This is a genomic window from Hydrogenophaga sedimenti (assembly GCF_051857515.1).
Classification (GTDB): domain Bacteria; phylum Pseudomonadota; class Gammaproteobacteria; order Burkholderiales; family Burkholderiaceae_C; genus Hydrogenophaga.
The window spans coordinates 1-56094 of the sequence record NZ_JBPZHA010000006.1 but is presented as its reverse complement, the minus strand read 5'-3'; the positions used below and the strand labels follow the sequence as shown (position 1 = coordinate 56094).

The window sequence follows — 56094 nt, the reverse complement described above, 5'->3', positions numbered from 1 at the left end:
ACGCCAAGGACGGCAAGGTTGCCACGGACGGCTGGAGCAAGCTCACCGGCCACGAAGTCATCGACCTGGGCAAGAAGTTCGAGGACTACGGCGTCGAATCCATCATCTACACCGACATCGGCCGCGACGGCATGCTCAGCGGCATCAACATCGAGGCCACAGTCAAGCTGGCGCAGTCGCTGTCGATCCCGGTGATCGCCTCGGGCGGCCTGTCCAACCTGGAAGACATCCGCAAGCTGTGCGGGGTGGAAGACGAAGGGGTCGAGGGCGTGATCTGCGGCCGCTCGATCTACAGCGGCGATCTGGACTTCCAGGCGGCCCAGGCGCTGGCGGATGAACTCAATGGTTGAAGTCTGATGCTCGCCAAACGCATCATTCCCTGCCTGGACGTGACCGGTGGCCGCGTGGTCAAGGGCGTCAACTTCGTCGAACTGCGCGACGCCGGCGATCCGGTCGAGATCGCCGCCCGCTACAACGAGCAGGGCGCCGACGAGTTGACCTTCCTGGACATCACCGCCACCAGTGACGGCCGCGACCTGATCCTGCACATCATCGAGGCCGTGGCCTCGCAGGTGTTCATTCCGCTGACCGTGGGCGGTGGCGTGCGCACGGTCGAAGACGTGCGCCGCCTGCTCAACGCCGGCGCCGACAAGACCAGTTTCAACTCGGCGGCCATCGCCAACCCGCAGGTGATCCGCGACGCGTCCGACAAGTACGGCTCGCAGTGCATCGTGGTCGCCATCGACGCCAAGCGGCGCCAGGGCGACGACCAGGCTGCACGCGGCGAGGGCTGGGACGTCTACAGCCACGGCGGCCGCAAGAACACCGGTCTGGATGCCGTGGCCTGGGCGCGGCAGATGGCCGACTTCGGCGCGGGCGAGATGCTGCTCACCAGCATGGACCGCGATGGCACCAAGAGCGGTTTCGATCTGGCCCTCACCCGGGCCATCGCCGACGCGGTGAGCGTGCCCGTGATCGCCTCCGGCGGCGTGGGCAACCTCGACCACCTGGCCGACGGTGTGCAGCAGGGTGGGGCGGACGCGGTGCTGGCCGCCAGCATCTTCCACTACGGTGAGTACACCGTGGCGCAGGCCAAGCAGCGCATGGCCGAGCGCGGCATTCCCGTCAGGCTCTGAACATGACCAACGATTGGCTCGACCAGATCAAGTGGGACGCGCAGGGCCTGGTGCCCGTGATCGCGCAGGAAGCGGCCACGGGCGACGTGCTGATGTTCGCCTGGATGAACCGCGAAGCGCTGCAGAAGACGGCCGAGCTGGGCCGGGCGGTGTATTTCAGCCGTTCGCGCAACAGGCTCTGGTTCAAGGGCGAGGAGTCCGGTCATGTGCAGACGGTGCACGACATCCGGCTGGACTGCGACAACGACGTGGTGCTGCTGAAGGTGACACAGCTCGGGCACGAGCCCGGCATCGCCTGCCACACCGGGCGCCACAGTTGCTTCTTCCAGAGCCACCAGAATGGGCAGTGGGTGTCGGTCGATCCGGTGCTCAAGGATCCCGAATCCATCTACAAGTGAGTTTCATGTCCGACACAGACGCATTGGCCCGCCTGGCCGCCGTGATCGAAAGCCGCAAGCTGGCCAATGGTGGCGACCCAGAGAAGAGCTACGTCGCCCGCCTGCTGCACAAAGGGCCGGACGCTTTCCTCAAGAAGATCGGTGAAGAGGCGACCGAGGCCGTGATGGCCGCGAAGGACTGCGACCATGGTGGCGACGTGCAGAAGCTGGTCAACGAGGTGGCCGATCTGTGGTTCCACAGCATGATTGCGCTGGCCCACTACGGCAAGGCGCCCGCCGATGTGGTGGCCGAGCTGTCGCGCCGCGAAGGATTGAGCGGCCTGGAAGAAAAGGCGCTGCGCAAGGCCGTGGCGCGCGAGGCCGAACCGAAGTCCTGAACAGGAGAGCCGACATGAGCGACATCATCGACGTCCAGGCGGTCGACCGCGAAAAGGCCGAATCCCTCAAGACAGTGGGATGGATCAGCTATCTGCTGCACCTGATCGTGGCAGTGGCGGCGGTGATCCCGGGCGCCCAGGTGGGTGCGGGGTTGCTGATCGTGGCGCTCATCGTCGACCTGGTGAAAAAGGACGATGCCGCGGGCACCTGGCAGGCCAGCCACTTCTCCTGGCGCATCCGCAGCGTGATCTGGGCCGCGATCCTGTATGTGGTGACGATTCCGCTGTGGCTGCTGCTGGTGCTGCCCGGATGGATCGCCTGGGGCCTCATTTCCATCTGGTTCCTCTACCGCATCGTCCGGGGCATGGTGCGCATGAATGCCAGCGAGGCGATGCCCGCCTGATCCGAATCCACATACCGACCATGAGCGATCACGACCCGAACTGCATTTTCTGCAAGATCATTGCCGGCCAGATTCCGTCCCGCAAGGTGTACGAGGACAGCGAGCTCTTCGCGTTTCACGACATCCATCCCTGGGCGCCGGTGCACTTTCTGATCATCCCCAAGCGCCACATCGCGTCGATGTCGCACCTGACCGCGGCCGACGAAGCCTGGATGGGGCGCCTGATGGTGCTGGCGCCGAAGCTGGCGCTGGAGCAGGGCTGCAACCCCTACCCCGAAGGGGGCTTTCGCATGGTGTGCAACACCGGTGCCGAGGGTGGGCAGGAAGTCCAGCATCTGCACTGGCATGTGATGGGCGGTCCGCGTCCCTGGGCACGGGGTTGAACCAATCCCGGGGCTTAGAATCCGAGCATTGGCGCCAGGCGCTCTTTCACCAATCTGTTTCTGGAGAATTTCATGGGCTCTTTGTCGATTTGGCACTGGCTGATCGTGCTGCTGATCGTTGTGATGGTGTTCGGTACCAAGAAGCTCAAGAACATCGGCTCCGATCTGGGTGGTGCGGTCAAGGGCTTCAAGGATGGCATGAAGGACGGCGGCTCGAGTGCCGACGCGCCGCCGGCTGGTCAAGTGGGACAGGACACCCGCAGCGAGAAGACCACCATCGACGTCGAAGCCAAGCAGAAAAGCTGAGGTCCGGATTGCGCTGCCTCTTCTGGCATGTCGCCGCGCCTGACTTCAAGCGGGTCGCGCCATGATTGATCTCGGAATTTCCAAGCTTGCGCTGATCGGCGCGGTGGCGTTGATCGTCATCGGACCCGAGAAGCTGCCGCGCGTCGCACGCACCGTGGGCACCTTGCTGGGCAAGGCGCAGCGTTATGTGGCCGACGTCAAGGCCGAGGTCAACCGGTCGATGGAGCTCGACGAGCTCAAGAAGATGAAAGAGTCGATGGAGACCGCGGCCCGGGACGTCGAGTCTTCGGTCAGCACCGGCGCCAGCGATTTCGAGAAGTCGTGGTCCGAGGCCACGACCGGGCTGAACGGATCGGCCATGTCGTCGGGGAGCGATCTCTCCGCACTGGGCGACGGAAGTTTCCCGACCTACAAGCACCCCAAGAAGAACTGGCGCACCAAGCAGACCGCCATGCCCCATTGGTACAAGGCCCGTACCGGTGTGCGCACGCGCGCGCAGTCCGGCGCGGCCCGTGTGGCGCGGTTCCGTCCGCGCTCCACTTCCGTTTCCCCCCGCTGATGTCCGATTCTGACAAGTCCACCGACGAGCTCGCCGGTTCCGAGCAGCCGTTTGTTCAGCACCTGATGGAGCTGCGCGACCGCCTGCTCTACGGCGTCATTGGCCTGGCGGTGTGCATGGCCATTCTGGCGATCTGGCCCGGCCCGGGGGGGTTGATCGACCTGATCGCGGTGCCGATCCGGGCGCACATGCCGCCCGACGCCAAGCTGATCGCCATCGGCGTGTTCTCACCGTTCTTTGTGCCGCTGAAGGTGCTGGCGATGGCCGCGTTGCTGATGTCGCTGCCCTGGTGGATGTACCAGATCTGGGCCTTCGTGGCGCCCGGGCTGTACAGCCATGAGAAGCGTTTTGCGGTGCCGCTGATCATCGTCGGCAGCTTGCTGGCCTATGTCGGCATTGCGTTCGTGCAGTTCTTCGTGCTGGACAAGATGTTCGGCTTCATCCAGCAGTTCACGCCCAAGAGCGTGGCCGCCACGCCCGACATCGCTTCGTATGTCGAGGCCATTCTGTCGCTCTACCTGGCTTTCGGCTTGGCTTTTCAGGTGCCGATCGTGGTGGTGCTGCTGGTGAAGATGAACATGGTCACCGTCAAGCAGCTCAAGGAGTTCCGCGGCTACTTCATCGTGGTCGCCTTCGTGGTGGCTGCGGTGGTGACGCCGCCCGATGTGGTGTCCCAGCTGGCGCTGGCGCTGCCGATGTGCCTGCTCTACGAGTTCGGCATCTGGGGCGCCATGTGGTTTGCCAAGAGTACCAAGGCACCCGAAGAAGAAGCGTCCAGCGACGCTGCCTGAGCCCGGTCCGGCAGCCTCAGCGGTTGCCGGCGGCTGGCGGTTTCGGCAGGTTGCGCTTGCCGGGGGTGATCTGGACGCGCTGCTTGCCGTCTTTGCGCACGACCTCCAGCGTCGACGGTGTGCCCGGGGTCAGCGCGGCCACGGCCGACAGCAGCTGGGCCACATTGCTCACCGGTTTTTCTCCCACGTGTGTGACCACATCTCCAGGGCGGATGCCGGCCTGCGCGGCCGGGCCGTTCTGCAGCACGCCGGTGATGATGACGCCGGTGCCGGGCGGGACGGAAAAACTCTCGGCCAGTTCCGGTGTCAGGTCCTGGGGCTCCACGCCGATCCAGCCGCGCGTGACCTTGCCTTCGCGCACGATGGCTTCCATGACGGTGCGGGCCGTCGACGTGGGAATGGCAAAGCCGATGCCCATGGAGCCGCCAGAGCGCGAATAGATCGCGGTGTTGATGCCCATCAGGTGACCCCGGATGTCCACCAGTGCGCCGCCCGAGTTGCCGGGGTTGATGGCGGCATCGGTCTGGATGAAGTTCTCGAAGGTGTTGATGCCCAGCTGGGTGCGGCCCAGGGCGCTGACGATGCCGCTGGTCACGGTCTGCCCGACACCGAAGGGATTGCCGATCGCCAGCACCTGATCGCCGATCGAGAGGGCGTCCGAATCGCCCAGCGTGATCACCGGCAGGTCCGTGAGCGCGACCTTCAGGATGGCCAGGTCCGACTCGGGGTCGGTGCCGATCACCTGTGCGGCGCTCTTGCGGCCGTCGTTGAGCAGCACCTCGATCTGATCGGCTTCCTCGATCACATGGTTGTTGGTCAGGATGTAGCCCGCCTGGCTGACGATCACACCCGATCCCAGACCCGCCTGCGGCTGGCCCTGCGCCTGGTCACCGAAGAAGAAACGGAACCATGGGTCGTTGCTCTGCGGGTGGTTCTCCGGGGCCTTGCTGGTGTTGATGCTGACCACGGCGGGGGAGGCCACCTTGGCGGCTTCGCGCAGGCTGTTGCCCCCGGATCCGGCGGGCATGGCGGCACTGCCGGCAGGCGATTCGATCACGGGCACCACCATCGGCAGCCCCGGGCGGCGGTTGAGCCACTCAGGCTTGAGCGTCGCCACCACAAAAAGGGCGGCGACCAGAACGGTGACGGTTTGTGCGAAGAGCAGCCAGAGGCGTTTCATGACGAAGAAGTGCCGCGGTGGACCGGGACAACAAATGGCGGGTCAAGGTCAGACATTGTCCCGTATATGACTGCCGCCGTTCTCAGTTCAAGCCGATTGACGCAGGTCAATGCATCCGGGGGGTATCGGGATTGCAATGGCAGTCCGTTGATTCCGAGGACAGGAGCATCCAATGAAAGCCGTGACAGATCTTCTTTCGACCGACTATGGGCTGTTCAGTGTGGGCGTGATCGCATTCACGCTGGGCATGGCGGTCTGGTTTTACCGGTTCTTCAATCGAAAGATGGCTGAATCCGAGCGCGCGGTGAGCGGGCGCAGCTGACGCGCGTCACCGTCGGTTCGCTGGGCCGCACGACGTGGTGTGCGGCAGTGACAGAATAGGCCTTGCTTTTCGCCAATCCGGCGGGAAGAAGGGCCTTTTTCATTGGTCGTCCGGATGTCCTCCCAGTCTTCAACTCGCCCCGATGGCGTGCCACGAGAGACCTTGCTCGCGGCCTTTGATGGTTTGCTTCAGCCTGCCCTGTTCAAGGACTACGGCCCCAACGGGCTGCAAGTCGAAGGGCGGCCCACAGTGCGGAAGCTGGTCAGCGGTGTGACCGCCAGCCTGGCGCTGATCGAGGCCGCGGTGGATGCGGGGGCGGACGCCATCTTTGTTCACCATGGCCTGTTCTGGCGTGGTCAGGACGGGCGCGTCACCGGGTGGATGAAGCAACGCCTCTCCCGTCTGCTGACCCACGAGATCAATTTGTTTGCCTACCACCTGCCGCTGGACGCCCATCCCGTGCTGGGGAACAACGCGCAGTTGGCGCTCCGCCTGGGCGTGACGCTGTCCGGGGCCGCTGGAGAGGGGCGCTTCGGCGACCAGTCGCTGGGCGTTCTGGGGCGCTGTCCGCCGACCACGGCCGGGGCCTTTGCCGACGTGGTGCGCCAGTCCCTGGGCCGTGACCTCGTGTTCGTGGGCGATCCGGGGCGACCGGTGGCGCGGGTGGCCATGTGCTCCGGGGGAGCCCAGGGCTATTTCGAGGCGGCCATCGCGGCGGGCGCGGACCTGTTCGTCACGGGCGAGATCTCCGAGCCCCAGGCGCACTATGCGCGCGAGAGCGGCGTGGCCTACATCGCCTGCGGGCACCATGCGTCGGAGCGCTATGGCGCGCCGGCGGTGGCGCAGGACGTGGCCGACCGGCTCGGCATCGAGCACCGGTTCATCGACATTCCCAATCCGGCCTGACGATGGACGGAACGACTTCACAAGGCCTGCACCGGCCACTGGTGATCACCATGGGGGATCCGGCCGGCATCGGACCTGAGATCGTCGTCCAGGCACTGGCGCGGCGTCCCGAGTTGCTGGGGCAGGTGGTGGTGGCCGGGGACATTCCCTCGATGGAACGGGCGCACGCTCTGCTGTCGGGGCTTTCGGGCGGCTCCTTGCCGCAGGTGCGCGGGGTGGATGCGGAAGATGTGCCGCGCCTGGACGGTGCACAGGCCATCCGCGTCTTCCAGGCCTGCGGGCGCCATCCGCTGGTGCCCTTGGGCAAGATCGGTGGTGTCGCCGGGCGGGCGGCGGCCGAGTGCATTGCGAGGGCCGCTGGCTGGACCCTTGCGGGCGTGGCCCGCGCGATGGTGACGGCGCCGGTGCACAAGGAGGCGCTCGCGGCCGCGGGGCTGCCGCATCCGGGGCACACCGAGTACCTGCAGGCGCTGGCGGCGGAACACGCGGGTGTGCCGGTGGACCGGATGCCAGTCCGCATGATGCTGAGCGCTCCCGGCCTTGCGACGGTGCTGGTCAGCATCCACGTGTCCTTGCGTGAGGCGCTGGACTCCTTGAGCGTCGACCGGATCCTGGACACGATCCGGATCACCGCGGCGCATTTTTCGCGTTGCGGCACGCCCCATGCGCGCATCGCTGTCGCCGGACTGAACCCGCACGCCGGCGAGGGCGGCCTGTTCGGCCGCGAAGACATCGACCTCATCGCCCCGGCGGTCGCCGCGGCACGTGCCCTGGGGATCGATGCCAGTGGCCCGCACGCGCCGGACACGGTGTTCATGCGGGCCCGTCAGGGTGCGTTCGATGTGGTGATCGCGATGTACCACGACCAGGGCTTGATCCCGATCAAGCTGCTTGGCCTGGAGCATGGCGTCAATACAACACTGGGCCTTCCACTGATCCGAACCAGCCCGGACCATGGCACGGCATTCGACCTTGCAGGCACCGGGCAGGCCGATCCCTCCAGCCTGCTGGCCGCTATCGACGCTGCGTTGGCGATGAGCGCCGGCACCCCATGAAAAAAGCCGCCTGCATCCGGGGGGATGCAGGCGGCTTTCGGAACCGTCGCGCTTATTTGCGCAGGCTGTCGCGGATTTCGCGCAGCAGGACGACGTCTTCGGCCGGGGCGGCGGGCGCTGCCGGGGGGGCTTCCTTCTTCATGCGGTTCATCTGCTTGACCAGCATGAAGATGACGAAGGCCAGAATGACAAAGTTCAGCGCGATGGTGATGAAGTTGCCATAGGCCAGCACGGCTCCGGCTTTCTTGGCTTCTGCCAGCGGAAGACCGGCAGCCTGTCCGGCCAGCGCAATGTAGTAACTCGAAAAGTCGAGACCACCGAACAGTTTGCTGATCACCGGCATGATCACGTCGCCGACCAGCGAATCGACGATCTTGCCGAAAGCGCCGCCGATGATCACGCCGACCGCGAGATCCATCACGTTGCCCTTGAGGGCAAATTCCTTGAACTCCTGCATCATTCCCATGAGATTCTCCGTTGGTTGCATTCGTCCCAATGCGCATGACATTGGGACTCGATATAGGCAAAAGGGATTCTCTCACGGAACACATTTGTATTACCGTGACCTGACGGACAGGGGGTATCCGGCCGTCCGCGAAATCGCAGGCGTGGTGCGGCGGTCAGGGGTGTCAAATCGGCTGTAACGCTCCGGTACAATGCAGGGTTGACCCTAGTGGGCCCACCTCTCGAACCCTCATTGAAAGATCCCCATGAGTGAAGCAACCGTCCCGGCGCCTGTGGACAGCAGCCGCCGCACCTGGCTGATCACCTCCGCCGCCATGGGTGGCGCGGGAGCAGCCGCCGTCGCCGTGCCCTTTGTCTCCAGCTTTCAACCGTCCGAGCGGGCCAAGGCCGCTGGTGCTGCGGTGGAAGTGGATATCTCCACGCTGAAGCCGGGCGAGAAGCGGGTGGTGGAGTGGCGTGGCAAGCCCGTGTGGATCATGCGTCGCAGCGACGATCAGCTGAAGGCGCTGGAGAAAATCGAGCCCCAACTGGTCGACCCCAATTCCGAACGCAAGGCGGTGCCCACCCCTGAATACGCCAAGAACCGGCACCGCTCCATCAAGCCCGAGGTGTTTGTCGGCGTGGGCATCTGCACCCACCTGGGCTGCTCGCCCGGCGACAAGTTCACGCCCGGGCCCCAGCCCTCGCTGCCCGACGACTGGGTCGGCGGCTTCCTCTGCGCCTGCCACGGTTCGACCTTCGACCTGGCGGGCCGCGTGTTCAAGAACAAGCCTGCGCCGGACAACCTGGAAGTGCCCCCGCACCAGTACCTGTCCGACAACAAGCTGTTGATCGGCGAAGAAAAAAAGGCCTGACCTGCGTCCAGCAGGCAACCCGAACTCAGAGGTAATCCATGGCTGAATTCAAAGAAATTTCCCCCGACGCGCCCGTTGTAGAGAAAGTCACGAACTGGTTTGAAAACCGGCTTCCGTCGGCGTTCTACATCTACAAGCGCGACATGGCCGAGTACTACGCGCCGAAGAACTTCAACTGGTGGTACATCTTCGGCTCGCTGGCGATGCTCGTTCTGGTGATCCAGATCGTGACCGGCATCTTCCTGGTGATGCACTTCAAGCCCGACGCGTCGGTCAACTCGGCCGGTGTTCCCGTTGCTTTCGCGTCGGTCGAATACATCATGCGCGACGTGCCCTGGGGCTGGTTGATCCGCTACATGCACTCCACGGGTGCCTCCGCCTTCTTCGTGGTCGTGTACCTGCACATGTTCCGCGGCCTCATCTACGGCTCCTACCGCAAGCCGCGCGAGCTCGTGTGGCTGTTCGGCTGCGGCATCTTCCTGGTGCTGATGGCCGAAGCCTTCATGGGCTACCTGCTGCCCTGGGGACAGATGTCCTACTGGGGCGCCCAGGTGATCGTGAACCTGTTCTCTGCCATTCCCTTTGTCGGACCGGACCTGGCCCTGTTGATCCGCGGTGACTTCGTGGTCGGCGATGCCACCCTCAACCGCTTCTTCAGCTTCCACGTGATTGCCGTGCCGCTGGTGCTGCTGGGTCTGGTGGTGGCCCACCTGATGGCGCTGCACGATGTGGGTTCGAACAACCCCGATGGTGTCGAGATCAAGGCTGGCCCGAAGGGCAACCGCTGGTCGGTGTCCGCGCCTGCCGATGGCGTGCCGTTCCACCCGTACTACACGGTGCACGACATCTTCGGCGTGTCGATGTTCCTGATGGTGTTCTCCGCCATCGTGTTCTTCGCACCGGAGCTCGGCGGTTACTTCCTGGAGTACAACAACTTCATCCCGGCCGATCCGCTGGTCACGCCGTTGCACATCGCCCCGGTCTGGTACTTCACCCCGTTCTATTCGATGCTGCGTGCCATCACCAGCCAGATGATGTACGCCTTGATTGCCTGCGTCGTGCTGGGCGCTGCCTACGCGGCCTTCAAGTCCAAGCTGAGTGGCTTCTTCAAGCTGGCTGCCGTGGGCGCCGCTGCCGTCACGGTTCTGCTGATGCTGGCCATCGACGCCAAGTTCTGGGGTGTGGTGGCCATGGGTGGCGCGGTCGTCATCCTGTTCTTCCTGCCCTGGCTGGACCACAGCCCGGTCAAGTCGATCCGCTACCGTCCGAACTGGAACAAGTGGCTGTACACGGTGTTCGTGATCAACTTCCTGATCCTGGGTTACCTGGGTGTCCAGCCTCCGTCACCGGTGGGTGGCCTGGTGTCTCAGGTGGGCACGCTGTTCTACTTCGGCTTCTTCCTGCTGATGCCCTGGTGGAGCCGCCTGGGCGAGTTCAAGCAGGTGCCCAGCCGTGTCACCTTCAAGCCCCATTGAGCGACATCCGGAGAACCAAAAGATGAAAAAGATCCTTCTGGGCCTGATGCTGGCCATGGGTTTGAATGGGGCAGTGCTGGCCTCTGGTGCCAGCTTCCCGCTGGACAAGGCACCGCAGCGCACCAACGACATGGCGGCGCTGCAGAATGGCGCCAAGCTGTTCGTCAACTACTGCCTGAGCTGCCATTCGGCTTCGTTCATGCGCTACAACCGCCTGCGCGACATCGGCCTGACCGACAAGCAGATCGCCGAGAACCTCACGTTCGCCACCGACAAGATCGGTGACACGATGAAGGCGTCGATCGATCCGAAGCAGGCCAAGGCTTGGTTCGGCGCGAACCCGCCCGACCTGACGCTGGTGGCCCGTTCGCGTGCCAGCGGTGCCGGCAGCGGTGCCGACTACATCTACACGCTGCTGCGCAGCTACTATCGCGACGAAGCCAAACCCACGGGCTGGAACAACCTGGTCTTCCCGAACATCGGCATGCCCCATCCGCTGTGGGAACTGCAGGGCGAACGCAAGCCCGAGTTCGAGAAGGTCGAAAGCCACGGTCAGGAAGAACACCACTTCAAGGGCTGGACACCGGGCAAGGCCGGCATGATGAGCCAGGAAGAGTACGACCAGAACGTGGGCGACCTCGTGGCCTACCTGCAATGGATGTCGGAACCTGCCCAGAACAGCCGCGTGCGTCTGGGTGTCTGGGTTCTGCTGTTCCTGGCGGCATTCACTGTCGTGGCATGGCGTCTGAACGCGGCGTTCTGGAAAGACGTCAAGTAATTTGTTGACCGGCGTTCCGGCCTTTCAAGGGCGGGAGCGCTCCGGACTTTTCACAGTGGTTTGTGGTTCCGCGCCAGCGCGGCCATGCAAACCACTGTTTTGTATTTAGGAGACTCCGACATGATGGTCCTGTACTCGGGCACAACCTGCCCTTATTCCCACCGTTGCCGCTTCGTCCTGTTCGAAAAGGGCATGGACTTCGAAATCCGCGACGTGGACCTGTACAACAAGCCCGAGGACATCAGCGTGATGAATCCTTACGGGCAGGTGCCGATCCTGGTCGAACGCGACCTGATCCTGTACGAGTCCAACATCATCAACGAGTACATCGACGAGCGCTTCCCGCATCCGCAGTTGATGCCTGGCGACCCGGTGGACCGTGCCCGCGTGCGCCTGTTCCTGCTGAACTTCGAGAAGGAGCTGTTCACCCACGTCTCCGTGCTCGAGTCGCGCAGCAGCAAGGGCAACGAGAAGGCTCTGGAAAAGGCGCGAGCCCACATCCGTGACCGCCTGACGCAACTGGCCCCGGTGTTCCTGAAGAACAAGTTCATGCTGGGTGACAACTTCTCCATGCTCGACGTGGCCATTGCCCCGCTGCTGTGGCGCCTGGATTTCTACGGCATCGAGCTGAGCAAGAATGCAGCGCCGTTGCTCAAGTACGCCGAACGCATCTTCTCCCGTCCCGCCTACATCGAAGCGCTGACGCCTTCGGAAAAGGTGATGCGCAAGTAAGTCACTGGAAGCCTCATGACGCGCGACGACGATCAGGAACCGACCTCGACCCGCCCGTACCTCATTCGTGCCTTGCACGAATGGTGCACGGACAACGGGTTCGCGCCCCACATTGCCGTGAGCGTGGACGCGTCGGTCAGGGTGCCGGTCGAGTTCGTGCGCAATGGCGAGATCGTGCTGAACGTCGGGTTCGAGGCGACCAACGGACTGCGGCTTGGAAACGACTTCATTGAGTTCAAGGCCCGCTTTGGCGGGGTGGCGCGCGAGGTCGTGGTCCCCGTGACCCACGTGACCGCGATCTATGCGCGGGAAAATGGCCAGGGCATGGCCTTTCCCCCGCCGGATCCTGTGGCGAACACGATGCAGGAGTTCGTGCCGGAGGAAAACGAGGTGGACGTGCCGTCGTCTGGCGACCTTCAGGACAGAGCGCCCCTGCGTCCTGTCCCATCGGCCGCAGAACCATCGCCATCCCCCGATGGCCCCGAGCCACCGGGCAACGGCCCGGGACGCGGCGGCAACCGGCCGCAGCTCAAACGCGTCAAGTAGAATTTTGCCCTCACGTGCCGCTTTAGCTCAGTTGGTAGAGCACTCGCCTTGTAAGCGATAGGTCGTCTGTTCGAGTCAGACAAGCGGCACCAGATTGTTGGCAAGTTGCGGCGGTGTCGCCGCTCAGCGTTGCGGCGACTGGATTTTCAGCCGGATCGAGAGAACCTGTGTGCCGTTCTCGGTCAGCCGCTTCTGGATGGCTGGCAGCAGCTGGCGCAGTTTGGTGGAAGCGGCGGCGCTGCCGACCAGCAGACACCACTCGCCGTCGCCAATCGGTCCCGCCTGGATCTGCTTGTGCAGCATGGCCGGAATCAGCGGCTTGACCAGTTCCAGGCAGGCGCGCGAGACACGAATGCGTTCCTGCAACGCCGCCAGATTGGGCGCAGCCCCGACAGCCTGTTCCAGGCTGAACACGGTGTGTTTTCGTGGAACGGTGGTCATGGGACGAACGATGCAGGCGGCCCAGGGCCGTCGGGAAAGGTGAGAAGTGCACATCATTATCACGGACGCATGGTTGGCCAAGAGCAAGGCCCTCCATCTCAGCGGCCTCAAGCTGGCACTCTCCGGTGTGCTGGCCAGCCTTCTGCTGATGCTGGGGGCGGTGGCGGCCTACCACTGGGTGTTCCTGCATGGCGTCCGTCAGGGATGGCCAGGCTTCGAGTCGGTGGCCCGCATCGTCACGCAGGGCGAGGTCGACTCCAAGGATCTGTACATGCGCGAGAACCTCTCGGCCATGGCGCGCAAGCTCGGGGAAATGCAGGCGCGCATGATGCAGATCGAGTCGCTGGGTGAACGCGTGGCCGGCCTTGCTGGCATGAAACCCGAAGAATTCAAGGCATTGCCCGGCTCTGGCGGAGCCCTGGTGTCAGGCCGTGAGCCGACGCTGGACGAACTGATGAAAGCGATGGAGCAGCTCGACCGTGCCAGCGGGGCGGGTGTCGACTGGCTCACGGTGGTCGAGTCCCGCCTGTTTGACCAGCGCATCCAGCAGACGCTGGTGCCGACGGAGGAGCCGGTGTCTGGCGGACGGATCGGTTCTCCCTTCGGTTTTCGCATCGACCCCATCACCGGTCGAACGGCGTTGCACACCGGCCTGGATTTTCCGGCCGACACCGGAACCCCGATCGTGGCCGCCGCCGGCGGTGTGGTCGTGGTGCAGGATCTCCATCCGGCCTACGGGAACATGATCGAGATCGATCACGGCAACAACATCATCACCCGCTACGGCCACACCTCGAAGGTGTTCGTGAAGAAGGGTGACATCGTGAAACGGGGTCAGAAAATTGCCGAAGTGGGTTCGACCGGTCGCTCGACCGGGCCGCACCTGCACTTCGAGGTCTGGGTCTCCGGGGTGGTGCAGGACCCTGCGCGCTTCCTCGCCGCGGGCGAGACGCTGGCTGCCGCGCAACTGGTGCAGCCCGGCCCCCGGCGCAAGCCCTGATGAGCGACCCGGGCCGCCGGGTAAAATTGCTGTTTTGCTCTTGAAACAGCAGCGTTTGCCAGCACCTCGCTGGTGCCGGGTTCAGCCGTTTCGGCTGCCAGGAGTTGTTCGACTTTTTCGCCTGCCCGGGCTCATGTCCGGCGCCTGCTCGCACCTATGGCCACAAACTTCCTCACCAAGCTCTTCGGCAGCCGCAATGACCGCCTGCTCAAGACCTACCGCAAGACGGTGGAGCGCATCAATGGTCTCGAGCCCCAGTACGAGAAGCTCAGCGACGAAGAGCTGAAGGCGCAGACCGAAATCTTCAAGCGCCGCGTGGCCGAGGGCGCCACGCTGGACTCGATTCTGCCCGAGGCCTTTGCGGTCGTGCGCGAGGCCAGCAAGCGCGTGATGAAGATGCGGCACTTTGATGTGCAGCTGGTGGGTGGCATCGCGCTGCACTCCGGCAAGATCGCCGAAATGCGCACGGGTGAGGGCAAGACCCTGACCGCGACGCTGCCGGTCTACCTCAATGCGCTGTCCGGCAAGGGTGTGCATGTGGTGACGGTCAACGACTACCTGGCCAGCCGCGATGCGCAGTGGATGGGGCGCCTGTACAACTTCCTGGGCCTGACCGTCGGCATCAACCTGCCGCAGGCGCCGCGCGAAGACAAGCAGGCAGCGTACGGCTCGGACATCACCTACGGCACCAACAACGAATACGGCTTCGACTACCTGCGCGACAACATGGTCCACGAGGCCAATGACCGCGTGCAGCGTGGCCTGAATTTCGCCATCGTCGACGAGGTGGACTCGATCCTGATCGACGAGGCCCGCACACCACTGATCATCAGTGGCCAGGCCGAGGACCAGACGCCGGTGTACACCGCCATCAAGCAGCTGGTGCCGCACCTGACCCGCCAGGAAGGCGAAGCCGATCCGCGCACCGGCGAAGGCGTCACCAAGCCCGGCGACTTCACGGTCGATGAGAAGGCGCACTCGATCCACATGACCGAGCAGGGCCATGAAAACGCGGAGCGTCTGCTGAGCCAGGCCGGCCTGCTGCCCGAAGGCGCGTCGCTGTACGACCCCGCCAACATCGCGCTGATGCACCACATGGTGACTTCGCTCAAGGCACATCACCTGTATCACCGTGACCAGCACTATGTGGTGCAGGACGGCGAGATCGTGATCGTCGACGAATTCACCGGTCGCCTGATGTCGGGTCGCCGCTGGAGCGATGGCCTGCACCAGGCGGTGGAAGCCAAGGAAGGCGTGGCGATCCAGCCGGAAAACCAGACCTTGGCCTCGATCACCTTCCAGAACTATTTTCGCCTGTACACCAAGCTCTCGGGCATGACCGGCACCGCCGACACCGAAGCCTACGAGTTCCAGGAAATCTACGGTCTGGAGACGGTGGTGATTCCGCCCAACCGGCCGAGCCAGCGCACCGACCAGCTCGACCGCGTCTACAAGACGACGAAAGAAAAGTACGTCGCTGCGATCCAGGACATCCGTGAATGCCACGAGCGTGGCCAGCCGGTGCTGGTGGGCACGTCGTCGATCGAGAACTCGGAAATCATCGCGCAACTGCTGGTGGCCGAGAAGCTGCCGCACGAAGTGCTCAACGCCAAGCAGCACGCCCGCGAGGCAGACATCATCGTGCAGGCCGGGCGCCCGGGCGCGATCACCATCGCCACCAACATGGCCGGCCGCGGCACCGACATCGTGCTCGGTGGCAACCTCGAAAAGATGGTGGCGGCGGTCGAAGCCGACGAGTCGCTGGACGAGGCCGCCAAGGCGCAACAGGTGCAGGCTCTGCGCCAGCAGTGGCAGGCCGACCACGACAAGGTCAAGGCCCTGGGTGGTCTGCGCATCATCGCGACCGAACGCCACGAGAGCCGCCGCATCGACAACCAGCTGCGTGGCCGCTCGGGCCGCCAGGGCGATCCGGGTTCGTCCCGCTTCTATCTGAGCCTGGACGATTCGCTGATGCGCATCTTCGCTGGCGACAAGGTGCGCGCCATCATGGACCGTCTGAAGATGCCCGAAGGCGAGGCGATCGAAGCAGGCATGGTCACGCGCAGCATCGAGAGCGCACAGCGCAAGGTCGAGGCACGCAACTTCGACATCCGCAAGCAGCTGCTCGAATACGACGATGTGTCCAACGACCAGCGCAAGGTGATCTACCAGCAGCGCAACGACATTCTGGATGCACAGAGCCTGCGCGCGCAGATCGATTCGCTGCGCGACGGTTGCATGACCGATCTGGTGCACCAGTTCGTGCCGGAAGGCAGCGTCGAAGAGCAGTGGGACCTGCCGGGGCTGGAGCGCGTGCTGCGCGAAGAATGGGGCATTGACGTGCCGGTCGCCAGCTGGGTGTCGTCGTCCGAATCGGTCGAGGTGGACGACATCGCCGGACGCGTGCTGGCCGCCGCCAAACAGGCGTTCGACGACAAGGTGGCGCTGGTCGGTGACGAGAACTTCACCCAGTTCGAGCGCATGGTGCTGCTGCAGACCATCGACAGCCAGTGGCGCGATCACCTGTCTGCGCTGGACTACCTGCGCCAGGGCATCCATCTGCGCGGCTATGCCCAGAAGCAGCCCAAGCAGGAATACAAGCGCGAGGCTTTCCAGCTGTTCGGGCAACTGCTCGACAGCGTCAAGAACGACGTGACGCGCGTCCTGATGAATGTCCGCATCCAGTCGCCCGAGCAAGTGACCGAGGCGACCGAAGAGCTGGAGGCACGTGCCGAGCACATCGCCAACGTGACCTACACGGCGCCGACCGAGACCGGCGAAGCCGAGACGGTCACCGACCCCGCCACGGTGGTGGCCGAGGTGCCTCGCGTGGGCCGCAACGACCTCTGCCCTTGTGGCAGCGGCAAGAAGTACAAGCATTGCCACGGCGCGCTGACCTGATTGGAGATTGAAGACATGGCTGTGAACTACACCGCTCCCCAGGCCCAGGATTTGTTGCCGGTGGCCGGCGTTCGCATCGGCGTGGCGGAGGCTGGCATCCGCAAGGCCAACCGCAAGGACCTGACGGTGTTCCTGCTCGACGAGGGCAGCGTGGTCGGTGCGGTGTTCACGCAGAATCGCTACGCGGCCGCGCCGGTGCAGGTGTGCCGCGAGCACCTGTCGGTCGGGCAGGGCATCCGTGCGATGGTCATCAACACCGGCAACGCCAACGCGGGTACCGGCGAGCCGGGACTGGCCAATGCCCGCCAGACGGCGCAGGCACTCGCGCTGGCCCTGAACGTGAAGCACGAGCAGGTGCTGCCGTTCTCCACCGGGGTGATCATGGAGCCGCTGCCGCTGGACCGCCTGCTGGCCGGCCTGCCCGCGGCACTGGGTGACGCAGGCAGCGCCGACGGCGCTGCGGGCGCCCAGTGGCTGAAGGCGGCCGAAGGCATCATGACCACCGACACCCTGCCCAAGGCCATCAGCCGCAAGGCCGTGGTCGGTGGCAAGACAGTGACGGTCAGCGGCATTGCCAAGGGCGCGGGCATGATCCGCCCCAACATGGCGACCATGCTGGGTTTTGTGGCCACCGATGCCGCGGTGGCTCCGGCGCTGATGAATGGCCTGGCCAAACGGCTGGCCGATGCATCGTTCAACCGCGTGACGGTCGACGGCGACACCTCGACCAACGACTCCTTCGTCGTCGCTGCGACCGGCAAGGCAGGCAATGCGACGGTCACGGACCTCGAAAGTGCCGATGCTCTGGCCCTGCTGGCCGCCATGACCGAGGTGGCTCAGTTTCTGGCCCACGCCATCGTGCGCGACGGTGAAGGTGCGACCAAGTTCATCACCGTGCGCGTCGAGGGTGGTGCAAACAGCGACGAGTGCCTCAAGGCTGCCTATGCCGTGGCACATTCGCCGCTGGTCAAGACGGCGTTCTTCGCCAGCGACCCGAACCTGGGCCGCATCCTGGCGGCGGTGGGCTATGCCGGCATCGGTGATCTGGACGCCACGAAGATCGAACTCCATCTGGGCGATGTGCACGTCGTCAAGCAGGGTGGACGCAACCCGGCTTACCGCGAAGAAGATGGCCAGCGCGTGATGAAGGCGGCGGAAATCCTGGTGCGCATCGGGCTCGGTCGTGGCGACGCGACCGAAACGGTGTGGACCTGCGACTTCAGCCACGACTACGTGACCATCAACGCCGACTACCGTTCATGAACGAGCAGTTCGAGCGCTTGCTTCAACGGGCCGAACAACTCATCGGCCGCATCGAGGCAGTGTTGCCCCAGCCGCTGGGAGCGCCCGACTGGAGCGCATCGGTGGCGTTTCGTTACCGCAAGCGCAGCAGCGGCCACGGTGTGCTGGAGCCGGTGCGTCATGTGGCCGTGATGCAACTGGCCGACCTGCAGGAAATCGACGGCCAGAAGGACAAGATCCAGCGCAACACGCTGCAGTTCGTGCAAGGCCTGCCGGCCAACAACGTGTTGCTGACCGGGGCGCGTGGCACCGGCAAGTCGTCGCTGGTGAAGGCATGCCTGAACGAATACGCGCCGCAGGGCCTGCGCCTGATCGAAGTGGACAAGGCCGATCTGGTGGATCTGCCGGACATCGTCGATGTGGTGGCTGACCGGCCTGAGCGCTTCATTGTGTTCTGCGACGACCTCAGTTTCGAGGACGGCGAGGCGGGCTACAAGGCGCTCAAGTCGATCCTCGATGGCAGCGTGTCTGCGGCCGGCCAGAACGTGCTGATCTACGCGACCAGCAACCGCCGCCACCTGCTGCCCGAGTACATGAAGGAAAACCTTTCCTACACCCACACACCCGATGGCGAGGTGCATCCGGGCGAGGTGGTGGAAGAGAAGATTTCCCTGTCGGAGCGGTTCGGTCTCTGGGTGAGTTTCTACCCGTTCAGCCAGGACGAATACCTGACCATCGTCGCCCAGTGGCTGGCCTCGTTCGGCGTGCCCACTGCCGACATTGATGCAGCGCGTCCCCAGGCGCTCGTCTGGGCGCTGGAGCGCGGCTCGCGCAGTGGGCGGGTGGCCTACCAGTTCGCACGCGATTTCGCGGGCTCCCACCGCAGCGGCGCATGAGCCGGCCGGAATCCGTGCTGGTCGTGGATGGCGGCGGTACGCAGGAGAGCGCATCGCCCCGTCCTGTCACCGAAGTGGCGGTGGGCATCCTGATCGATCGTGAGGGGCGCTATCTGCTGACCTCGCGGCCAGTGGGCAAAGCCTACGCCGGCTACTGGGAGTTTCCGGGGGGCAAGCTGGAGGCCGGCGAGTCGGTGGAACAGGCGCTGCGCCGGGAACTGCAGGAAGAAATCGGCGTGACCATCGGCGAGGCACCGGTGTGGCGCGACGCGATGGTGGACTATCCACATGCTCTCGTGCACCTTCAGTTCTGCAAGGTGACCGCATGGAGCGGTGAGTTGCACATGCGCGAAGGACAGAGCCACTGCTGGGAGCGGCTGCCAGTGACTTGCGCGCCTGTGCTGCCAGGGACGGTTCCGGTGCTGGCGTGGCTGGCCGAAGAAGCCTTGGCGACCGGCGGGCAGGGCTGATCAGCCCTGCTCGAAGTCGGGCGTTTTGTCTGGTGCCTGCTCGGGCACCTTGAACTGTTCACTGGCCCAGGCACCGAGGTCGATCTGCTTGCAGCGCTCGCTGCAGAACGGACGGTAGCGGTTGGCCGGTGCGTACAGGCTCGGGCCGCCGCAGGCCGGGCATTTGACCTGTTTCAAGGTGGTCGTCACGGGGCCGTTCCTCAGGTGCAGAGCGTCAGTTCGAACGCCGCATCTTCACCGGCCGGATGCAGCCGCTCGTCGTCGCCCAGTCGCAACAGGCGAACGGACAACATCAGACGGTTGCCGCTGATTTCCGGGATCAGTTCCAGGCGCGGATCGATGGCCAGCCTCAGCAGCTGGTAAGTGCGCCCCTGGGGCAGGTTTTGCTGGAACTGCCCGCCCGGAGCGACCACTTTGTGCGGCGACCCGGAGTCGCGCATCATCTTCATCAGCAGCGCAATGGCCTCGGCCAGCGGCACCAAGGTCTGTACCCACCGCTGCAGGTCGGCCTGCCGGCGCTGGGGTGCCTGGTGTTGCCAGTGGAAATAGGCCGGCAGATCAAATTCGCAGGTACCGCCCGGGATGCCGATGCGGCTGCGGATGGCCATCAGCCAGTCGTTTTCCGTCAGGGGCTGGCCGGTCTTTCCCGCCATCGCGTTGAGCTGGGAAAAACTGTTGTCCAGTTGCCCGATCACCTCGTCCAGCACCTTCTCCGAGATGGCCGGGTTGCCGCGGTAGCTGTTGAGCTGGATGCGGTGCCGATCAATGTCCTTGAGCACGTCGGACTTCATGTCGGCGCGCGACGCCACATCCATGATCTCGAAAATCGACTGGATGGCGAAGTGGTGATCCATCGGATCGGCGCGGGACATCAGATCGGACAGCCGGTTGAACAGATGTTCCAACCGGAGGTAGGTCCGGACGCGCTCGTTGAAAGGGTATTCGTACAGGATCACGGGAGGTAGGGGCGCGGAAGGGCGTTCGCGGGCCTGAACATCATAGCCCCAACTGTCTGACCAACCCGAAGACCAGGGTTCGCAGCGTGTCCAGATCGATGCCGTCGTTGCAGAGCACCATGTCTGCGGCGGCCAGTCGCCTGGCGCGTGTACTTTGCTGACTGACCACGCTTTCCACCTGCTGGAGAGACCATCCGTTGCGGACCATCACGCGATCGATCTGTGTTTCCACCGTGCAATCGACCACCATGACGCGGTCCAGCAGGTGCCGCCAGTGAGGCGACTCCACCAGCAACGGAATGTCGAAGACGGTGAGTGGCGAGGCCGATGCCGCCGCCTGGCGGCGAATTTCCTGCTGCACCAGGGGATGGACGATGCTCTCCAGTGCCTGCCGGGCCTGTGGGTGCGCGAAAACGTGCTCCCGCATTTTCGTCCGGTCCATCGCCCCATCCGCCTGGACGAATTCCGCACCGAACCGCGCTGCGATGGCTGGCATCGCAGAGCCGCCCGCCAAGGTGCTGCGTCTGGCAATGTCGTCGGCGTCGATGAGAACGGCACCTTGCTGGACCAGCATCTTGGCCACCGTGCTCTTGCCGCTGCCGATGCCCCCCGTCAGACCCAGCCTGATCATGGCGGGTTTCAGAGGCCGATGATGGCGAGGATCGCTCGCGGTCCGAAGAACAGCGACGTCAACCCTGCAAGCGCCAGGAACGGACCGAACGGCACATACCCGCCCTCCCGCAGTTGCGAGAACACCTTGATGCCGATGCCCACGATCGCACCGATCACGGAGGCCATCAGGATGATGGGAATCAGTGCCTGCCAGCCAAACCAGGCACCCAGGGCGGCATACAGCTTGAAATCACCGTAGCCCATGCCTTCTTTGCCGGTGACTAGCTTGAAACCCCAGTACACCAGCCAGAGGGAGAGGTATCCAGCCACCGCACCCCACAAGGCACTGGGCAGATTGGTGGCGGTCACCCCCAGCGCCGCAGCGCACAGACCTGCCCACAAAAAGGGCAGCGTGATGTCGTCCGGCAGCAAGGTGGTGTCCCAGTCGATGAATGTCAGCGCGACCAGACAGGCCGCGAACCCACACCAGGCCAAGGCTTCCGCCCCGATGCCCCACTTCCAGCCACACCAGGCAAACAGGAACCCGGTCAGACACTCGATGGCTGGATAGCGGACACTGATGGGCGTTTTGCAACCGGAGCACTTGCCGCCGAGCACCACATAGCTGGCGACGGGGATGTTCTCAAACCAGCGGATCTGATGGCCGCACTGCGGGCAGCGGGAACGCGGCACCATCAGATTGAACCGCGGGGCGTCCACATCCGGCCCCGGTGGTGTGCCTTGCAGTTCGGCGCATTCGGCAGCCCATCTCATCTCCATCATCTTCGGCAGACGATGGATGACCACGTTCAGGAAGCTGCCCACCAGCAGCCCCAGCGCACCCAGCGGCAGCGCGTCCAGCAAGCTTGCCCAGCCGATCAAACCACTTGACCCAGCTTGAAGATGGGCAGGTACATCGACACCACGATGCCGCCGATGATCGTGCCCAGCACCACGATGATGATGGGTTCCATCAGGCTGGACAGGCCGGCAACCATGTCGTCAACCTCTGCTTCGTAGAAATCGGCCGCCTTGCCCAGCATGTGGTCGATCGAGCCCGATTCTTCCCCGATCGCGCACATCTGCAAAACCATGGACGGGAAGAGGTTCGCGTTGGTCATGGCATTGGTGAGGCTGGTGCCAGTCGACACTTCCTGCTGAATCCGTTCGGTGGCCGACTGGAAGACAGAGTTGCCGGAGGCCCCTCCGACCGAATCCAGCGCTTCCACCAGAGGAACGCCGGCAGCAAACATGGTTGCAAGCGTGCGGGTCCAGCGGGCAATCACGGATTTTTCGATCAATGGGCCAAAGATCGGAATCTTGAGCAACAGGCGGTCCATGAACATCTGGACCTTCTCATTGCGCTTCCATGCCTGCATGAAGAAGTACGCACCTCCACCCAGCCCCCCGAAAATGAGCCACCAGTATTTGGTGAAGAACTCGCTCATCCCGATGACGAACAGGGTGGGTGCTGGCAGCTCGGCACCGAAAGAAGAGAACACCTCCTTGAACGAAGGGATCACGAAGATCATGATCACCGCCACCACGACAAACGCCACGATGATCACGGCGATGGGATACATGAGCGCCGACTTGATCTTGGACTTCAGTGCTTCGGTCTTCTCCATGTAAGACGCGAGACGGTCCAGCAACTCCTCCAGAATACCGGCCGCCTCGCCAGCTTCCACGAGGTTGCAGTACAGGCTGTCGAAGTACAGCGGGTACTTGCGAAATGCAGAACTCAGTGATGTGCCGGTTTCGACATCCGAGCGGATGTCGTTGAGCAGCTTGGACAGACTGGGGTTCGGATTGCCGCGGCCGACGATGTCGAAGGCCTGCAGCAGCGGAACCCCGGCTTTCATCATCGTCGCCAGCTGGCGCGTGAAGATCGAGATGTCCTTGGGCTTGATCCGCTTGCCAGAACGTAGGCGGCGCTTCTTGACCTTGGTGACGATGATCCCCTGGCGCCGCATCGCTGCGAGCACCTGGTTCTCGCCAATGGCACGGGTCTCGCCCCGGACGGACTTGCCGTTGCGATCTTTCCCCTCCCACTCGAACACGAAGTCCGACGGTTTCTTGGTTGCTGCGGTGGCCATGTGATCCTCGTTTTCTGGCTCAGGTGGCGACTTACTCGTTGGTGACGCTGAGCACTTCTTCCAGAGAAGTCGTTCCCTGTTTGACCTTCAGCAGGCCTGATTCGCGCAACGTCCTGACTCCCTCGCGCCCGGCTTGCTGTGCGATGTCCAGCGCGCTGCCGCCCTTGAGGATGATGCGTTGGATTTCCTCCGAGATGGGCATCACCTGATAGATGCCCACCCGACCCTTGTATCCATTGTTGCAGGCCGAACAGCCCACGGGCTTGTAAGGGGTCCAGCTGCCGTCAAGCTCTTCGGCCTTGTAACCGGCATCCAGCAACGCCTTGCGCGGCACGTCCAGCGGTGCCTTGCAGTTGGCGCACAACCGGCGCGCCAGGCGCTGTGCCGTGATGAGGATCACGCTGGACGCGATGTTGAACGTGGGGATGCCCATGTTCATCATTCGGGTCAAGGTGGTCGGCGCATCGTTGGTGTGCAGGGTGGACAACACCATGTGGCCCGTCTGCGCTGCCTTGATGGAAATGTCGGCCGTCTCGAGGTCGCGGATTTCACCGACCATGATCACGTCGGGATCCTGGCGAAGGAAGGCTTTGAGCGCCGCCGCGAACGTCAGACCAGCCTTCTCGTTCACGTTGACCTGATTCACTCCCGGGAGGTTGATTTCAGACGGGTCTTCCGCCGTCGAAATGTTGATGCCCGGTTTGTTCAGCAGGTTCAGGCAGGTGTAGAGCGACACCGTCTTGCCGGAGCCAGTCGGTCCGGTCACCAGCACCATGCCGTAGGGTCGCGAGATGGCTTCCATCAGGCGTTCTTTTTCCTCGGGTTCGTATCCGAGGGCGTCGATACCGACCTTGGCGCTGCTCGGGTCCAGGATACGGATCACGATCTTTTCGCCAAACAGGGTCGGCAAGGTGCTGACGCGGAAATCGATCACGCGGTCCGGACCCACCTTGAGCTTCATCCGGCCATCCTGCGGCACCCGCTTTTCGGAGATGTCCATGCGCGAGATCACCTTGATCCGCGATGCCAGCTTTTCCTTGATGGCAATGGGGGGTGAAGCAATTTCCCGCAGCTCGCCATCGATGCGGAATCTGACGCGGTAGGTGTGCTCGTATGGTTCAAAGTGCAGATCGGATGCCCGCATGTTGAAGGCATCCAGGAGCATCTTGTGCAGGAACTTGACGACCGGCGCATCGTCGACCTCCGACGGGGCGTTCTTGTCCACATCGGTCGTTGCGGCGTCGGCGTCCAGCTCATCGAACTCGAATTCGCCGCCGATGATGTTGTCCATCGCCTCGGTGGCGGTGGTGGACTGAGCGTCGACCAGCTTGCTGAGCTTGTCGTATTCGGCGATCACCCAGTCGACACCGAGCTGGGTGGCGAACTTGATTTTCTCGGCGGCCTGCTGGTCGGCCGGATCCGCCGTGGCCACGAGCAGGCGGTTGTTGCGCTTGCTCAGGACGACGATTCGGTAGTCGCTGCAGATCTTCGCGTCGAGAAGGCCCTTGGGCAGACGCTGAACATCAATGGCATCCAGGTCCAGCAAAGGCGCTGCAAACGCCACCGACATGGTGTGGGCCAAGTCGGTCGGGGAAACTGCGCCGGAGCCCGTCAGCTCTGCAATGAAGCTGGTCCGTCCGCTCTGGGCTTTCTTGTAAAGATCCTCGGCGGCCTTCTGGCCCAGCTTTCCCGCGGCCACCAAGGCGCGACCCAAGCCGGGCAGGGCCATGGATGGGGTGTCGGAGAGGGCCGTGTCGACAGATGCCATAAACGCGTAATCTATCGTAAATCAACGACTTGGAAGACACAATTCACCCAAACTGTGTCGAAAACCGGCATTCCGGCGGAGGCAGCGTTGTAGGAAGGTGTCGTTCGACCCACGAAGCCGGCGTCGCCGGGGCAGGGAAGACCATCTGAATGGTCGGGGTGAGAGGATTCGAACCTCCGGCCTCTACGTCCCGAACGTAGCGCTCTACCAGGCTAAGCTACACCCCGACATGCACACGGGCATGGCCCGCACGATGCGTTTTGAACTTCAGGAGCGTCGCTCCAACAGATCAGCCGCCAATTGTAGCAAAGCTGAGCTGTAGTGATTGGACGGCAAGCGTTCGGCCGCTTTCATGGCCCGTTGTGCCTCGGCATAAGCGCTGACCCGAGCGGCCTCCAGGGCGCCTGTTTCGCGAATGATCTGGAGGATGTCGTCCATGTGTTCGAGGTCGCCGTCCACGATGGCGTCATTCAGCAAGGCCTTCTGCGAAGGATTGGCTTTTCGCAGGGCGCAGATGATGGGTAGTGTGACTTTGCCTTCGCGCAGATCGTCGCCCAGGTTCTTGCCCAGTACGTTGGCCGAGCCCTCGTAGTCCAGCACGTCATCGATCACCTGGAAAGCCGTTCCCAGCGCCTGACCGTAAGTGGCACAGGTCTGCTCAATGTCCGGCGCAGCACCGCACAGGATGGGCGCCAGCCTTGCCGAGGCTTCGAAGAGCTTGGCTGTCTTGGACCGGATGACACGCAGGTAGGCGGTCTCGTCCAGCGAAGGATCGTGCATGTTCACCAGCTGCTGGACTTCACCTTCTGCAATGACATTGGTGGCGTCCGACAGCACTTGCATGACCCGCATGTTGTTGACGTCCACCATCATCTGGAAGGCGCGGGAGTACAAAAAATCTCCAACCAGCACGCTGGGTGCATTGCCAAACCGCTCGTTGGCGGTCGGGCGCCCGCGGCGCAAGGTGGATTCATCGACCACATCGTCGTGCAGCAGGGTGGCGGTATGAATGAACTCAACCACCGCGGCGAGTGTGTGGCGATGCGGGTGCAGGTTCTCCAGCGCGCCACTGACCAGCAGCAGCAGGGCAGGGCGCAGTCGCTTTCCACCCGCGGAAATGATGTATTGGGAAACTTCCTTGACCAGCGGGACATCGGATGTCAGTCGTTCGCTGATGACTTGGTCGACCACCTGCATGTCCGGCCGGATCAGGTCAAGTGGGGAGTCGAAGGTAACACTGGAGGTGGTCAAGATGCTGATACCGGGAATCGGCCTAGGAAGCGCTGCGCGAATTATAGGAACGACGTGTTCGGGGCTGTGCTTGCGGGAGAAGTGGTCGTGGGATGAGGCCCCTGAATCCAACAGGATTTCGCTGCTCCGCCGTGCGACTTGAAGGATCTTCCATACCATGATAGAATCCTTGGTTCGGCGGAAGTCCGTCTGCCGAGTTCCCGGGCAATGTCTGCCGGGACAACTTCACGAGGTTCCTATGTACGCGGTCATAAAAACCGGTGGCAAGCAGTATCGCGTTGCCGCTGGCGAGAAAATTAAAGTAGAACAGATTGCTGCGGAAGTGGGCCAGGAAATCGTGATCGATCAGGTTCTGGCTGTCGGCAACGGCACCGAACTCAAGGTCGGCACGCCCCTGGTCTCTGGCGCAACGGTCAAGGCCACGGTGGTGGCGCATGGTCGGCACGACAAGGTGCGTATCTTCAAGATGCGCCGTCGCAAGCACTATCAGAAGCGCCAAGGTCACCGTCAGAATTTCACCGAGCTGCAGATCGCTTCGATCGCTGCCTGAGGAGTAATTTGAAATGGCACAGAAAAAAGGCGGCGGCTCTACGCGAAACGGGCGCGATTCCAAGCCAAAGATGCTTGGCGTGAAGGCCTTCGGTGGTGAGCTGGTCAGCGCCGGTTCCATCATCGTGCGCCAGCGCGGCACCAAATTCCACCCCGGCACCAATGTCGGCGTGGGCAAGGATCACACCTTGTTTGCCACGGTGGACGGTCATGTGACCTTCGCCACCAAAGGCGCACTGAATCGCCAGACCGTGAGCATCACCCCCGTGTGATGCGGTGGCCCCCGGGCCGCTGACCGGATGGCATCATCCCTTTGGAAAGGCCCGCCGCACGCGGGCCTTTTCTGTTTGATTTTTCGAAAGCACGGATCATGAAGTTTGTGGACGAAGCCACGATCGATGTCGCCGCGGGCGATGGCGGCAACGGCTGCGCGTCGTTCCGCCATGAGAAGTACAAGGAGTTTGGCGGACCCGATGGCGGTGACGGTGGCCGTGGTGGTCACGTCTACGCACTGGCCGATGCCAGCCTGAATACGCTGGTGGATTTCCGCTACACGCGCCATTTCGAGGCGCAACGCGGGGAACACGGCAAGGGCTCCGACATGTTCGGCGTCAAGGGCGACGACATCACGCTCAAGATGCCTGTCGGCACCATCATCACCGACGCCGAGACGGGAGAGGTGCTGTTCGAGTTGCTCAAGCCGGGCGAGCTGATCACCATTGCCAAAGGCGGTGACGGTGGCTTCGGCAACATGCACTACAAGAGCTCGACGAACCGTGCGCCGCGCCAGAAGACGCCGGGCTGGCCGGGTGAGCACCGCTCGCTCAAGCTTGAGCTCAAGGTGCTGGCCGACGTGGGTTTGCTGGGCATGCCCAACGCCGGCAAGTCCACGCTGATTGCGGCGATCTCGAATGCGCGCCCGAAGATTGCCGACTATCCGTTCACCACGCTGCACCCCAATCTGGGTGTGGTCCGTGTCGGGCCGGAGAAGAGTTTCGTGGTGGCCGACGTTCCCGGACTGATCGAGGGTGCTTCCGAAGGCGCCGGTCTGGGACACCAGTTCTTGCGCCATCTGCAGCGCACCCGTCTGTTGCTGCATCTTGTGGATGTGGCGCCTTTCGACGACAGTGTCGACCCGGTGCAGCAGGCCAAGGCCATCGCGGCCGAGCTCAAGAAGTTCGATCCCGAGCTGTACGCCAAGCCTCGCTGGCTGGTGCTCAACAAGCTGGACATGGTGCCGGCCGAAGAGCGTGAAGCGCGTGTGAAGGACATCGTCAAGCGTCTGAAGCACAAGGGGCAGGTGTTTGAGATTTCCGCGCTGACCCGCGAAGGGTGTGAGTTCCTGGTGCAGAAGATCTATGCGCACATCGCCAAGGTGCACGAGGACGCCCAGGCCCCGGTGGAAGTGGACCCGCGCTTTGCCGGCAACGAACAACAACCTGATTGAACAACACGGCCCGATCGCCATGGCAGAAGTGGAAAGTCCTGTGAACGCTCCGATCAACGACTCTGGTGCGGTACCCCAGGTGGTGAAGACCGCCCGCCGCATCGTGGTGAAGGTGGGCTCCAGCCTGGTGACCAACGAGGGGCGCGGGCTGGATGAGGCCGCGATCGGTCACTGGAGCCAGCAACTGGCTGCGCTGGTGCAGCAGGGGCGTGAGCTGATCATGGTCAGCAGTGGCGCTGTGGCTGAAGGCATGAAGCGCCTGGGATGGTCGTCGCGTCCGAAGGAGATTCACGAGCTGCAGGCCGCGGCCGCGGTGGGGCAGATGGGTCTGGTCCAGATGTACGAGACCAAGTTGCGGGAATGCAATGTGGGCAGTGCCCAGGTGTTGTTGACCCATGCCGATCTGGCCGACCGCGAGCGCTATCTCAATGCGCGTTCCACCCTGCTGACGCTGCTGCAACTGGGTGTGGTTCCCGTGATCAACGAGAACGACACGGTGGTCAACGACGAGATCAAGTTCGGTGACAACGACACGCTGGGCGCACTGGTGGCGAACCTCGTGGAGGCCGACGTCCTGATCATCCTGACGGACCAGAAGGGCCTGTACACCGCCGACCCGCGCCGCGATCCCTCGGCCACCTTCGTGCACGTGGCGCGTGCGGGCGATCCTCAGCTGGAAACCATGGCCGGCGGCGCCGGCTCGGGCATCGGCAAGGGCGGCATGATCACCAAGATCCTGGCGGCCAAGCGGGCTGCGGGATCCGGGGCATCCACCGTGATCGCCTGGGGCCGCGAGCCTCAGGTGCTGCAGCGGCTGTGTGAAGGCGAAGCGATCGGTACTTGCCTTGTGGCGCAGACTGCCAAGCAGCAGGCACGCAAGCAATGGATGGCCGATCACCTGCAGATGCGCGGGGCTGTGGTGGTGGACGACGGCGCCGTGGTCAAGATCGTGGGCGAGGGCAAGAGCCTGTTGCCGATCGGCATGACCGAGGTCACCGGCGAGTTCTCCCGTGGCGATGTGATCGCGGTGCGCGACCCGATGGGCAACGAAATTGCCCGCGGCCTGGCCAACTACGCCAGCTCGGAAGCCCGGTTGCTGTGCCGCAAGTCGTCGGCCGATTTCGAACGCCTGCTGGGATATGCCGCGGAGCCGGAGATGATCCACCGCGACAACCTGGTGTTGTCCAAGGTCTGATCCTGGCCGGATCAGACCTGCTTGTTGCGACCGTCGGTGGCCTGAAAACCGGCCTGCGGGTCCGGATCGAACATCGCCCCCGGCGGTAACTCCATGCCCGAGGCGTTGAACAAGGCGCTGGGTGCGCAGGCCGCCGGATGCTCCTGTCCACGCGGGCGGTTGCCAGTGCGCAGGTACCGGTTGCGGTTTTCGTTGCGCGGCAGGTACCGGGCCAGTTCGGTCAGCGCCATTTCATAGACGCCGCGCTTGAACTCGACCACGACATCGAGCGGTACCCAGTAGTCGTTCCAGCGCCAGGCATCGAACTCGGGATGGTTGGTGGCGCGCAGGTTCAAGTTCCAGTCCTGCGCGACAAGGCGCAGCAGATACCAGATCTGTTTCTGACCTTTGTAGTGGCCGCGCGCATCCCTGCGGATGAAGCGGTCAGGCACTTCGTAGCGCAACCAGTCCCGCGTGCGGGCAACGATGCAGACGTGTTCGGGCTTGAGGCCCACTTCCTCATGCAGCTCGCGGAACATGGCTTGTTCGGGAGATTCCCCGCGATCAATGCCACCTTGCGGAAACTGCCAGGAGTGCGAGCGGATGCGCTTGCCCCAGAACACCTGGTTTCTCTGGTTGAGCAGAATGATGCCGACATTGGGCCTGAAGCCTTCTCTGTCAAGCATAATCAACCCCAAATTTTTGAACTGTCTGGATTATGCATCGCGCATGACAGATTGCGTACCGATTGAGCAATGCCGGCGGCCCAACGCCGGGTAAATACCGATCGGTGGCGCTGCAGGTTCTGTCCCGTCTCCCATTCTGTCCCTTGCCTCCTGGCCGCCACCGGCGGCGGTTTGCCCATGAAAGCCTCCCAGTTCCTCATCACCACCCTCAAGGAAGCACCCGCCGATGCGGAAGTCGTGAGCCACCAGCTCATGACCCGTGCCGGCATGGTCCGCAAGCTCGGCGCCGGCATTTACAACTACATGCCCATGGGCCTGCGCGTGATCCAGAAGGTGGAAGCCATCGTGCGCGAGGAAATGAACCGCGCGGGCGCCGTCGAGATGACGATGCCGGTGATTCAGCCCGCAGAGCTGTGGCAGGAAACCGGCCGCTTCGAGAAGATGGGCCCCGAGCTGCTGCGCATCAAGGACCGCCACGACCGCGACTACATCGTCCAGCCAACCAGCGAAGAAGTAGTGACCGACGTGGCGCGACAGGAACTGCGCAGCTACAAGCAGCTGCCGAAGAACCTGTACCAGATCCAGACCAAGTTCCGCGACGAGCGCCGTCCGCGCTTCGGCCTGATGCGCGGGCGCGAGTTCATCATGAAGGACGCCTATTCCTTCGACCGCGACGAGGCCGGTGCCAAGGCCAGCTACGAGGTGATGGCCGCGGCTTACCGCCGCATCTTTGACCGTTTCGGCCTGACCTACCGTGCGGTGGCGGCCGACAGTGGTGCCATCGGTGGCGACCTCAGCGAAGAATTCCAGGTGATCGCCGCCACCGGCGAAGACGCGATCGTCTACTGCCCGAACAGCAACTACGCGGCCAACATGGAAAAGGCCGAGGCGCTGGCGCCCGCGGGTCCCCGTCCGGCGCCCGCGAACCCCATGACCAAGACGCCGACGCCGGGCAAGAGCACCTGTGCCGATGTGGCTGAGTACCTGGGCGTGCCGCTGTCCACGACCCTCAAGTCGCTGGTGCTGGCCACGGACGAACTCAACGACGCGGGCGAAATCGTCAAGAGCCAGGTCTGGTTGCTGCTGCTGCGCGGCGATCACGCCATGAACGAGGTCAAGGTGAGCAAGGTGCCCGGGCTGGACAAGGGCTTCCGCTTTGCGAGCCTGCCCGAGATCGACACCCATTTCGGCTGCAAGCCGGGTTACCTGGGGCCGGTCGGTCTCAAGCAGCCCCTGAAGATCGTGGCCGACCGCGAAGTGGCGATGATGGCCGACTGGATCTGCGGCTCCAATGAGCCCGATTTCCACACCACGGGTGTGAACTGGGGTCGCGACCTGCCCGAGCCCGATCTGGTCGCCGACCTGCGCAACGTGGTCGAGGGCGATCCGTCGCCCGACGGCAAAGGTGCGCTGGCGATCGAGCGCGGCATCGAGGTTGGTCACGTGTTCTATCTGGGCACCAAGTACAGCAAGGCCATGAACGCGACCTTCCTGGACACCGACGGCAAGCCCAAGCATTTCGAGATGGGCTGCTACGGCATCGGCATCACGCGCCTGCCGGCGGCCGCCATCGAACAGAACCACGATGAGCGCGGCATCGTCTGGCCCGACGCCATCGCGCCGTTCACCGTGGTGGTCTGCCCGGTGGGGGCTGACCGCAGCGAGGCCGTCAAGGCCGCGGCCGACGGGCTCTATGCCGGCCTGCTGGCCGCGGGTGTGGACGTGATCCTGGACGACCGGGGCGAACGCCCGGGTGCCATGTTTGCCGACTGGGAACTGATCGGTGTGCCGCACCGCGTGACCATCGGCGACCGGGGTCTCAAGGAGGGCATGGTCGAGTACCAGCACCGCCGCGATGCTGCCGCCACCAAGGTGCCGGCGGATGAGGCGCTGGCCTTTGTGCGGGGCCGTCTGGGCGCGTGAGTCTCGATCGGTCGGTGATGGATCGTCGGCAATGCCTGCTGCGTGCGGCAGCGCTGGGCACGGCGGGCTGGCTGGGCACCGGCGCGGTGCACGCGGGTGGCCAGGTCGAGGAGCCGCTCGCCGATTCGGTGCGCACCGCCCTGGCCTCGGCCATTGCCAACAGCGCGCCGCCCGTGCCCGAATTCACCGACACCGAAAAGCGCCTGGCCTATCTGCGCTGGCTGGGCTCGATGAGCGACCGGTTGCGGCACAAGAAGCCGGATTTCCAGACCCGCATCGATTTCCTGCAAACGGTCTGGTACGAGACTCGGCGCGCCGGGCTGGACACCACCATGGTGATGGGCCTGATCCAGGTCGAGAGCGCGTTCCGCAAGTTTGCGATCTCGCGGGTTGGCGCGCGGGGTTACATGCAGATCATGCCGTTCTGGTCGCGCCTGATCGGTGACGGTGACCCGTCGCGGCTGTTCCACATGCAGACCAACATCCGCTTCGGTTGCGTGATCCTGCGCCACTACCTGGATCTGGAGCGCGGCAACGCCTTCATGGCGCTGGGTCGTTACAACGGCAGCCGCGGCCGGTCGGAGTACCCCAACGCGGTGTTCGCCGCCGCCCGCAACTGGGTGCCTCCGGGCGTCTGAGGGCTTTCGCGGCTACTGCAGAAAACCGATCCGGGTCTTGCCGCCATTGGCCCTGGGCAGATCGGCCGGTGTCACGCTGTAGCGGCTGTCCAGCCGGGCGTTGCCGAAGGCCGTGACCAGTGCGCGGCGCATCTCGCGCGGTGCCAGTGCCGCCAGCTGGTCGAGCACGTCGTCGGATGGCTCCGGGTCGAAGCGCTGCCCCCAGTCGTGTTCGCCCAGGATGCTGCGGTAGAGGTGGGCCGCGATCTTGCGCGCCGCGTCGGGCGAGGGCGGGGCGATCTCGAACACGTTCATGCGGTTGCGGATCGGCTCGGGAATGCTGCGCTCGTCGTTGGCGGTGGTGATCCAGATCACCTGGCTGGCGTCGATCGGCACCTCGGCGAACTCGTCCACGAAATGCTGTGCCGTGTCGTGCTCCAGCAGGCTGTAGAGAGCGCCCAGCGGGTCGTACTGCGCATCGGCCGAGGCCTTGTCGATCTCGTCGACCACGATCACCGGATTGGCGTACTGGCCATCGACCAGCGCTTCGAACACCTTGCCCGGCTTGGCGCCTTTCCATTGCGACGACGAACCCGACAACAGCCAGCCGGCCGTCATGCTGCTCATCGGCACCAGGCTCATGCCGGTGCCCAGCAGGTCGGCGATCTGCTTGGCGAAGTGGGTCTTGCCCACGCCGGGCGGGCCCAGCAGCAGGATGGGCGTGACTTCCAGGCTGTCGTGGCTGTCCTGGCTCAGCGCCACATGGCGCTTGACGTCGTCGAGCACCTCGGTGAAGTTGGGCAGCAATTCGTAGAGCGGCGCCATGTCGGGCACACCCGAGGGCTTGACGGCGAAGCGCTGCGGACCGCGTTCGAGCATGCGCTGCCAGGTGTTGCGCAGGCTCTCGTACTCGCGCTCATTGCCGTTGGCCTGCAGGTTGGCCAGCTTGCGCTCGACGGCGTCGGCATTGAACACGCTGCGCATCCGGGCGATGGGCAGTCCGAGGGTGGGGGAAGCGACCAGGCTGTGAGAGCTCATGCGGTTCTCCGGAGGGTTCGGCGACACTTTCATTCAAGCACAAGACGTGCCTGCCCGTAACGCCGGATGAACCCTGAAAAATCCCGCCTTCCCTCGGGATGGGGAAAAAGCGTGCGAACCCTCACGCCAGAAAGCACAAAGCCGCCCGAAGGCGGCTCTGGCGTGTGGAGCGCGGAAATCAGGCCTGGCCGCTGATGGCTTTCTGCAGTTCGCCCGATTCGTACATCTCCATCATGATGTCCGAGCCGCCGATGAATTCGCCCTTGACGTAGAGCTGGGGGATCGTGGGCCAGTTGCTGTATTCCTTGATGCCCTGGCGGATGCCGTCGTCTTCGAGCACATTGACGGTCTTGACGGACTTGGTGTCCACGCCGCAGGCCTTGAGGATCTGGATGGCGCGGCCGGAGAAGCCGCACATCGGGAAACTCGCGTTGCCCTTCATGAACAGCACGATGTCGTTGGATTTGACCAGTTGGTCGATCTGGTTTTGCGCGTCGCTCATGGTGGGCGTCCTGGGTTCGGTGGAAGGTGGCCGGATGTTGCCGGAGACAGGGTGGGAATTATCGCGCGCCGGGCCAAAGTCCGCCGGTGCAACGCGCGATGTCCGCCAGATCCCGGCGGCTGCTGATGGCTTCGAATCCCCGGGCCGCCAGCAGTTCCCGCACGGCGGCGGCCTGGTCGTGCCCATGCTCCAGCAGCAGCCAGCCGCCCGGGGGCAGTGAGGCAGGCGCCTGCGCCACGATCTGGCGGATGTCGTCCAGGCCGTCGGGGCCGGCGGTCAGGGCACTGACGGGTTCGTGGGTGAGCGCGGCGAGGTGCGGGTCACCCTCGGCGATGTACGGTGGGTTGCTGGCAATCACGTGGAAACATTCGCCCGGCACGGCTGCCAGCCAGGCGCCGTGGGCAAAGCGCACCGGCAGGCCCAGTCGCCGGGCATTGGCCTCAGCGACCGCCAGGGCATCGGCGCTGGCGTCGGTGGCGGTGACCTGTGCGTCGGGCCGGCGGGCGGCGACGGTCAGGGCGATGGCGCCGCTGCCGGTGCCCAGGTCCAGCAGGCGGGGGGCGCCGGTGCCGGGCGTGGGCAGCAATTCCAGTGCCCATTCCACCAGCACCTCGGTGTCCGGACGCGGCACCAGCACGCGGGCGTCCACGTTCAGTGTCAGGCCACCAAACTCCTTTTCACCCAGCAGGTAGGCCACTGGCTCGCCGGCCTGGCGGCGCCGCTGCAGCTGCTCCCAGCGCGCCGCGGCTTCGGTTGGCATCTGGTCGCCATCGTGTGCGATCAGCCAGGCGCGGTCGTGCGGCGAGCGACCCAGTGCGTGCAGCAACAGCATCTGCGCGTCCAGCCGGTCCAGGCCCTCTTGCCGGGCCAGGTCCAGGGTGCTGCGGATGAACAGTCCGTCGCTCACCGTGTGTTCCTCTGTTCCAGCTCCGCCAGCAGTTCGGCGCCGCGCGCCACCTGCAGCGCGTGGATCACGTCGCCGAGGTCGCCCTCCATCACCTGCAGCAGCTTGTAGAGCGTGAGGTTGATGCGGTGGTCGGTCAGGCGCCCCTGCGGGAAGTTGTAGGTGCGGATGCGGTCGCTGCGGTCGCCGCTGCCGACCAGGCCCTTGCGGGTGGCGGCTTCCTTGGCGGCGCGCTCGCTGCGCTCTTTTTCCTGGATGCGCGCCTGCAGCACCTGCAGCGCCTTGGCCTTGTTGCTGTGCTGGCTGCGGCCGTCCTGGCACTCGGCCACGATGCCGGTGGGCAGGTGCACCACGCGCACGGCCGAATCGGTCTTGTTGATGTGCTGGCCGCCGGCGCCGCTGGCGCGGAATGTGTCGATGCGCAGGTCGGCCGGATTGAGCTTCACGGCCTCGGCCTCGTCGGGCTCGGGCATCACGGCGACGGTGGCCGCGCTGGTGTGGATGCGGCCCTGCGTCTCGGTCGCGGGCACGCGCTGCACGCGGTGGCCACCCGATTCGAACCGCAGCTGACCGTACACGTTGGCAACCGGTCCGCGCCCGGCGATGCGCAGCACCACTTCCTTGTAGCCGCCGAGTTCGCTGGGCGATTCGCTCACGATCTCGGTGGTCCAGCCCTGGCTGTCGGCGTAGCGGGTGTACAGGCGCGCCAGGTCGCCCGCGAACAGGGCGGACTCGTCCCCGCCGGTGCCGGCGCGGATTTCGACGAAGGCCGGGCGTTCGTCGTCCGGGTCCCTGGGCAGCAGCAACTGCTGCAGTTCGGCGTCGAGCCGTTCCAGATCGGCCAGGGCGGAGTCGATCTCTTCCTGCGCCATCTCGGCCATGTCCGGGTCGGCCAGTATCTCCTGCGCACTGGCCAGATCGGCTTCGCGCTGCTGGTGGCGGTCGAAGGCTTCGACGATGAGCGATGCATCGGCGTGCTCGCGGCTGAGCGTGCGAAAACGCTCCAGGTCATTGACGACATCGGGCGCCGAGAGCAGGGCGTCCAGCTCGTGCAGGCGGGCCTTCTGGCGCAGCAGGGTGTCGCGGACAAAGGGTTTCATGGACAAGGCGAAAAAAAGGGCGACGGCGGCGGAGCAACGCACGGAGCCGACAGACCGTGCTCAGGCGCCTCGAAAGCGCCGGTCGGCGTCGCTAGGACTTTTCGCGCAGGAACAGGCGCGAGACCGTCTGCGCCGTGGCGGCGCGCGACTCGGCATCGCCGGCGTGCAGCTCGGCCAGGGTGCCGTGCAGCATCTTCTGTGTCAGCCCTTTGGACAGGGCCTCGAGCACCGCCTCGACCGGTTCGCCCTTGGCCAGCAGCTTCTTCGCGCGCGCCAGTTCGGCGGCGCGCCAGACGTCGGCCTGGGCGTTGATCTGCTGGATCAGTGGCACCACGCCGCCTTTGGCCGGATCGCGCTGCTCCATCCAGTGCATGAAGCTGAGCACGCCCGCGTCGATGATGGCCTCGGCCTGCGCGACGGCCGCCTGGCGGTTTTCCTTGCCGGTCTGCACCACGCTGGCCAGGTCGTCCACGGTGTACAGGTACACGTCGCTCAGGCCCTTGACCTCGATCTCGATGTCGCGCGGCACGGCCAGGTCGACCATGAACATGGGGCGGTGCTTGCGCTTCTTGAGTGCCCGCTCGACGGCGCCCAGTCCGATGATGGGCAGGGTGCTGGCGGTGCAGCTGATGACCGCATCGAACTCGTGCAGGCGCTCGGGAATGTCGGCCAGGCGCAGGACCTGGGCGCCGAAGCGGCCGGCCAGGGCCTCGCCACGTTCGAGCGTGCGGTTGGCGATCGCCATGGCCTTGGGCGTCTTGGCCGCGAAGTGCGTGGCGGCCAGTTCGATCATCTCGCCGGCGCCGACAAACAGCACCTTGATGTCTTTCAGGTCCTCGAACAGCTGCGAGGCCAGCCGCACGGCGGCGGCGGTCATGCTGATCGAATGGGCGCCGATCTCGGTCGAGGTGCGCACCTGCTTGGCGACCGAGAAGGAGCGCTGGAACAGCTGGTGCAGTGTGGTGCCCAGGGCGCCGGCCTCGTCGGCGGCGCGCACCGCGTCCTTCATCTGACCCAGGATCTGGGCCTCGCCCAGCACCATGCTGTCCAGGCCGCTGGCGACGCGAAAAGCGTGGCGCGCGGCCTCGCCTTCGCGCAGCACGTAGGCATGTTCCTTGAGCACATGGGTGCTCACGCCGCCGGTCTGGGCCAGCCAGTCCAGCGTCGGCTCCACGGCCGACTGTTCGCCCGCACCGTAGAGCTCTGTGCGGTTGCAGGTGGACAGCAGCGTGGCCTCGGGCTGGCGCGCCAGACTCTGACGATAGCCGTGCAGCGTGGGCTGGATCTGGTCGAGCGCGAACGCAAAACGGCCCCGCAAATCAAGCGGAGCCGTGTGGTGGTTGATGCCGAGCGCCCAGACAGACATGGGCCGGATTATAAAATTGCCCGCTCTGTTGCGGCCCCACCTTCCATGACCTTCTTTGCCTTGCTCGGCCACCTGGCCAATTTCGTGGCCCCAGCCCTGGTCATGGCGGCCCTTCTGTGGGCGGCGCCGCGCCTGAAAAGGAGTGGGCGGGCGGTGCGTTACCGGCCGGTGGTCGAGTGGTCGGTGCTGGCCGGTGCCGGTGTGCTGGTGCTGCTGGGCGGGCTGGTGGTGTTCGGCCGCGACGGCAAGATGTTGACTTACGCGGCCCTGGTGCTGGCCCAAGGCTCCCTGGGCTGGTGGATGCGCCGCCGCTGACGGCGTCTTCTCTTCCTCTGCGGATCAGTCGGGCGCGAACAGGTCGACGCGGTCGGTGATCAGGCCGTCGATGTCCAGCGCCCACAGGCGCTCGGCCTCCCGGGGTTCGTTGACCGTGTAGGCCAGGGCGCGCAGGCCGGCGTCATGTACCGCGGCCATCGTCCCGGCGTCCCAGAGCACCTCGTCGCACACGATGGCCACGCAGCCCAGCGATTGCGCGTGCGCCAGCCAGCCGTCCCACAGTGTCTCCAGCAGCAGCCCGCGGGGCAGCTGCGGCGCCGCCGCCTTCGCGCCAGCGAGGGCGTGCGGCTGGAACGAGGTCAGCAGGGGCAGCACATCGGCATCGGCCCAGAGCCGTGCCGCTTCGAGCGCCACCACCCGGCCGGTTTCCTCCTCCAGGCCCGGGGTCGGTTTGATCTCGATGTTCAGCAGGCAGGCGTTGGCGCGGCAGAACCGGGCCACGGCTTCCAGCGTGGGCAGCGTTTCACCGGCGAACCGGCGCGAATGCCAGCGGCCGGCGTCGTGCCGGCTGAGGGTGGACCAGGGCTGCTCGCCCGCGATGCCCTGGCCGCCGGTGGTCCGGTCCAGGGTGTCGTCGTGCAGCAGGAACACCACGCCGTCGGCGCTGAGCTTGGCGTCGCACTCGAACATGCGGTAGCCGTACCGGGCGCCTTCCCGGAACGCCGCCAGCGTGTTTTCCGGCACCAGCTTGCCGGCGCCGCGGTGGGCGATCCAGCGTGGATAAGGCCAGGCGGGCAGGGCAGGGGCGGCTTTTTTCATGGTGTCGGTGACGTCAAAACGCCCAGTTTGCCAGTACCCGCCCCCGAGGTGCGCGTATAGGGGCTGCGGTACCATCGCGGGTTCAGCGTTTCCTGCTGACCGTCCCCTTTTGCACATGAACGCCCCGACCCCTCTTCCGCTCCTGGCGACGGCCGCCGACGATGCGCCGCGCCTGCGCGAAATTCCCTACAACTACACCTCGTTCTCGGACCGGGAAATCGTGGTGCGGTTGCTCGGTTCCGGGGCCTGGGCGCTGCTGGACGAGTTGCGCGGCGAGCGCCGCACCGGCCGATCGGCCCGCATGCTCTACGAGGTGCTGGGCGACATCTGGGTGGTGCAGCGCAACCCCTACCTGCAGGACGACCTGCTGGACAACCCCAAGCGCCGCGCGGCGCTGGTCGAGGCCCTGCACCACCGCCTGGGTGAGGTGCAGAAGCGCCGCACGCCGCAGGACGATGCCGCGCGCGACCAGGCGGTGGGCCAGTTGCTGACGGCGGCCAAGGCGGCGGTCGAGTCGTTTGCCCGTTCGTTCGAAGCCATGGCGGCGCTGCGCCAGCGCACGAACAAGGTGCTGCGCAAGCTCACCGCCAAGGACAACATCAAGTTCGACGGCCTTTCGCGCGTGTCGCACGTGACCGACGCGACCGACTGGCGCGTGGAATACCCCTTCGTGGTGCTCACGCCCGACACAGAGGCCGAGATGGCCCATCTGGTCAGGGGCTGCGTGGAGCTGGGCCTGACCATCATCCCGCGCGGGGGCGGCACCGGCTACACCGGCGGCGCGATCCCGCTGACCTGGAAGAGCGTGGTCATCAACACCGAGAAGCTCGAAGCCATGACCGAGGTGGAGCACATCCGCATCGGTGGGCACGAGCAGCCGGTGGCGACCGTGTGGACCGAAGCCGGTGTGGTGACGCAGCGCGTGGCCGATGCGGCCGAGCGCGCGGGTTATGTGTTTGCGGTGGACCCGACCTCGGCCGAAGCGTCGTGCGTGGGCGGCAACATCGCCATGAACGCCGGCGGCAAGAAAGCGGTGCTCTGGGGCACGGCGCTGGACAACCTGGTGAGCTGGCGCATGGTGACGCCGCAGGCGCAGTGGCTGGAAGTCACGCGCACCGACCACAACCTGGGCAAGATCCACGACGCCGAGGTCGCGACCTTCGAGCTGAAGTACTTCGAGGCCGACGGCAAGACGCCGGTGCGCACCGAGCAGCTGGTGATTCCGGGCAAGTCGTTCCGCAAGGAAGGTCTGGGCAAGGACGTGACCGACAAGTTCCTCAGTGGCCTGCCGGGCATCCAGAAAGAGGGCTGCGACGGCCTGATCACCAGCGGCCGCTGGGTGGTGCACCGCATGCCCGAACACACGCGCACCGTGTGCCTGGAGTTCTTCGGCAACCCCAAGGACGGCGTGCCTTCGATCGTCGAGATCAAGGACTTCATGTTCGCCGAGCAGAAGCGCAGCGGCACGCTGCTGGCCGGCCTGGAGCACCTGGACGATCGCTACCTCAAGGCGGTGGGCTATGCGACCAAGAGCAAGCGAGGCACCCTGCCCAAGATGGTGCTGATCGGCGACATCGTCGGTGACGACGCCGACGCCGTGGCGCGCGCCACCAGCGAGGTGATCCGCCTGGCCAACGGCCGCAGCGGCGAAGGCTTCATCGCCATCAGCTACGAGGCGCGCAAGAAGTTCTGGCTGGACCGCAAGCGCACGGCGGCCATCAGCAAGCACACCAACGCGTTCAAGATCAACGAAGACGTGGTGATTCCGCTGCCGCGCATGGGTGAGTACACCCTGGGCATCGAGCGCATCAACATCGAGCTGTCGCTGCGCAACAAACTCAAGCTGTGCGAGGCGCTGGAAGCCTTCTTCGCCCGGGGCAGCCTGCCGCTGGGCAAGACCGACGACGCCAACGAACTGCCCAACGCCGAACTGCTGGAAGACCGCGTGCAGCAGGCGCTGGCGCTGGTGCGCGAGGTGCGCTCGCTCTGGTCCACCTGGCTGCGCGATGTGGAGTCGCTGTTCCCGCAACTGCAGGACCACACCCTGCGGGCGAGCTGGAAGACCCAGATCCGTCTGCCGCTGCAGCAGATCTTCACCGGTGCGGCCTTTGGTCCCATCCTGGAAGAGTGCAACGCGATCCACAAGCGCGTGCTCAAGGGCCGCGTCTGGGTGGCGCTGCACATGCACGCCGGCGACGGCAACGTGCACACCAACATCCCGGTCAACAGCGACGACTACGAGATGCTGCAGACCGCGCACGAGGCGGTGGCCCGCATCATGGTGCTGGCGCGCAGCCTGGACGGCGTGATCTCGGGCGAACACGGCATCGGCATCACCAAGCTGGAATTCCTGACCGACGCCGAGCTCAGCCCGTTCGCGGCCTACAAGGCCAAGGTCGATCCGGAAGGTCGCTTCAACAAGGGCAAGCTGCTGCGCGGCGCGGCCCACCAGTCGCTGGTCGCGGGCGACGCGAGCGTGCGCCAGTCCGACCTGGCCAACGCGTACACGCCTTCGTTCGGCCTGATGGGCCACGAGTCGCTGATCATGCAGCAGAGCGACATCGGCGCCATCGCCGATTCGGTGAAGGACTGCCTGCGCTGCGGCAAGTGCAAGCCGGTCTGCTCGACGCACGTGCCGCGCGCCAACCTGCTCTACAGCCCGCGCAACAAGATCCTGGCGACCTCGCTGCTGGTCGAGGCCTTCCTCTACGAAGAGCAGACGCGCCGCGGCATCAGCATCAAGCACTGGGAAGAGTTCGAGGACGTGGCCGACCACTGCACGGTCTGCCACAAGTGCCTGAGCCCTTGCCCGGTGAAGATCGACTTCGGCGACGTGTCGATGAACATGCGCAACCTGCTGCGCAAGATGGGGCAGAAGAGCTTCCGCCCCGGCAACGCGGCCGCGATGTTCTTCCTGAACGCGACCAGCCCGGAGACCATCAAGTTCATGCGCTCGGCCATGGTGGACGTGGGCTTCAAGGCGCAGCGCCTGGCCAACAACCTGTTCAAGCCCGCGGCCAAGGCGCAGACCAGCGCACCGCCGGCCACCCTGGGCACGGCGCCGATCAAAGAGCAGGTGATCCACTTCATCAACAAGAAGATGCCTGGTGGCCTGCCCAAGAAGACGGCGCGCGCGCTGCTGGACATCGAGGACAAGGACTACGTCCCGATCATCCGCAACCCGGTGGGCACGACGGCCGAAACCGAAGCGGTGTTCTATTTCCCGGGCTGTGGCTCGGAGCGCCTGTTCAGCCAGGTGGGCCTGGCCACGCAGGCCATGCTCTGGCACGCGGGCGTGCAGACCGTGCTGCCGCCGGGCTACCTGTGCTGCGGCTACCCGCAGCGCGGCTCGGGTCAGTTCGACAAGGCCGAGAAGATGATCACGGACAACCGGGTGCTGTTCCACCGGGTGGCCAACACGCTGAACTACCTGGACATCAAGACCGTGGTGGTGAGCTGCGGCACCTGCTACGACCAGTTGCAGGGCTACAAGTTCGAAGAGATCTTCCCGGGCAGCCGCATCATCGACATCCACGAATACCTGCTGGAAAAGGGCATCACCTTGCCGGCCGGGCAGGGCGGCTACCTGTACCACGAGCCCTGCCACAACCCGATGAAGCTGCAGGACTCGCTCAAGACCGTCAAGGCCCTGGTGGGTGACGGCGTGATCAAGAGCGATCGCTGCTGCGGCGAGAGCGGCACGCTGGGCGTGACGCGCCCGGACATCTCGACCCAGGTGCGCTTCCGCAAGGAGGAAGAGATCCGCAAGGGTGAGGCCACGCTGCGCGCCGCGGGCACTGTGGGCGAGAAGGCCAACATCAAGATGCTGACCTCGTGCCCGAGCTGCCTGCAGGGTCTCACGCGCTACGGCGACGATCTGCAGAACGGCTTGTTGGAAGCCGACTACATCGTGGTCGAGATGGCGCGCCAGATTCTGGGCGAGAACTGGCTGCCCGAATACGTTGCGCACGCCAACCAGGGCGGCATCGAACGCGTGCTGGTCTGATCAACACAAGGATTTCCATGGCTGGCCTCAACAAAGACACCCCGACACCGCAGGACATCACGGTGCATGGCGCTTCGCGTCTGCTGGAGATCGCCTTCTCGGACGGACAGACCTTCCGCATCCCGTTCGAGCTGATGCGTGTGTACTCGCCCTCGGCCGAAGTGCAGGGCCACGGTCCCGGGCAGGAAACGCTGCAGACCGGCAAGCGCGACGTCGGGGTCGTGGCGCTGGAGCAGGTCGGCAACTATGCGGTGCAGCCGACCTTCTCCGACGGCCATGAATCCGGCATTTACACCTGGGATTACCTGTATTTCCTCGGATCACAGCAGGAACAACTCTGGAACGATTACCACCAGCGGCTTCAGGCCGCCGGGGTCGATCGCGACGCACCGATGCCGGAAAAAGGCGGACACGCCTGCGGCAGCCACTGACCCCGACGGAGACCCATTCCATGGCCACCACCCACTTCGGCTTCCAGACCGTCGACGAACAGGAAAAAGCGAAACACGTGCGCAGCGTGTTCGATTCGGTCGCGCCCAAGTACGACGTGATGAACGACCTCATGTCGGCCGGCCTGCACCGCATCTGGAAGCGCTACACGATCACCGTGGCCAATCCGCAGCCCGGCCAGCAGGTGCTGGACATTGCGGGCGGCACGGGCGACCTGTCGCTGGCGTTCGCCAAGCGCGTCGGCCCGACCGGCCGGGTGGTCCACACCGACATCAACGAAGCGATGTTGCGCGAAGGCCGCAACCGCCTGCTCGATCTGGGGCAGGTGCTGCCGACCATGGTCTGCGACGCCGAGAAGCTGCCGTTTGCCAGCGACAGCTTCGATTTCGTCTCGGTGGCGTTTGGTTTGCGCAACATGACGCACAAGGACCTGGCGCTGGCCGAGATGTGCCGCGTCCTCAAACCGGGGGGCAAGTTGCTGGTCTTGGAGTTTTCCCGCGTCGCCAAGCCGCTGGAAAAGGCGTATGACTGGTACTCGTTCAACGTGTTGCCGAAACTGGGCAAGCTGGTGGCCAACGACGAGCACAGCTACCGCTACCTGGCCGAGTCGATTCGCATGCATCCCGGCCAGGAAGAGTTGCGCCAGCTGATGAAGTCGGCCGGATTCGGGCATGTGGACGTGCACAACCTGAGTGCCGGCGTGGTGGCGCTGCACCTCGGGATCAAGTGTTGACGGGCTGAAACAGAGGGAGAACAGACCATGAAACGGTGGTGGACAGGGGGATTGGGCAAGAAGCTGGTGATGCGCGGATTCCTGCGTCGCAGGAGTGCAGCGGCATTGCCTGTGGGCATGCTGGCGGCCTCCGGCCCCGGTGGCCCGGTGGTCGAACCCAAGGCCTACAGCCCGAAAAACGTGGGCAACGACGCCTCGGCGCGCCCCTGGGAGTCGGTGGCCGGTGCGGCCGCGTCCGCCAGCGCGGGTCGGCAGGTGCCCGATGGCTTTGACGCCGATGGTTTCCTGCAGGCCTCCAAGTCCAACTTCGTCAATCTCCAGGAAGCCTGGGACCGGGCCGACATCGCCAGCCTGCGGGCCATGATGACCGACGGGATGCTGGCCGAAATCCAGACCCAGCTGGTCGAGCGCGAGCGTGCCGCCGTCGAGCCGAACCGCACCGAGGTGGTGATGCTCGAGGCGCAGTTGCTGGGCCTGGAGGAGCAGGAGAGCGCCTATCTGGCCAGTGTCGAGTTCTCCGGGATGATCCGCGAGGACCTGTCGGCCGGCCCCAACCCGTTCCGCGAGATCTGGAACATCACCCGCCCGAAATCCGGCGACAGCGGCTGGCTGGTGGCGGGCGTGCAGGCGCTGCAGTGAGCCTGCACCGGACCTGCCCGGTCGGGTTGACCTGACCGGGGCGGGTTATCCGTCAAAATCGGGGGATCATGCAAAGCGATTCCCCCACCTCTTCTTCCACCCCCCGTTCGCCCCTGGGCTTCCTGCAGTCGCTGCTGGGCAGCGTCCGTCCGCCCGAGTGGGTGGTCGACGAAGTGCAGAACCGCGTGGTCCTGTTCCTCAACCATGTGCTGATGCAGGAACCGCAGGCGCAGCAGCGTCTGCGCCGCCAGCAGGGCAAGCCGGTGCGCGTGCAGTGGGGCGACTTTCACCTCACCCTGGCCGCGACGCCCGCGGGTCTGCTGGAGCGCCCGGCCGGCGACCGCCAGCCCGAACTCAACGTGACCCTGACGCAGGCTTCGCCCTTCGCGCTGGCGCAGAAGGTGCTGGCCGGTGAGCGACCCGGCGTCGACATCCAGGGCGATGTGCAGCTGGCGGCCGAGGTGGCCTGGTTGGTGGACAACGTGCGCTGGGACGTCGAAGAGGATCTGTCGCGCCTGGTGGGCGATGCGATGGCGCACACGCTGGTGGGCGGTGCGCGCTCTGCCGCGTCGGCCGTGAAGGCCTTTGTCGGTCGCCGCGCTCCCGGTGGAGCGGGCCAGGGCGACGGACACTCCGCATGACCCGGCTGCTGCGTGGCCTGTTCATCGTCTGGGTGGTGCTGCGCCACGGGCTGGACGAGCTGGTGCTGTCCAGCTTCCAGCGCCCGGGCCTGCGGCTGCTGACCCGCATCGTCTCCATCGGTCGCAACCTCGATGCGCCGCGCGGGCAGCGGCTGCGTGAAGCGCTGGAGCGACTGGGTCCCATCTTCGTCAAGTTCGGTCAGGTGCTGTCGACCCGGCGCGACCTGCTGCCGCCGGACATCGCCGACGAACTCGCGCGCCTGCAGGACCGCGTGCCGCCGTTCGACAGCGCCATTGCCGTGGCCACCATCGAGCGCGCCTTTGGCAAGAAGCTGGACGAGGTGTTCAGCCATTTCGACCAGACACCGGTGGCCAGCGCCTCCATCGCCCAGGTGCACTTCGCCACGCTGCGCGACGGCCGCCATAGCGGCCGCGAGGTGGCGGTCAAGGTGCTGCGGCCCAACATGCTGCCGGTGATCGAAAAAGACCTGAGCCTGATGCGCATGATGGCGGGCTGGGTCGAGAAGCTGTCGGCCGACGGCAAGCGCCTGAAGCCGCTGGAGGTGGTGTCGGAGTTCGACAAGTACCTGCACGACGAGCTGGACCTGCTGCGCGAGGCGGCCAACGCGGCCCAGCTGCGCCGCAACATGGCAGGCCTGGACCTGGTGCTGATCCCCGAGATGTTCTGGGACTACTGCCGCACCGAGGTCATGGTGATGGAACGCATGAATGGCGTGCCGATCAACCGGGTCGACGAGCTGCGCCAGCGGGGTGTGGACATTCCCAAGCTGGCCCGCGACGGCGTGACCATCTTTTTCACCCAGGTGTTCCGTGACGGCTTCTTCCATGCCGACATGCACCCGGGCAACATCCAGGTCAGCGTCGACCCGGCCACCTTTGGCCGCTACATCTCGCTGGACTTCGGCATCGTCGGTACCCTGACCGAATACGACAAGGAATACCTGGCGCAGAACTTCACGGCGTTTTTCCGGCGCGACTACAAGCGCGTGGCCGAGCTGCACATCGAGAGCGGCTGGGTGCCGCCCGAAACCCGGGTGGACGAACTGGAGTCGGCGATCCGGGCGGTGTGCGAGCCGTACTTCGACCGCCCGCTCAAGGAGATCTCCCTGGGCATGGTGCTGATGCGCCTGTTCCAGACCTCGCGCCGCTTCCAGGTGGAGATCCAGCCGCAGCTGGTGCTGCTGCAGAAGACGCTGCTGAACATCGAAGGTCTGGGGCGTGAGCTGGATCCCGAGCTGGACCTCTGGGCGACCGCCAAGCCGTTCCTCGAAAAATGGATGGTCGAGCAACTTGGCCCCCAGAAGCTGCTGCAGCAACTCAAGGCCGAGGCGCCCCAGTACGCGAAGCTGTTGCCGGCCCTGCCGCGCCTGCTCAACGACTACCTCCAGCACCGGCCGCACCAGCTGCGCGCCGAGCTGGACAGCCTGGTGGCGGAGCAGCGCCGGACCAACCGGCTGCTGCAGGGCATCGTCTACGGAGGCGTCGGCTTCCTGCTGGGGCTGGTGATTCTGCCGATGCTGGTTCGCCTGCGTCTCTGGTGAGGGCCGTTTTCCCGGGAACCTTGAACCCGGAAAAGGCGACCCCCATCTATAATTTCAGGTTTTGTTCAACTTCCCGGGCCAGCCGGGGCGCCACCGGTTTGACCGGTCAAAAGTGCGCTCAGGGCCGGTTTCCGTCACTTCCTTTGCCCACGCCATGCCGATCTATGCCTACAAGTGCGAGTCCTGCGGCCATGCCAAGGACGTTCTGCAGAAGATTTCCGACGCACCGCTGACCCAGTGCCCTTCCTGTGGTGCGGATGCCTTCCGCAAGCAGCTGACCGCCGCCGGCTTCCAGCTCAAGGGCTCGGGCTGGTATGCCACCGACTTCAAGGGCGGCGCCACTGCCACGTCCGCCCCGGCAGCGGGCGCCGCAGCCGCTGCGCCGGCCGCAGAGAGCAAGCCGGCTGAGACCGCCAGCGCAGCGCCCGCCACGCCCTGCGGCGGTTCCTGCGCCTGTCATTGATGACCATGGATCGCATGGCCTCCGTCCGCAAGTGGCTGCTGGCCGGTTTGCTGGTCCTGGTGCCGCTCATCATCACCCTGTGGGTGCTGGAGTGGGTCGTCTCGACGCTGGACCAGACCTTGCGTATCCTGCCGGCCGCCTGGCAGCCGGACCAGCTGTTCGGTTTCCACATCCCCGGCCTGGGCGTGATCTTCGCGCTGGTCGTGGTGCTGTCCATCGGCGCCCTGGCCTCCAACATCATTGGCAACCAGCTGGTCAACTGGTGGCATGCGCTGCTGCACCGCATTCCGGTGGTGCGTTCGATCTACTCGGGCGTCAAGCAGATCTCCGACACCCTGTTCTCCGAAAAGGGCAACGCCTTCCGCAAGGCGGTGCTGGTGCAGTGGCCACACGCCGGCATGTGGACCATCGGGTTTCAGACCGGCGCACCGGGCGGCGAGGTGTTGCAGCACCTGCAGGTCCGGACGATCGACACGGGAGAGCAGGACGCTTTCCTCAGCGTCTTTGTCCCCACCACCCCCAACCCCACCGGCGGCTATTTCGTCATGGTTCGCCAGAGCGACTGTGTCGAGCTGCAGATGTCGGTGGACGAAGCCCTGACCTACATCGTGTCCATGGGCGTCATCGTTCCCGGTGGCCCCAAGAACCCTGCATTGAAGACGGCGGAAGCTTCTGCCCGTTCCTGAATTTCCTGCCACGTCAAGTGGCCACACTGCTGAAAGAAGAACCGACATGGCCATGCGCTCCCACTATTGCGGTCTGGTGACCGAAGCCCTTCTGGGCCAAACCGTGCAACTCTGCGGCTGGGTCAACCGCCGCCGCGACCACGGTGGCGTGATCTTCATCGACCTGCGCGACCGCGAAGGCTATGTGCAGGTGGTCTGCGATCCCGACCGCGCCGAGATGTTCAAGACCGCCGAAGACGTGCGCAACGAGTTCTGCGTGCAGGTCACCGGCCTGGTGCGCGCCCGCCCGGCCGGCACCACCAACGACAAGCTCAAGAGCGGCCAGATCGAAGTGCTGTGCCACGAGCTCAAGGTGCTCAACCCCTCGGTGACGCCGCCGTTCCAGCTGGACGACGACAACCTGAGCGAGACCACCCGCCTGACGCACCGCGTGCTGGACCTGCGCCGTCCCTATATGCAGAACAACCTGATGCTGCGCTACCGCGTGGCCATGGAAGTGCGCAAGTTCCTGGACGCCAACGGCTTCATCGACATCGAAACGCCGATGCTGACCAAGAGCACGCCCGAAGGCGCGCGCGACTACCTGGTGCCCAGCCGCGTGCACGACGGCCAGTTCTTCGCGCTGCCGCAATCGCCCCAGCTGTTCAAGCAGCTGCTGATGGTGGCCGGCTACGACCGCTACTACCAGATCACCAAGTGCTTCCGCGACGAAGACCTGCGCGCCGACCGCCAGCCGGAATTCACGCAGATCGATATCGAAACCTCGTTCCTGACCGAGGAAGACATCCGCGAGATGTTCCAGGGCATGATCAAGACGGTGTTCCAGAACACCCTGGGCGTGGACCTGGGCGAGTTTCCCATCATGGCCTACAGCGAAGCCATGCACCGCTTCGGCTCCGACAAGCCCGATCTGCGCGTGAAGATGGAGTTCACCGAACTCACCGACGTCATGGCCGACGTGGACTTCAAGGTCTTCAGCGCGCCGGCGCAGATGAAGGGTGGCCGCGTGGTCGCGCTGTGCGTGCGCGGCGGTGCCGAAATGCCGCGCAGCGAGATCGACGCCTACACCGAGTTCGTCAAGATCTACGGCGCCAAGGGCCTGGCCTGGATCAAGGTCAACGAGCTGGCCAAGGGCAAGGACGGCCTGCAGTCGCCCATCGTCAAGAACCTGCACGACAAGGCCATCGCTGAAATCCTGGCCCGCACCGGCGCGCAGGACGGCGACATCCTCTTCTTCGGCGCCGACAAGGCCAAGATCGTCAACGACGCCATCGGCGCGCTGCGCCTGAAGATCGGCCACAGCGCCCTGGGCAAGAAGAACGGCCTGTTCGAAGACCGCTGGGCCCCGATGTGGGTGGTGGACTTCCCGATGTTCGAACACGACGAGGAAGCCGACCGCTGGACCGCCGTGCACCACCCGTTCACCGCGCCCAAGGACGGTCATGAAGACTGGATGGTCACCGCGCCCGAGAAGTGCATCGCCAAGGGCTACGACATGGTGCTCAACGGCTGGGAAATTGGCGGAGGCTCGGTCCGTATCCACACCGCGGCCGTGCAGCAGAAGGTGTTCGACGCCCTGAAGATCACGCCCGAAGAGGCGCAGATCAAGTTCGGATTCCTGCTGGACGCGCTGCAGTACGGCGCCCCCCCGCACGGTGGTCTGGCCTTCGGTCTGGACCGCATCGTCACGCTGATGACCGGCGCCGAGTCGATCCGCGACGTGATCGCCTTCCCCAAGACCCAGCGTGCCCAGTGTCTGCTGACCCAGGCCCCCAGTCTTGTGGACGAAAAACAACTGCGCGAACTGCACATCCGTCTGCGCAACCCGGATGCGGTCAAGCCGGCCTGAGAAGGGCTTCGGCTAGCATGAAAGGGCGCCTTGGGCGCCCTTTTTGTTTTCTGCCATGGTGCAAGCTCAAGCTCCGATCAGGACCCCATTCAAGATTCCGCGCTCGGTTCTGGTGGTCATCCACACCCCGGATCTGGACGTCTTGCTGATCGAGCGGACGGATTCGCCGGGGTTCTGGCAGTCCGTCACTGGCTCCCTCGATGCCGACGACGAGCCCTTTGCCGAGGCTGCGGCGCGCGAGGCCATGGAAGAAACCGGGCTCGATGCAAAGGCCCAAGGCCATGTGCTGACCGACTGGTGGCTGGAGAACGTGTACGAAATCTACCCGCAGTGGTTGCACCGATACGCGCCTGGGGTGGTGCTCAACACGGAGCGGATTTTCGGGCTTTGCATCCCCGCGACTCGACCGGTGACGCTCAATCCCAGGGAGCACCGGGCGCAACGCTGGCTGCCCTGGCGGACGGCGGCGGATCAGTGCCACTCATCGTCGAACGCCGAGGCCATTCTCCATTTGCCGACTCTTGTTCGGGTAGCAAACACAAAAAATAAGGGTTAACCCTCAAGCTGGGATCTGCCGCATCTCTGTGGCGCGAACTCTGATTCTTGTGCAAGAAGTTACTAAAAAGGTACTTCTTACACGGCAAGGGCCGATCCGACAGGCTTTCCCGCTTCCTTTTTTTGGTACCCTTGAAAGGTACAACCTAAGTTACAAGCGCGGGCAATCCGTTGCGTCTTGTTACACAAAATACGCACCAGCATGAACAAGTCATACAAGTCGATCTGGAACGAGTCGTTGGGCACTTATGTGGCGGCTTCCGAAGTAGCCGTTTCTGGCGGCCGCAAGGTGTCGTCGGCCCGCAAGTCGCGCAGGGCTCCTGAGCGAGCGCTCTCCAGTCAGTTGGCTTTGGAGCAACGCATCGTCTTTGATGCGGCGCTGCCCGCAACGGTCATCGAGACCAGCACGGACAAGACGCAGGCGCAAGACTTGTTGCTGGCGCAGGACAACCATGCCGCGGACTCGGCGGCCGCGGCCTCGACCACGACGGTGCCGGCCGATTCCGCGGCCACCACAACGAATGCCGTGACAGTGCCGGTGACGACCGATGCCGCGAAGGCACCGGCCGAAACCACTGCCGCCACAGCGACGACGGCTCCCGTGGCGGAACGGCCAGGCGAGGCGGTCGCTGTCGCCAAGCCCGTTGCCTCCACGCCTTTGGTGGTGGCCGACCGGCCGCAGGCAGAGAGCAAGCCCGAGCTTGTCACGTCCGCGCTGATCCATGAGTCCGTGAGCGATTCGCAATCGGGTCGTGTGGAGGTGATCTTCGTTGACTCCGTGGCAGCCAGCATCGTCAATGAGCTGGACTGGATTCCCGGTCAGATCTATGTGCTGGACGCCAGCCGCGATGGCGTCGAGCAGATTGCTGAAATCCTGGCCGGCCAGACCGGTATCGACGCGATTCACATCATCAGCCACGGCAGCGCCGGTCAGCTGGAGCTGGGCAATGCCGTGCTGGACACGACCTCGATCACCGAGGAGCATGCCGACGAGCTGGCGGTCATCAGAGCCTCGCTGTCGCAGGACGCGGACATTCTTCTCTATGGGTGCGAGGTTTCGTCGACGCCGGAAGGTGTGGCCTTTGTGGACGCGCTGGCCGACGCGACAGGTGCCGATGTCGCCTCTTCCGACGACATGACCGGCACCGACATGCTGGGTGGAGACTGGGTGCTGGAAACCCAGTCCAGCGACGGCAGCATCGAAACCACCGTGATCACGGCGGCGCAGTGGGCGGGTGTCCTGACCACCCCGGCCAACGTGGGAGCCGGGGCCGTTCTGGGAACCGATGCTGCCAAGAACATCTACAGCATCGACCTCACCACCGGCAAGGCCACCCTGCTGACGACCGCTCCGGCGACCGTTGGAGGCGTGTCCACCGGCACCTCCGGAACCGGCCTCAACTCGCTGGCCGTGGACCAGGTCAACGGCCTCATCTACTACTGCTCGAACGACTCGGCCACCACCAACGTGGCGCTGTTCGCGTACGACTACATCAACAATGTCCACATCCTCATCGATGCCGACCTGACCGTCAACACGGCAGGTGTCGGCAACGTTGCGGTCGGAGACCGTGGGGTTGGCAGTGGCGGGGGGGTCTTTGCCAACGGCGCGCTCTTTCTGGGTGTCGAGAACAATTCTGGCGGGGACGGCGCTGGTGCCTTGGACGACGACTCCATCTACCGGATTGTGTTGTCCGCCGATGGACGTTCGTTGAACACGGCGGCTGGCTCGGTGACCCGTCTCGTGAGCAACATCACCGGCAACGACTGGGGTGACCTTGGGTACGACTCCGCGAACAACACACTGCTGAGTTCTCAGGGGACGACGCTCACCCGCTATTCGCTCAACGCCGGGGGAACCACGGTCACCGCGACCAACTCGGTCGCCAAGCCGTCCACCAATACCCAGATGGCCCTGAGCCAGGCTGGCAACGTGTATGTGCTGGGCACGAGCGTCCAGCAAATCAATGGCACCACAGGCGCCAACATCGGCACCGCGGTCAACATCACCACCAATGGAACGACGGCGCTGGGTTCGCTCAACGATGCCGCTGCCTGGACGCCACCGACCGCCACCCTGGGTGACCGGATTTTCACCGACACCAACACCAATGGGGTCTTTGACGGAACCGACTCTGGCATTGCTGGCGTGACGGTACGTCTGGTGGACGACGTCAACAACAACGGCGTGGTCGATGCGGGTGAGCGGGTGTTGGCGATTGACACCACCAATGCCACTGGCAACTATCTGTTCACCGGTGTGCTGCCGGGCAACTACATCGTCCAGGTGACGGATACCGGCGGTGTCCTGGGCACCGGGCGCACCTACACCACGGCAGGTGGCAGCATCAGGGCCGATGCGGATGTGTCTCAGGTCGGCAGCACCAATCTCACGATGGACTTTGGCCTGAACAACAGGCCTCCGGTGAATGTGGTGCCTGGTGCGCAGACGGTGCCGGAAGATGGCACCCTGAACATCTTGGGTGTGTCCACCAGCGACCCCGATGGCAACCTGGCCACCACACAGCTGACGATCACCAACGGCGTCATCAACGTGAGCCTGGCTGGGGGTGCGACCATCTCGGCCGGCGCCAACGGCAGCAACACACTGACCCTTTCGGGTACTGCTGCACAGATCAATGCCGCACTCGCCTCCATCGGGTATCAGCCGACGGCCAACTACTTCGGCGCTGCGGTGCTGACGGTCCTGTCGACGGACGTGGCAGGTCTCTCCGACACCGACACGGTGAACATCAATGTGACCTCGGTCGACGATTTTCCGGTGGCCACCGCGAATACCGCCACCGTGGCTGAGGGCGCGGCCAACGTCAGCGGCAACGTCAAGACCGACGGCACGGCCGACACCAACGGTGACGGCACCCCGGCCCAGAACACGACAGGCATTGTGGGTTCGACGACGGGCAGCTACGGCACGGTGGCACTCAACGCCGATGGCACCTACACCTACACGCTGAACAACGGCAATGCGACGGTGCAGCAACTCGCTCCCGGCGAGACGCTGCAAGAGGTCTATACCTACCGCCTGACGGACCTCGACGGTGACACCTCGACGGCGACGCTGACGATCACCATCACGGGCACGGAAGACCTGCCATTGGCGGTGGCCGACACCAACACGGTGGCCGAAGGTACGGCCACGGTCACGGGCGGCGTCAAGACCAACGACACCAATGGTGACGGCACGCCGGCGCAGAACACGACGGGGATCGTGGGTTCGACGACGGGCAGCTACGGCACGGTGGCACTCAACGCCGATGGCACGTATACGTACACGCTGAACAACGGCAATGCGACGGTGCAGCAACTCGCTCCCGGCGAGACGCTGCAAGAGGTCTATACCTACCGCCTGACGGACAAGGACGGCGACACCTCGACAGCGACGCTGACGATCACCATCACGGGCACGGAAGACCTGCCGGTGGCGGTCAATGACACGGCCACGATCGCCGAAGACACGGCCACGGTCACGGGTGGTGTCAAGACCAACGACACCAATGGCGATGGCACCCCGGCGCAGAACACGACGGCCCTGACCGGCTCGGGCACGGGCAGCTACGGCACGGTGGCACTCAACGCCGATGGCACCTACACCTACACGCTGAACAACGGCAATGCGACGGTGCAGCAGCTCGCTCCCGGCGAGACGCTGCAAGAGGTCTATACCTACCGCCTGACGGACAAGGACGGAGATACCTCGACGGCCACCTTGACAATCACCATCACGGGCACGGAAGACCTGCCATTGGCGGTGGCCGACACCAACACGGTGGCCGAAGGTACGGCCACGGTCACGGGTGGTGTCAAGACCAACGACACCAACGGTGACGGCACGCCGGCGCAGAACACGACGGCGCTGAGCGGCTCGCCCACGGGCAGCTTCGGCACGGTCAGCCTGAACCCGGACGGCACCTACACCTACACGCTGAACAACGCCAACCCGACGGTGCAGCAGCTCGCCCCTGGCGAGACACTGGCCGAGACGTACACGTACGTGCTCACGGACAAGGACGGTGACACCTCGACGGCCACGCTGACGATCACCATCACGGGCACGGAAGACCTGCCGGTGGCGGTCAATGACACGGCCACGATCGGGGAAGAGACGCCCACGGTCACGGGCGGTGTCAAGACCAACGACACCAACGGCGACGGCACGCCGGCGCAGAACACGACGGCGCTGAGCGGTTCGCCCACGGGCAGCTACGGCACGGTGGCACTCAACGCCGATGGCACGTACACGTACACGCTGAACAACGCCAATCCGACGGTGCAGCAGCTTGCCCCTGGCGAGACGCTGGCCGAGACGTACACGTACGTGCTGACGGACAAGGACGGTGACACCTCGACGGCGACGCTGACGATCACCATCACCGGCGCGGAAGACCTGCCGGTGGCCACGCCCAACACCAACACGGTGGCTGAGGGCGCGGCCAACGTCAGCGGCAACGTCAAGACCGACGGCACGGCCGACACCAACGGCGATGGCACGCCGGCGCAGAACACGACGGGGATCGTGGGTTCGACGACGGGCAGCTACGGCACGGTGGCACTCAACGCCGATGGCACGTACACGTACACGCTGAACAACGGCAATGCGACGGTGCAGCAGCTCGGCCCCGGCGAGACGCTGCAAGAGGTCTATACCTACCGCCTGACGGACAAGGACGGAGATACCTCGACGGCCACCTTGACAATCACCATCACGGGCACGGAAGACCTGCCATTGGCGGTGGCCGACACCAACACGGTGGCCGAAGGTACGGCCACGGTCACGGGTGGTGTCAAGACCAACGACACCAACGGCGATGGCACCCCGGCGCAGAACACGACGGCGCTGAGCGGCTCGCCCACGGGCAGCTACGGCACGGTGAGTCTGAACCCGGACGGCACCTACACCTACACGCTGAACAACGCCAACCCGACGGTGCAGCAGCTTGCTCCTGGCGAGACGCTGGCCGAGACGTACACGTACGTGCTGACGGACAAGGACGGTGACACCTCGACGGCGACGCTGACGATCACCATCACCGGGTCGGAAGACCTGCCGGTGGCCACCCCCAACACCAACAGCATCAACGAAGGTGCGATGCAGGTCTCGGGCAACGTCAAGACCGACGGCACGGCCGACACCAACGGCGACGGTACCCCGGCGCAGAACACGACGGCACTGACCGGCTCGGGCACGGGCAGCTACGGTACGGTGGCACTCAACGCCGATGGCACCTACACGTACCAGCTGGACAACACCAACCCGACGGTCAACCAGTTGCTGCCGGGCCAGACGCTGCAGGAGACCTACACCTACCGCCTGACAGACAAGGACGGCGACACCTCGACGGCCACGCTGACGATCACGATCGTGGGCACGGACAACGTGCCGATCGCGGTGGACGACACCAACACGATCGCCGAGGACACCCCGACGGTCAACGGCAACGTCAAGACCAACGACACCAATGGAGATGGTGGGCCTGCAGCGAACACGACGGCGCTGAGCGGCTCGCCCACGGGCAGCTACGGCACGGTGGCACTCAACGCCGACGGCACCTACACCTACACACTGAACAACGCCAACCCGACGGTGCAGCAACTCGCTCCCGGCGAGACGCTGCAAGAGGTCTACACCTATGTCCTGACAGATGGTGGCGGTGAGACGGAGTCGGCCACGCTGACGATCACCATCACCGGGTCGGAAGACCTGCCGGTGGCGGTGGCCGACACCAACACGGTGGCCGAAGGTACGGCCACGGTCACGGGTGGTGTCAAGACCAACGACACCAACGGTGAC

General features: G+C 64.7%; 56 protein-coding genes, 2 tRNA genes and 1 pseudogene (1 of these 59 only partly in view). 41 read left to right on the top strand and 18 right to left on the bottom strand.

What is annotated here, in order from left to right; translation table 11 throughout:
- The 9 genes from hisA to tatC all read left to right on the top strand — a co-directional run.
- On the top strand, window positions 1-350 hold the final stretch of the coding sequence (gene hisA, locus ACS5NL_RS11440; RefSeq protein ID WP_439353916.1) for a 1-(5-phosphoribosyl)-5-[(5-phosphoribosylamino)methylideneamino]imidazole-4-carboxamide isomerase. The gene continues 391 nt to the left of window position 1, outside the view; the window shows 350 of its 741 coding nt (coding positions 392-741); its start codon lies off the left edge, out of view; it ends in the stop codon at window positions 348-350.
- A gap of 6 nt (window positions 351-356) precedes the next feature.
- Window positions 357-1136, top strand: a complete 780-nt coding sequence (hisF, locus tag ACS5NL_RS11435; protein WP_439353915.1) for an imidazole glycerol phosphate synthase subunit HisF — start codon at window positions 357-359, stop codon at window positions 1134-1136.
- 2 nt (window positions 1137-1138) lie between these two features.
- Complete coding sequence (hisI, locus tag ACS5NL_RS11430; protein WP_439353914.1) at window positions 1139-1534, top strand: phosphoribosyl-AMP cyclohydrolase; 396 nt, start codon at window positions 1139-1141, stop codon at window positions 1532-1534.
- Between the two features lie 5 nt (window positions 1535-1539).
- A complete protein-coding gene (locus ACS5NL_RS11425; RefSeq protein ID WP_439353913.1) occupies window positions 1540-1911 on the top strand; it encodes a phosphoribosyl-ATP diphosphatase in 372 nt (123 codons plus the stop codon).
- Window positions 1912-1925: 14 nt separating this feature from the next.
- A complete protein-coding gene (locus tag ACS5NL_RS11420) occupies window positions 1926-2315 on the top strand; it encodes a DUF4870 family protein (protein ID WP_439353912.1) in 390 nt (129 codons plus the stop codon).
- Between the two features lie 20 nt (window positions 2316-2335).
- Window positions 2336-2698, top strand: coding sequence for a histidine triad nucleotide-binding protein (locus ACS5NL_RS11415; RefSeq protein WP_439353911.1), 363 nt, complete (start codon window positions 2336-2338; stop codon window positions 2696-2698).
- Window positions 2699-2770: 72 nt separating this feature from the next.
- On the top strand, window positions 2771-3004 hold the full coding sequence (tatA, locus tag ACS5NL_RS11410) for a Sec-independent protein translocase subunit TatA (protein ID WP_439353910.1): 234 nt from the start codon (window positions 2771-2773) through the stop codon (window positions 3002-3004).
- A gap of 61 nt (window positions 3005-3065) precedes the next feature.
- The gene (tatB, locus tag ACS5NL_RS11405) at window positions 3066-3563 is read left to right on the top strand and encodes a Sec-independent protein translocase protein TatB (RefSeq protein ID WP_439353909.1); all 498 of its coding nucleotides are present in this window, start codon (window positions 3066-3068) and stop codon (window positions 3561-3563) included.
- Window positions 3563-4354, top strand: a complete 792-nt coding sequence (gene tatC / locus ACS5NL_RS11400) for a twin-arginine translocase subunit TatC (RefSeq protein ID WP_439353908.1) — start codon at window positions 3563-3565, stop codon at window positions 4352-4354. Before tatB ends, tatC begins: the two co-directional genes overlap by 1 nt.
- A gap of 16 nt (window positions 4355-4370) precedes the next feature.
- On the opposite strand, the gene ACS5NL_RS11395 is transcribed toward tatC, so the two are convergent.
- Window positions 4371-5534, bottom strand: a complete 1164-nt coding sequence (locus tag ACS5NL_RS11395) for a trypsin-like peptidase domain-containing protein (protein ID WP_439353907.1) — start codon at window positions 5532-5534, stop codon at window positions 4371-4373.
- Window positions 5535-5706: 172 nt separating this feature from the next.
- On the opposite strand from ACS5NL_RS11395, the gene ACS5NL_RS11390 reads away from it, so the two are divergent.
- The 3 genes from ACS5NL_RS11390 (at window position 5707) to pdxA (ending at window position 7817) form a co-directional block, all read left to right on the top strand.
- The gene (locus ACS5NL_RS11390; protein WP_439353906.1) at window positions 5707-5856 is read left to right on the top strand and encodes a DUF3149 domain-containing protein; all 150 of its coding nucleotides are present in this window, start codon (window positions 5707-5709) and stop codon (window positions 5854-5856) included.
- 114 nt (window positions 5857-5970) lie between these two features.
- A complete protein-coding gene (locus ACS5NL_RS11385) occupies window positions 5971-6762 on the top strand; it encodes a Nif3-like dinuclear metal center hexameric protein (RefSeq protein ID WP_439353905.1) in 792 nt (263 codons plus the stop codon).
- 2 nt (window positions 6763-6764) lie between these two features.
- Window positions 6765-7817 (top strand): 4-hydroxythreonine-4-phosphate dehydrogenase PdxA, encoded by a 1053-nt coding sequence (pdxA, locus tag ACS5NL_RS11380; protein ID WP_439353904.1) that lies wholly within the window; start codon window positions 6765-6767, stop codon window positions 7815-7817.
- 52 nt (window positions 7818-7869) lie between these two features.
- On the opposite strand, the gene mscL is transcribed toward pdxA, so the two are convergent.
- On the bottom strand, window positions 7870-8283 hold the full coding sequence (gene mscL / locus ACS5NL_RS11375) for a large conductance mechanosensitive channel protein MscL (RefSeq protein ID WP_439353903.1): 414 nt from the start codon (window positions 8281-8283) through the stop codon (window positions 7870-7872).
- Between the two features lie 244 nt (window positions 8284-8527).
- On the opposite strand from mscL, the gene petA reads away from it, so the two are divergent.
- From petA to ACS5NL_RS11345, 6 genes are all read left to right on the top strand, one after another.
- On the top strand, window positions 8528-9136 hold the full coding sequence (gene petA, locus ACS5NL_RS11370; protein WP_439353902.1) for a ubiquinol-cytochrome c reductase iron-sulfur subunit: 609 nt from the start codon (window positions 8528-8530) through the stop codon (window positions 9134-9136).
- A gap of 38 nt (window positions 9137-9174) precedes the next feature.
- On the top strand, window positions 9175-10611 hold the full coding sequence (locus tag ACS5NL_RS11365) for a cytochrome b (protein ID WP_439353901.1): 1437 nt from the start codon (window positions 9175-9177) through the stop codon (window positions 10609-10611).
- Between the two features lie 22 nt (window positions 10612-10633).
- Window positions 10634-11389, top strand: coding sequence for a cytochrome c1 (locus ACS5NL_RS11360; protein ID WP_439353900.1), 756 nt, complete (start codon window positions 10634-10636; stop codon window positions 11387-11389).
- Window positions 11390-11509: 120 nt separating this feature from the next.
- Window positions 11510-12121 carry a glutathione S-transferase N-terminal domain-containing protein gene (locus ACS5NL_RS11355; protein WP_066152914.1) on the top strand — a complete coding sequence of 204 codons (612 nt, stop codon included), beginning with the start codon at window positions 11510-11512 and terminating at the stop codon, window positions 12119-12121.
- Between the two features lie 15 nt (window positions 12122-12136).
- The gene (locus ACS5NL_RS11350) at window positions 12137-12667 is read left to right on the top strand and encodes a ClpXP protease specificity-enhancing factor (RefSeq protein ID WP_439353899.1); all 531 of its coding nucleotides are present in this window, start codon (window positions 12137-12139) and stop codon (window positions 12665-12667) included.
- A gap of 16 nt (window positions 12668-12683) precedes the next feature.
- Window positions 12684-12759 (top strand) — tRNA-Thr (locus tag ACS5NL_RS11345).
- 31 nt (window positions 12760-12790) lie between these two features.
- Here ACS5NL_RS11345 and ACS5NL_RS11340 read toward each other — a convergent pair.
- Window positions 12791-13108, bottom strand: coding sequence for a hypothetical protein (locus ACS5NL_RS11340; protein ID WP_439353898.1), 318 nt, complete (start codon window positions 13106-13108; stop codon window positions 12791-12793).
- Between the two features lie 46 nt (window positions 13109-13154).
- Here ACS5NL_RS11340 and ACS5NL_RS11335 point away from each other — a divergent pair, with 46 nt between their 5' ends.
- The 5 genes from ACS5NL_RS11335 (at window position 13155) to ACS5NL_RS11315 (ending at window position 19617) form a co-directional block, all read left to right on the top strand.
- Window positions 13155-14108: a M23 family metallopeptidase gene (locus ACS5NL_RS11335; RefSeq protein WP_439353897.1), complete on the top strand. Its 954-nt coding sequence runs from the start codon at window positions 13155-13157 to the stop codon at window positions 14106-14108.
- 156 nt (window positions 14109-14264) lie between these two features.
- A complete protein-coding gene (gene secA / locus ACS5NL_RS11330; protein WP_439353896.1) occupies window positions 14265-17009 on the top strand; it encodes a preprotein translocase subunit SecA in 2745 nt (914 codons plus the stop codon).
- Between the two features lie 15 nt (window positions 17010-17024).
- A complete protein-coding gene (gene argJ / locus ACS5NL_RS11325; protein ID WP_439353895.1) occupies window positions 17025-18272 on the top strand; it encodes a bifunctional glutamate N-acetyltransferase/amino-acid acetyltransferase ArgJ in 1248 nt (415 codons plus the stop codon).
- Complete coding sequence (locus ACS5NL_RS11320) at window positions 18269-19147, top strand: ATP-binding protein (protein WP_439353894.1); 879 nt, start codon at window positions 18269-18271, stop codon at window positions 19145-19147. The genes argJ and ACS5NL_RS11320 overlap by 4 nt, the downstream gene beginning before the upstream one ends.
- Complete coding sequence (locus ACS5NL_RS11315; protein ID WP_439353893.1) at window positions 19144-19617, top strand: NUDIX domain-containing protein; 474 nt, start codon at window positions 19144-19146, stop codon at window positions 19615-19617. Before ACS5NL_RS11320 ends, ACS5NL_RS11315 begins: the two co-directional genes overlap by 4 nt.
- Here the strand turns inward: ACS5NL_RS11315 and ACS5NL_RS11310 are convergent, their stop codons facing one another.
- The 8 genes from ACS5NL_RS11310 to ACS5NL_RS11275 all read right to left on the bottom strand — a co-directional run bounded on the left by ACS5NL_RS11310 (window position 19618) and on the right by ACS5NL_RS11275 (window position 26246).
- Complete coding sequence (locus ACS5NL_RS11310; protein ID WP_439354205.1) at window positions 19618-19821, bottom strand: DNA gyrase inhibitor YacG; 204 nt, start codon at window positions 19819-19821, stop codon at window positions 19618-19620. It abuts the gene before it with no gap.
- Window positions 19818-20573, bottom strand: coding sequence for a cell division protein ZapD (zapD, locus tag ACS5NL_RS11305; RefSeq protein WP_439353892.1), 756 nt, complete (start codon window positions 20571-20573; stop codon window positions 19818-19820). Before zapD ends, ACS5NL_RS11310 begins: the two co-directional genes overlap by 4 nt.
- A gap of 40 nt (window positions 20574-20613) precedes the next feature.
- A complete protein-coding gene (gene coaE, locus ACS5NL_RS11300) occupies window positions 20614-21204 on the bottom strand; it encodes a dephospho-CoA kinase (RefSeq protein ID WP_439353891.1) in 591 nt (196 codons plus the stop codon).
- A gap of 8 nt (window positions 21205-21212) precedes the next feature.
- Window positions 21213-22049: a prepilin peptidase gene (locus ACS5NL_RS11295; protein ID WP_439353890.1), complete on the bottom strand. Its 837-nt coding sequence runs from the start codon at window positions 22047-22049 to the stop codon at window positions 21213-21215.
- A gap of 14 nt (window positions 22050-22063) precedes the next feature.
- Window positions 22064-23281 (bottom strand): type II secretion system F family protein, encoded by a 1218-nt coding sequence (locus tag ACS5NL_RS11290; protein ID WP_439353889.1) that lies wholly within the window; start codon window positions 23279-23281, stop codon window positions 22064-22066.
- A 31-nt stretch (window positions 23282-23312) separates the two neighbouring features.
- Window positions 23313-25049, bottom strand: a complete 1737-nt coding sequence (gene pilB / locus ACS5NL_RS11285) for a type IV-A pilus assembly ATPase PilB (protein ID WP_439353888.1) — start codon at window positions 25047-25049, stop codon at window positions 23313-23315.
- A 150-nt stretch (window positions 25050-25199) separates the two neighbouring features.
- Window positions 25200-25276 (bottom strand) — tRNA-Pro (locus ACS5NL_RS11280).
- Window positions 25277-25316: 40 nt separating this feature from the next.
- Window positions 25317-26246 carry a polyprenyl synthetase family protein gene (locus ACS5NL_RS11275; protein WP_439354204.1) on the bottom strand — a complete coding sequence of 310 codons (930 nt, stop codon included), beginning with the start codon at window positions 26244-26246 and terminating at the stop codon, window positions 25317-25319.
- 292 nt (window positions 26247-26538) lie between these two features.
- Between ACS5NL_RS11275 and rplU the strand changes: the two genes are divergently transcribed.
- The 4 genes from rplU (at window position 26539) to proB (ending at window position 29491) form a co-directional block, all read left to right on the top strand.
- The gene (rplU, locus tag ACS5NL_RS11270) at window positions 26539-26850 is read left to right on the top strand and encodes a 50S ribosomal protein L21 (protein ID WP_374410291.1); all 312 of its coding nucleotides are present in this window, start codon (window positions 26539-26541) and stop codon (window positions 26848-26850) included.
- 13 nt (window positions 26851-26863) lie between these two features.
- Window positions 26864-27121 (top strand): 50S ribosomal protein L27, encoded by a 258-nt coding sequence (gene rpmA / locus ACS5NL_RS11265; protein ID WP_308326906.1) that lies wholly within the window; start codon window positions 26864-26866, stop codon window positions 27119-27121.
- Window positions 27122-27219: 98 nt separating this feature from the next.
- Window positions 27220-28296 (top strand): Obg family GTPase CgtA, encoded by a 1077-nt coding sequence (cgtA, locus tag ACS5NL_RS11260; RefSeq protein ID WP_439353887.1) that lies wholly within the window; start codon window positions 27220-27222, stop codon window positions 28294-28296.
- A gap of 82 nt (window positions 28297-28378) precedes the next feature.
- Window positions 28379-29491: a glutamate 5-kinase gene (proB, locus tag ACS5NL_RS11255; RefSeq protein ID WP_439354203.1), complete on the top strand. Its 1113-nt coding sequence runs from the start codon at window positions 28379-28381 to the stop codon at window positions 29489-29491.
- 11 nt (window positions 29492-29502) lie between these two features.
- Here proB and ACS5NL_RS11250 read toward each other — a convergent pair whose 3' ends face one another.
- The gene (locus ACS5NL_RS11250) at window positions 29503-30156 is read right to left on the bottom strand and encodes an RNA pyrophosphohydrolase (RefSeq protein ID WP_439354202.1); all 654 of its coding nucleotides are present in this window, start codon (window positions 30154-30156) and stop codon (window positions 29503-29505) included.
- A gap of 177 nt (window positions 30157-30333) precedes the next feature.
- Between ACS5NL_RS11250 and ACS5NL_RS11245 the strand changes: the two genes are divergently transcribed.
- Both ACS5NL_RS11245 and ACS5NL_RS11240 read left to right on the top strand, forming a co-directional pair.
- Complete coding sequence (locus ACS5NL_RS11245; protein ID WP_439353886.1) at window positions 30334-32079, top strand: proline--tRNA ligase; 1746 nt, start codon at window positions 30334-30336, stop codon at window positions 32077-32079.
- A 17-nt stretch (window positions 32080-32096) separates the two neighbouring features.
- Entirely contained in the window at window positions 32097-32717 is a 621-nt protein-coding gene (locus tag ACS5NL_RS11240) for a lytic transglycosylase domain-containing protein (RefSeq protein WP_439353885.1), read from the top strand.
- Window positions 32718-32729: 12 nt separating this feature from the next.
- On the opposite strand, the gene ACS5NL_RS11235 is transcribed toward ACS5NL_RS11240, so the two are convergent.
- The 5 genes from ACS5NL_RS11235 to hemA form a co-directional block, all read right to left on the bottom strand.
- Entirely contained in the window at window positions 32730-33734 is a 1005-nt protein-coding gene (locus ACS5NL_RS11235; RefSeq protein ID WP_439353884.1) for an AAA family ATPase, read from the bottom strand.
- A 178-nt stretch (window positions 33735-33912) separates the two neighbouring features.
- Window positions 33913-34236 carry a Grx4 family monothiol glutaredoxin gene (gene grxD, locus ACS5NL_RS11230; protein WP_439353883.1) on the bottom strand — a complete coding sequence of 108 codons (324 nt, stop codon included), beginning with the start codon at window positions 34234-34236 and terminating at the stop codon, window positions 33913-33915.
- Window positions 34237-34294: 58 nt separating this feature from the next.
- Window positions 34295-35143 (bottom strand): peptide chain release factor N(5)-glutamine methyltransferase, encoded by an 849-nt coding sequence (gene prmC / locus ACS5NL_RS11225; protein ID WP_439353882.1) that lies wholly within the window; start codon window positions 35141-35143, stop codon window positions 34295-34297.
- The gene (gene prfA, locus ACS5NL_RS11220) at window positions 35140-36240 is read right to left on the bottom strand and encodes a peptide chain release factor 1 (RefSeq protein ID WP_439353881.1); all 1101 of its coding nucleotides are present in this window, start codon (window positions 36238-36240) and stop codon (window positions 35140-35142) included. The genes prmC and prfA overlap by 4 nt, the downstream gene beginning before the upstream one ends.
- 91 nt (window positions 36241-36331) lie before the next feature.
- Entirely contained in the window at window positions 36332-37606 is a 1275-nt protein-coding gene (gene hemA, locus ACS5NL_RS11215; protein WP_439353880.1) for a glutamyl-tRNA reductase, read from the bottom strand.
- 45 nt (window positions 37607-37651) lie between these two features.
- On the opposite strand from hemA, the gene ACS5NL_RS11210 reads away from it, so the two are divergent.
- On the top strand, window positions 37652-37921 hold the full coding sequence (locus tag ACS5NL_RS11210) for a hypothetical protein (RefSeq protein ID WP_439353879.1): 270 nt from the start codon (window positions 37652-37654) through the stop codon (window positions 37919-37921).
- A 24-nt stretch (window positions 37922-37945) separates the two neighbouring features.
- Here ACS5NL_RS11210 and ugpQ read toward each other — a convergent pair whose 3' ends face one another.
- Window positions 37946-38701 (bottom strand): glycerophosphodiester phosphodiesterase, encoded by a 756-nt coding sequence (ugpQ, locus tag ACS5NL_RS11205; protein ID WP_439353878.1) that lies wholly within the window; start codon window positions 38699-38701, stop codon window positions 37946-37948.
- Between the two features lie 115 nt (window positions 38702-38816).
- Here ugpQ and ACS5NL_RS11200 point away from each other — a divergent pair, with 115 nt between their 5' ends.
- From ACS5NL_RS11200 to ACS5NL_RS11150, 11 genes and pseudogenes are all read left to right on the top strand, one after another.
- Window positions 38817-42707 (top strand): DUF3683 domain-containing protein, encoded by a 3891-nt coding sequence (locus tag ACS5NL_RS11200; RefSeq protein ID WP_439353877.1) that lies wholly within the window; start codon window positions 38817-38819, stop codon window positions 42705-42707.
- Between the two features lie 17 nt (window positions 42708-42724).
- The gene (locus ACS5NL_RS11195) at window positions 42725-43138 is read left to right on the top strand and encodes a gamma-butyrobetaine hydroxylase family protein (RefSeq protein ID WP_439353876.1); all 414 of its coding nucleotides are present in this window, start codon (window positions 42725-42727) and stop codon (window positions 43136-43138) included.
- Window positions 43139-43158: 20 nt separating this feature from the next.
- Window positions 43159-43890, top strand: a complete 732-nt coding sequence (gene ubiE, locus ACS5NL_RS11190) for a bifunctional demethylmenaquinone methyltransferase/2-methoxy-6-polyprenyl-1,4-benzoquinol methylase UbiE (RefSeq protein ID WP_439353875.1) — start codon at window positions 43159-43161, stop codon at window positions 43888-43890.
- Window positions 43891-43953: 63 nt separating this feature from the next.
- A pseudogene (locus tag ACS5NL_RS11185) lies at window positions 43954-44529 on the top strand (Tim44 domain-containing protein); the annotation flags it as partial.
- Window positions 44530-44597: 68 nt separating this feature from the next.
- Window positions 44598-45170 (top strand): hypothetical protein, encoded by a 573-nt coding sequence (locus ACS5NL_RS11180; RefSeq protein WP_439353874.1) that lies wholly within the window; start codon window positions 44598-44600, stop codon window positions 45168-45170.
- On the top strand, window positions 45167-46732 hold the full coding sequence (gene ubiB / locus ACS5NL_RS11175; protein WP_439353873.1) for a ubiquinone biosynthesis regulatory protein kinase UbiB: 1566 nt from the start codon (window positions 45167-45169) through the stop codon (window positions 46730-46732). Before ACS5NL_RS11180 ends, ubiB begins: the two co-directional genes overlap by 4 nt.
- 154 nt (window positions 46733-46886) lie before the next feature.
- Window positions 46887-47195, top strand: coding sequence for an FmdB family zinc ribbon protein (locus ACS5NL_RS11170; protein WP_439353872.1), 309 nt, complete (start codon window positions 46887-46889; stop codon window positions 47193-47195).
- A gap of 14 nt (window positions 47196-47209) precedes the next feature.
- The gene (locus ACS5NL_RS11165; protein WP_439353871.1) at window positions 47210-47881 is read left to right on the top strand and encodes a DUF502 domain-containing protein; all 672 of its coding nucleotides are present in this window, start codon (window positions 47210-47212) and stop codon (window positions 47879-47881) included.
- Window positions 47882-47927: 46 nt separating this feature from the next.
- A complete protein-coding gene (gene aspS / locus ACS5NL_RS11160) occupies window positions 47928-49730 on the top strand; it encodes an aspartate--tRNA ligase (protein WP_439353870.1) in 1803 nt (600 codons plus the stop codon).
- A gap of 55 nt (window positions 49731-49785) precedes the next feature.
- Complete coding sequence (gene nudB / locus ACS5NL_RS11155; RefSeq protein ID WP_439353869.1) at window positions 49786-50286, top strand: dihydroneopterin triphosphate diphosphatase; 501 nt, start codon at window positions 49786-49788, stop codon at window positions 50284-50286.
- Window positions 50287-50487: 201 nt separating this feature from the next.
- A partial coding sequence (locus ACS5NL_RS11150; RefSeq protein WP_439353868.1) for a cadherin-like domain-containing protein occupies window positions 50488-56094 on the top strand: 5607 nt, incomplete at its 3' end.

Coding starts and splice junctions, on each gene's coding strand:
- hisF (WP_439353915.1), top strand. CDS start 357: ATGCTCGCCAAACGCATCATTCCCTGCCTGGACGTGACCGGTGGCCGC.
- hisI (WP_439353914.1), top strand. CDS start 1,139: ATGACCAACGATTGGCTCGACCAGATCAAGTGGGACGCGCAGGGCCTG.
- ACS5NL_RS11425 (WP_439353913.1), top strand. CDS start 1,540: ATGTCCGACACAGACGCATTGGCCCGCCTGGCCGCCGTGATCGAAAGC.
- ACS5NL_RS11420 (WP_439353912.1), top strand. CDS start 1,926: ATGAGCGACATCATCGACGTCCAGGCGGTCGACCGCGAAAAGGCCGAA.
- ACS5NL_RS11415 (WP_439353911.1), top strand. CDS start 2,336: ATGAGCGATCACGACCCGAACTGCATTTTCTGCAAGATCATTGCCGGC.
- tatA (WP_439353910.1), top strand. CDS start 2,771: ATGGGCTCTTTGTCGATTTGGCACTGGCTGATCGTGCTGCTGATCGTT.
- tatB (WP_439353909.1), top strand. CDS start 3,066: ATGATTGATCTCGGAATTTCCAAGCTTGCGCTGATCGGCGCGGTGGCG.
- tatC (WP_439353908.1), top strand. CDS start 3,563: ATGTCCGATTCTGACAAGTCCACCGACGAGCTCGCCGGTTCCGAGCAG.
- ACS5NL_RS11395 (WP_439353907.1), bottom strand. CDS start 5,534: ATGAAACGCCTCTGGCTGCTCTTCGCACAAACCGTCACCGTTCTGGTC.
- ACS5NL_RS11390 (WP_439353906.1), top strand. CDS start 5,707: ATGAAAGCCGTGACAGATCTTCTTTCGACCGACTATGGGCTGTTCAGT.
- ACS5NL_RS11385 (WP_439353905.1), top strand. CDS start 5,971: ATGTCCTCCCAGTCTTCAACTCGCCCCGATGGCGTGCCACGAGAGACC.
- pdxA (WP_439353904.1), top strand. CDS start 6,765: ATGGACGGAACGACTTCACAAGGCCTGCACCGGCCACTGGTGATCACC.
- mscL (WP_439353903.1), bottom strand. CDS start 8,283: ATGGGAATGATGCAGGAGTTCAAGGAATTTGCCCTCAAGGGCAACGTG.
- petA (WP_439353902.1), top strand. CDS start 8,528: ATGAGTGAAGCAACCGTCCCGGCGCCTGTGGACAGCAGCCGCCGCACC.
- ACS5NL_RS11365 (WP_439353901.1), top strand. CDS start 9,175: ATGGCTGAATTCAAAGAAATTTCCCCCGACGCGCCCGTTGTAGAGAAA.
- ACS5NL_RS11360 (WP_439353900.1), top strand. CDS start 10,634: ATGAAAAAGATCCTTCTGGGCCTGATGCTGGCCATGGGTTTGAATGGG.
- ACS5NL_RS11355 (WP_066152914.1), top strand. CDS start 11,510: ATGATGGTCCTGTACTCGGGCACAACCTGCCCTTATTCCCACCGTTGC.
- ACS5NL_RS11350 (WP_439353899.1), top strand. CDS start 12,137: ATGACGCGCGACGACGATCAGGAACCGACCTCGACCCGCCCGTACCTC.
- ACS5NL_RS11340 (WP_439353898.1), bottom strand. CDS start 13,108: ATGACCACCGTTCCACGAAAACACACCGTGTTCAGCCTGGAACAGGCT.
- secA (WP_439353896.1), top strand. CDS start 14,265: ATGGCCACAAACTTCCTCACCAAGCTCTTCGGCAGCCGCAATGACCGC.
- argJ (WP_439353895.1), top strand. CDS start 17,025: ATGGCTGTGAACTACACCGCTCCCCAGGCCCAGGATTTGTTGCCGGTG.
- ACS5NL_RS11320 (WP_439353894.1), top strand. CDS start 18,269: ATGAACGAGCAGTTCGAGCGCTTGCTTCAACGGGCCGAACAACTCATC.
- ACS5NL_RS11315 (WP_439353893.1), top strand. CDS start 19,144: ATGAGCCGGCCGGAATCCGTGCTGGTCGTGGATGGCGGCGGTACGCAG.
- coaE (WP_439353891.1), bottom strand. CDS start 21,204: ATGATCAGGCTGGGTCTGACGGGGGGCATCGGCAGCGGCAAGAGCACG.
- ACS5NL_RS11290 (WP_439353889.1), bottom strand. CDS start 23,281: ATGGCCACCGCAGCAACCAAGAAACCGTCGGACTTCGTGTTCGAGTGG.
- pilB (WP_439353888.1), bottom strand. CDS start 25,049: ATGGCATCTGTCGACACGGCCCTCTCCGACACCCCATCCATGGCCCTG.
- ACS5NL_RS11275 (WP_439354204.1), bottom strand. CDS start 26,246: ATGCAGGTGGTCGACCAAGTCATCAGCGAACGACTGACATCCGATGTC.
- rplU (WP_374410291.1), top strand. CDS start 26,539: ATGTACGCGGTCATAAAAACCGGTGGCAAGCAGTATCGCGTTGCCGCT.
- rpmA (WP_308326906.1), top strand. CDS start 26,864: ATGGCACAGAAAAAAGGCGGCGGCTCTACGCGAAACGGGCGCGATTCC.
- cgtA (WP_439353887.1), top strand. CDS start 27,220: ATGAAGTTTGTGGACGAAGCCACGATCGATGTCGCCGCGGGCGATGGC.
- ACS5NL_RS11250 (WP_439354202.1), bottom strand. CDS start 30,156: ATGCTTGACAGAGAAGGCTTCAGGCCCAATGTCGGCATCATTCTGCTC.
- ACS5NL_RS11245 (WP_439353886.1), top strand. CDS start 30,334: ATGAAAGCCTCCCAGTTCCTCATCACCACCCTCAAGGAAGCACCCGCC.
- ACS5NL_RS11240 (WP_439353885.1), top strand. CDS start 32,097: ATGGATCGTCGGCAATGCCTGCTGCGTGCGGCAGCGCTGGGCACGGCG.
- ACS5NL_RS11235 (WP_439353884.1), bottom strand. CDS start 33,734: ATGAGCTCTCACAGCCTGGTCGCTTCCCCCACCCTCGGACTGCCCATC.
- grxD (WP_439353883.1), bottom strand. CDS start 34,236: ATGAGCGACGCGCAAAACCAGATCGACCAACTGGTCAAATCCAACGAC.
- prfA (WP_439353881.1), bottom strand. CDS start 36,240: ATGAAACCCTTTGTCCGCGACACCCTGCTGCGCCAGAAGGCCCGCCTG.
- hemA (WP_439353880.1), bottom strand. CDS start 37,606: ATGTCTGTCTGGGCGCTCGGCATCAACCACCACACGGCTCCGCTTGAT.
- ACS5NL_RS11210 (WP_439353879.1), top strand. CDS start 37,652: ATGACCTTCTTTGCCTTGCTCGGCCACCTGGCCAATTTCGTGGCCCCA.
- ugpQ (WP_439353878.1), bottom strand. CDS start 38,701: ATGAAAAAAGCCGCCCCTGCCCTGCCCGCCTGGCCTTATCCACGCTGG.
- ACS5NL_RS11200 (WP_439353877.1), top strand. CDS start 38,817: ATGAACGCCCCGACCCCTCTTCCGCTCCTGGCGACGGCCGCCGACGAT.
- ACS5NL_RS11195 (WP_439353876.1), top strand. CDS start 42,725: ATGGCTGGCCTCAACAAAGACACCCCGACACCGCAGGACATCACGGTG.
- ubiE (WP_439353875.1), top strand. CDS start 43,159: ATGGCCACCACCCACTTCGGCTTCCAGACCGTCGACGAACAGGAAAAA.
- ACS5NL_RS11180 (WP_439353874.1), top strand. CDS start 44,598: ATGCAAAGCGATTCCCCCACCTCTTCTTCCACCCCCCGTTCGCCCCTG.
- ubiB (WP_439353873.1), top strand. CDS start 45,167: ATGACCCGGCTGCTGCGTGGCCTGTTCATCGTCTGGGTGGTGCTGCGC.
- ACS5NL_RS11170 (WP_439353872.1), top strand. CDS start 46,887: ATGCCGATCTATGCCTACAAGTGCGAGTCCTGCGGCCATGCCAAGGAC.
- ACS5NL_RS11165 (WP_439353871.1), top strand. CDS start 47,210: ATGGCCTCCGTCCGCAAGTGGCTGCTGGCCGGTTTGCTGGTCCTGGTG.
- aspS (WP_439353870.1), top strand. CDS start 47,928: ATGGCCATGCGCTCCCACTATTGCGGTCTGGTGACCGAAGCCCTTCTG.
- nudB (WP_439353869.1), top strand. CDS start 49,786: ATGGTGCAAGCTCAAGCTCCGATCAGGACCCCATTCAAGATTCCGCGC.